The sequence below is a fragment of the Actinomycetospora chlora genome (genome assembly GCF_039542135.1).
In the GTDB taxonomy this organism is placed as follows: domain Bacteria; phylum Actinomycetota; class Actinomycetes; order Mycobacteriales; family Pseudonocardiaceae; genus Actinomycetospora; species Actinomycetospora chlora.
Genome location: NZ_BAABHO010000017.1, coordinates 1 through 56,646 on the forward strand (window position 1 = coordinate 1; position 56,646 = coordinate 56,646).

Consider the following 56,646-nt stretch of genomic DNA (forward strand, 5'->3'; position numbering starts at 1 on the left):
CGTCGAGCAGCCGCTCGGCCACCTCCTTGCGCAACGTCCCGATCGGGGTCAGCACCCCGAGCCCGCGGATCGCGGCGGTCAGGGCGTCGACCCGGTCGCGCATCGCCAACCCCGACGTCGCGGCCACATCCACCAGCGACAAGGTCGCCGTGCCCGACGGGTTCGCCTGCAGGATCAACCGCCCGTTGCGCCGCGCCCGCGCTTCCCGGCGTGCGGCCCAGTCCGGGTCGAGCTCGATGACGACCTGCTCGATGCGGTCGATCAGCTCCCCCACCGTCATTCCTGCGGCGACGGGCAGCAGCACGTCACCGACATGGCGGGCGAGGTCGTCGGGGACGTCGCGCGTCCACTCACACAACCGGGACGCCCGGGCCACGTCCAGCCGGCCCTCCCACACCGCCTGACCGACCGCGGGGAGGCGCGTCTCGAGATCGTCAGCGAGTCCGAGCTTGCGGGTGGCCATCGACCGCGACCAGCACAGCACCGCCGCGACCTCGTCGCCGGAGAACTCGTCACAACCCGAGTACCGCTCCGTCGAGCCCGCCCGGGCCCGACCCAGGTGGTGCATCGCCGTCAACGTCCGGGACTCCGCGCGGGCCTGCTGACGAGCACACGCGCGCAGGAACGCTGCGAGGTCCTCGCCCGACAGCGCCGCCGCCGACAGCTCCTCCAACACCGCGTCGAGCTCCGGACCCGGACCCAGACCGTCCAGGACCGCAGCCACCGCGAGGCGCTGATCCTGGCCGATGCTCACGAACAGGACGCTAGCCCCGCCCCCCGACAGTCCCGGCCCGAGAACGGCCCGAGCGGGACCAGGAGAGGTCACGGAACGGTCACCATCCCTGACACTCTCGAGAGACGCTTCTATGGGTTGTCAAGGAGTGTGGGCCTGGCTGAGGGCCTTGTGGACTTCTCGGGCGATGTAGCGCTTGAGGCAGCGGCGGATTTCGGGGTTGGTCTTGCCGGTAGCGCGTCGGCGCGTGATGTAGGCCTGGGTGCGTGGGCAGGTCTTCCAGCGGGCGACTGCGATGGTGTGCAGGGCGCGGTTGAGGGCGCGGTCGCCGCCGGGGTTGAAGCGGTGGCGTTCCTGCCGGCCGCTGGAGGCGTCGAGTGGGCTGGCCCCGGCCAGCACGGCGAACGCGGCCTCGTTGCGGCAGCGTCCGGGATGCGACCAGGACACGATGATCTGGGCGGCGCTGACCGGGCCGATGCCGTGGCGTTCGAGCAGGCCGGGGACGAGGTCGGTGACGATCTCGCGCAGGGCGCGGTTGTTGGTGGTGATGTCGCGCTCGAGGTCGCGGATGCGGGTGGCTAGGCGACGGGCCTCGCTGCGGCGCACGGCCTGCTCGCGGGTCTCACCGCGTCGAGCGCGGCGGCGGATGATCGTCTCGAGGTCGGTGGTGGTGAACCAGCGGCGCGGGTTGAGCGTGCGGTCGGTGTCGCTGCCGGTGACCAGCAGAGCGCGCAGTTGGTTGACCGCTCGGGTCTTGCCCACGGCGAGTTCGTCGCGGGCGCGCAGCAAGATGGGCAGCGCCTCCCGGTCCCCGTCGGCGCGTGGGGTCGCCAGGGCGGCCAGGTTGCCGTTCTCGAGAGCCTCGAGGACCTGGCGGGCGGCCAGCCGGGCGTCGATGGTGTCGGACTTGCCGCGGCGTCGAGCCCGCCGGGTGGGCTGCTCGACCTCGAAGACCTGCACCCCGCCGGCGCCCAGCGCCCGGCTCAGCCCGGCTCCGTAGCTGCGCGTGCCCTCGACCCCGGCCAGCACCTGCAGGGTCGGGACGTGAGCGGCCACCCAGGCCAGCGCCTCGGCATGTCCCTCGGCGGTGTTGGCCACCGCGATGCGGGCCAGGCTGGCGCCGCGCACCGAGAGCAGCTCCAGACTGTGGGTGTCGCGGTGCGTGTCGGCGCCCAGCACCGCGTCGATGGCGAGCTCGTCGGCCCGTCCTCGCGGTTCGACCCGCTCACGCGCGGGGTCTGCCACCATCGTCATACCGGGCTCCGTCCAACTCGAGGGTTCGGGACGGCGCCGGCCTGGGTGGAGTCACACACGGCAAATCTGTGACGGGCCACGACCCTGGTGTCAGCAGGGGCGGGACAGGCTTCTATCAGGCCAGTGAGTGGGCCAGGCCGGCGCCGGCGCACCCGGGGACAGGTCTCTCGCAAGGCACGTCTGACGACGGCCAGATCAACATCGAGCCACCCGGGTCCACCGACCCCGATCCTGGCAGCGGACCAGACCGGAACCGCTGAGCAGCACCTTCACAGATCGACATGGAGAGCAGCCGTGTGTTCCTCTGCTGCCGTGACGTCCACGGCGATGGAGGGCGGCGGCCGGTACAACGAGCACGCGTCGGCGCAGGCGGCGTCCGCGACGTACGCCCTCGACCTGCTCCGGGCCGCGGCGAGCAGCGCCCCCATCGGGCCGGCGGGGACGGTCACGGTGGCCGACTACGGGGCCTCGGAGGGCCGCAACTCGCTGGCCCCGATGACCGCCGCCGTGACCGCGATCCGCGAGACGCGCGGCGCGGACCAGCCGGTCTGGGTGATCCACACGGACCTGCCCGACAACGACTTCGCGTCGCTCTTCCGGGTCGTCGCCGACGACCCCGGCACCTACCGGCGCCCCGGCGTCCACACGGCCGCGGTCGGACGGTCGTTCTACGAGCAGCTGCTCCCCGACGCGTCGGTGGGCCTGGGCTGGAGCTCGATCGCCGTCCACTGGCTGAGCGCCGTCCCGGGCCCGCTCGACGGCTTCTGGTTCACCTCGGCGAGCCCGGACCAGGACGACGTCTGGGCCCGCGCCGGCGCCGCGGACTGGCGGGCGTTCCTCGCGGCACGGGCCGCGGAGATGCAGCCGGGCGCCCGGCTCGTCGTGGTCGTGGGTGCCGCGCACGGTGACGGGCGGGAGCGCCGCTCCGGGGCGGAGCGCGCGATGGACGAGGTGGCGCGGGGCCTGGACGCCTTGGTCGAGCGCGGGGTCGTCACCGCCGCCGAGCGGGCCGCAATGGTGATCCCGGCCTGGTACCGCACCGCCGCCGAGTGGCAGGCCCCGTTCACCGAGGGCTGTGGCCTGGCCCTCGAGGAGCTGCGGTTCGTCGACCTCGGCGATCCGCTGTGGCAACAGAGCGGGCCCGACGCCTACCCCGCCGCGGTGGGCGCGGCGCTGCGCGTGTCGTTCGGCCCGTCCCTGCTCCAGGACCTCGACCCCGACCGGCGCGCCACCGTGGCCACCGAGCTGTTCGACGGCCACCTCGCCCGGGCGATCGCCGCGCAGCCGCCGGGGCCGTGGTTCGCCTGGCGGCTCGCCGTGATGGCGATCGCGAAGCCCGGCTGATCAGCGGGCGTAGCGCTCGCGGGCCCGCTCGCGGGCCTTCTGCGCCTCGACCTCGCGGTCCTTCGGGGGTGCGGTGGTCACCAGCTCGTCGAGCAGGGTGCGGGTGCTCGCCGTGATCTCGGCGACGGCGCGGGCGAACGCGTCCTCGTTGGCCTTCGAGGGCTTCGCCGCTCCGCTGATCTTGCGGACGAACTGCAGGGCGGCCTCGTGCACCTCGTGGTCGGTGGCCGGGGGCTCGAAGTTGTGCAGGACCCGGATGTTGCGGCACATGCCCGCGATCGTGCCGCACCCCGTCGATCAGTCCCAGACGATGACCTGACGACCGACGACGTCGCCCCGGCCCAGGGCCTCGAGGTTCTCGTTGACGTCGTCGAACTTCACCTCGGTCACGGTGTGCTGCACGTGGCCGGCCGCGGCGAGCGCGAGGACCTCGGTGAGATCGTTGTGATTGCCCCAGAAGGAGCCGAAGTAGGACAGCTCGGTGGCGACCGACGGGAACTGCGGGACGGTGATGCGCTCGCCCATGAGGCCCACGCACGCGAGCGCACCCTCCGCGGCCAGCAGCGAGAACGCCATGGAGGTGGACTCCTCGGCGCCGGCGCAGTCCAGGACGGCGTGCACCGAGCGCTCCCCGGTGAGCCGCTCGAGCTCGTCCCGGACCTCCTCCACCGACCGGTCACGGGTGTTGACGACGTGGTCGGCGCCGCGGTCGGTGGCGACCGCCAGCTTCTCGTCGGTGCGGCCGAAGGCGACGACCGTCGCCCCGCCGCCGAGGAGCTTCGCGTACTGCACCCCGTAGCTGCCCAGCCCGCCGATGCCGTTGACGACGACGGTGCGGCCCGCGCCGAGCTTGCCCGCGTCGCGCAGCTTCTTCATCCCGCGGTACGGCGTGAGCCCGGCGTCGGTCAGGGGCGCCAGCGCCGACGGCGCCGGGACGTCGGTGCCGGGGATGCGGACGAGGTGCCGGTACGGCACGACGACGTACTCGGCGAACCCGCCGGGCGGCCCGAAGCCCAGCAGGGCGCCGTCGCCGGTGCAGAGCTGCTCGTTGCCCTCGTGGCACTGCCGGCACGTGCCGTCGCCCCAGTTGGCGTCGACGACCACGAGCTCGCCCTCCGCGAGACCGGCGGCGTCGGGGACGTCGGCGCCGGTCTCGGCCACCCGACCCGCCACCTCGTGGCCCGGGATCGCGGGCAGCTCCATCGGCAGGCCGTCGCGGAAGTAGCCGTCGAGCAGCTGGTAGTCGCTGCGGCACATCCCCGTCGCCGCCACCTTGACCAGCACCTCGTCCCGGCCGGGGCGGGGCACCGGCACCTCCTCGAGCCGCAGCGGCTCGCGGTAACCGTGCATCCGTGCTGCCCGCATCTGCATGACGCCGACGCTAGGAGGCGATCGCGCGCCCGCATTGGATCCGCGTGCCACCGGAGCGGGACGTCCGCGCCGATCCGCCGGCGCGCCCGCCCCGCGGCCCTACCGTCCGGTCCGTGACCGACGACGGGGACACCGACGAGCACGACGCCGGGCTCGATGCAGGGGCCCATCCCCGCCTGTCCGCCGGGCAGGTGGCGCACGTGCGGCGGTACGGCACCGTGGAGGACGTCGACCCGGACGTCGTGCTCTACCGGCGCGGCGACCGCGCGTTCGACTTCTTCCTCGTGCTGCACGGGGCCATCGAGGTCCGCCAGGAGCCCGGTGCGGCGACACCGGAGGTCGTCACCGTCTACCGGGACGGGCAGTTCACCGGCGAGCTGGCCCTGCTGAACGGCCAGGGCTCGCTGGTCGGCACGGTCACGGTCGCGCCCACCCGCGTCGTCCGGCTCCGGCGGGCCCAGCTGCGCCGCGCGATGGCCGACGAGCCGGAGCTGGGCCGGGTGGTGCTGGGCGCGTTCCAGGCCCGGCGGCTCGGCTACATCGCGCGTGCCCAGGGCACCGTGGTGGTGGCCGGACCGCCGGCGGACCCGGCGACGCTGGCCCTCCTGCGCTTCCTGCAGCGCAACGACCAGCCCACGCGCGTCCTCGACCCGGCGGCGACGGGCGCGGCGGCGGAGCTAGCCGCCCTCGGGGTCGACCGCTCGGCGCGGATGCCGGTGGTCGTCCACCGACGCGGCGAGTACCTGGAGGCCCCGACGATCGGTGCCGTCGCGGAGCGCATCGGCCTGGACGAGCCGCTCGACGACCTCGGGGTAGCGGACGTCGCGGTGGTCGGCGCCGGTCCGGCCGGCCTGGCCGCCGCGGTCTACGCCGCGTCCGAAGGGCTGGCGACGGTCGTGCTCGAGCGCGAGGCGCCCGGCGGCCAGGCCGGGCGCTCCTCGCTGATCGAGAACTACCCGGGCTTCCCGCTCGGGCTCAGCGGGCACGAGCTCGCCCGCTCCGCACAGGTGCAGGCCCACAAGTTCGGGGCCCGGATCGTGCTGCCGCGCCGGGTGGCGCGGCTCGACTGCTCCGGCTCGCCCTTCGTGCTGCACCTCGCCGACGGTGACGTCGTCGCGGCGCGGACGGTGGTGGTCGCGACCGGCGCCCACTACCGCCGGCCCGACCTGCCCGAGCTGGACCGCTTCGAGGGCGCCGGCGTCCACTATGCGGCCTCGGCGCTGGAGGCGGCGCTGTGTGCCGGGGAGGAGGCGGTGGTGGTCGGCGGGGCGAACTCCGCGGGTCAGGCGGCCATGTACCTGTCCCGGCACGCGGCGCACGTCCACGTCCTCGTGCGCGGTCCGGGGCTCTCGGCGGGCATGTCGGAGTACCTGTCACGGCGCCTCGAGGCGTCCGAGGACGTCACGGTCCATCCCTGCACCGAGATCACCGCGCTCGAGGGCGACCGGCGCCTGGAGCGCGTCCGCGTCACCGACCGCCGCACGGGGTCCTCGACCACGATCACGACGGCCGCGGTGTTCCTCATGGTGGGCGGCGAGCCGAACACCGGGTGGCTGCAGGGCTGCCTGGAGCTCGACGACCACGGCTTCGTGCGCGTCGGGCCGGCCGTGGCCCGGACCGCCGACGGCTCACCCGCCGACCCGTTCGCCACCAGCGTGCCCGGGGTGTTCGCCGTCGGCGACGTGCGCGCCGGCTCGGTGAAGCGGGTCGCGTCGGCCGTCGGCGACGGAGCCGTCGTCGTCTCCGCCGTGCACCGCCACCTCACAGACTCCGCAGGAACGCCGCCGGCGTCGTCCCGTACGTCCCGCGGAACTGCCGGGTGAAGTGGCTGGAGTCCGCGAAGCGCCACCGGGCGGCGACGTCCGCGACGCGGGCCGACGCGCCCGCCGTCACCAGCTCGCGGCGTGCCTCGTGCAGGCGCCGCCGGCGCACGTAGCCCATCACCGAGTCGCCCTCGGAGGAGAACGACCGGTGCAGCGTGCGCGGCGAGACGCCCAGCTGGCGGGCGAGCAGGGCGGGGGTGACGTCGCGGTCGCGCAGGTGGCGGTCGATGAACCGCCGGGCCAGCACGACGGTCGCGCGGGCGTGCTCGTGGGCCTCCGCCCCCGGCCGCCCGGCGAGCACCCCGGCGAGCAGGCTCAGGGTGGCGTCCTGCGCGGCCCGGGCGCCCTCGTCCGACAGCGCCACCGTGCCGGTGAGCATCTCGAGGTAGGACACGAGGAAGCGCACGTCGGGGGTGTCGTCCTCGACGTGGCACGGGGGGAGCGCGCCGTGCCGGTGGCCCAGCAGCACCGCCCGCGGCACGAGCAGCCACCGCGTGACGGTGGCGTGCGCGGACCAGAACCGCCACGGCCGCGCGGTGTCGCGCACGGCCAGCTGACCGGGCCCGATCGAGAAGGTGCTCGGGCCGGAGAACCACACCCGTCCGGCGAGGACGTACTGCACGACGACGGGGTCGCGCCCGGCGCCGTTGCCCGAGACGCCCGTGACGCGGTCGGTGCGCTGGCGGGCGCACGTGAGGTCGCCGAGCACGCAGCCGTCGGTCTCGAAGCGGAACTCGCGGCGCCCGGCGTACGGCGGCAGGGCGAGGTCCCGGCAGTGGGCGAGCATCGGCGGGCGCCAGTCGCGCAGGTGCCGCAGCGCCTCCTCCCGCGTCGGCGCGGTGATCCGCAGCGAGGCCCGCAGGGGCGCGGGGGCCGCCACCTCAGACCACCGCCTCAGGCCGCCGGGCTCGGGACGGGCGCGGGTGGGCGCGACGCCGCCCGCACCAGGCGCGGCTCCAGCGAGCGGACCAGCGCCGACTCGACGAGCTCGACGTCGAGCGCGCCCAGGTCGTCGGCGATGAACCCGTAGAGCGCGCGGATGTCGGGCGCGCGCACCGTGAGCTGGACGTTGACCGTGCCGGTGGTGACGTGGGCGGTCGTCACCCACGGGTGCCCGGCGAGCGCGCGGCCGGTCTCCGCGAGCCGGCCGGGGGCGGCCCGCGCCCAGAACCGGGCGCACAGCGGCAGCCCGACCAGCGCCGGGTCGACGACGGCCTGGGTGTGCAGGAGGCCGGTGCTCGTGAGGCGCCGCACGCGGCGCCGGGCCGCCGACTCCGAGATGCCGGTCCGTGTGGCCAGCGCGGCCGCGGACGCCCGCCCGTCCCACCGCAGCAGCTGCAGGAGGCGGTCGTCGAGCTCGTCGGGGGGCGGGCCCGGCGCCGGCGGCGGGGGCGTCAGTCCCGCCCGCTCCTCGGCGTCGAGGACCCCGAGGCGCCACTGCCACGGGCTGACGTGGCTGTGCAGCACCGTCGAGCGCATCCCGCCCGCGGTGCGCGGGGGCTCGTCCGGCGCCGCCGCGCCGATCACCACGGTGACGTCCTCGTCCCCGACGTCGACCTGCTGGGCGTCCGGGCGGGCGAGGAACCGGCCCGCCGCGGCGCGCCGGTCGCCGCGGGCGACCCGGACCCGGACGACCGCGGCGCCCGGACCCCACCCGCCGGCCGGGGCGGCCACGACGTGGAGCACACCGGCCTGCGCCATTGCCGACCAGCGGCGGCGCACCGTCGCGGCCGGGATCCCCAGGACCGACGCCACGTGCTCGGCGGGGAGCCGCCCGTCGCACTGCAGGGCGGCGAGCAGGCGCCGGTCCCGCAGCGTCGGCGGTGGCGGCGTCATGCCCGTGAGGATCGGCCCGCGGACCTCCTGCCGGCATCCGCCACCGGCCGGTGCGTCCGCGCCGGCCGGCCGGTCAGAGGGTCGGCACCATGCCTCCGTCGCAGCGCAGCGCGGTGCCGGTGATGTAGGCGGCCGGGACGCTGCACAGGAACGCGGCGGCGGCGCCGAACTCGTCGGGGTCGCCGTAGCGGCCGACGGGGATCGTCGCGCGGACGTCGGCCTCGACGTCCTCACGGGGGCGGCCGGTGCGCTCGGCGACCGCCGTGTCGATCTGCTCGGCGCGCGGGGTGGCGATGCGGCCGGGCAGCAGCGAGTTGACCGTGACCCCGGAGGCCGCCACCTCCGTCGCCAGGGTCTTGAGGTGCCCGGCCAGCGCCGCCCGCGCCAGGTTCGACAGCCCGAGGCCGGGGATCGGCGCCTCGATGCTGGTGGAGCTGATGCTCAGCACCCGGCCCCACCCGCGGCGGACCATCTCGGGCAGGGCCAGCTCCAGGAGGACCTGGTGCGGGACGACGAGGGTGTCGATCGCGCTGCGGATGCCGTCGGCGTCGACGTCGCGGGCGGTGCCCGGCGGCGGGCCGGGCCCGTTGAGCACCAGGATGTCGGGTGATCCGACCTGGTCGACGGTGGCCGCGAACAGCTCCTCGGCGCCGCCCGGCGCGACCAGGTCGGCGCCGATGCCCATCGCGCCCGGCAGCCCGTCGGCCACCTCCCGCGCCCGGTCGGCGGACCGGCCCGAGACGACGACGCGCGCGCCGTCCCGCGCCAGCGCCGCGGCGGTGGCGCGGCCGAGACCGGAGGTGGAGGCGCACACCAGCGCCGCCCGGCCGGCGAGACCCAGGTCCATACCCGGCAGCCTAGGAGGCCGCCCCCGCGCCCTGCGGCAGCGGCGCGCGCGGGTCGACGAGGCCCTCGCGGCGCAGGTCGGCCCAGAACGCGGCCGGCACCTCCTCGGCCAGCGCCCGGCTGTCCTCCGGCACGCGCTCGGGTCGGGTCGTCCCAGGGATCACGACCCGCGATGCCGGGTGGGCCAGGGAGAACTGCAGGGCCGCGGCCTTCACCCCGACGCCGTGGGCCGCGGCGACGGCGGCGATCAGCCGGGCGCGCGCCGTCGCGACGTCCGAGGCCGGGGCGTACTCGAAGTGGTCGCCCCCGGCCAGGAGCCCGGAGCTGTAGGGCGCACCGATCACGACCTGGACGCCCTGCGCGGCCGCCTGCGGCATCAGCCGGTCCAGCGCGGCCGCGTGGTCCAGGAGGCTGTAGCTGCCCGCGACGAGGAAGACGTCCGGGGTCGCCTCCTCCAGCCCGAGGGCCAGCTCCAGCGGCGCCACCCGGTTGGTGCCGATGCCCCACCCGGCGATGACGCCCTCCTCGCGCAGCCGCGTGAGGGCACGGAACGCGCCGGTGCGGGCGCTCTCGAACGCGCCGAGCCAGCCGTCGCCGTGGAAGTCCTGGGCGATGTCGTGCACGTAGACGATGTCCACGCTGTCGACGCCGAGGCGCTCGAGGCTGTCGTCGAGCGAGCGCTGCACGCCGTCGGCGCTGTAGTCGTAGACGAAGTCGTTCGGCCGGCCGTGCGCGAAGATTTCGTCGCTGGACCCGATCTCGCGCCGGTCGTCGGTGATGACGCGGCCGACCTTGGTGGAGAGCGTGAACGAGTCCCGGGGACGGGCCGAGAGGAGCCGGCCGAGGCGCTGCTCGGCCAGCCCCATCCCGTAGAAGGGCGCGGTGTCGTAGTAGCGCACACCGGCGTCCCAGGCGGCCTCGAGGACGGCGTCCGCCTCGTCCTCACCGACGTCGCGGAACATGTTGCCCAGCGGGGCGGTGCCGAGCCCGATGCGGGCGGGGAGCGTCACGGTCACGGTCGGACCTCTCTGGTGTCGTCCGCCCACGTCACGGCGTGCCGAGCGTGGACCGGATGGCCTCGTCGCCGCCCTCGGCGTGGAGCGCGCGCACGGCCTTCTTGTCGTACTTCCCGACCCCGCTCTTGGGGATCTCCGCGACGAACACGAAGCGGTCGGGGATGGACCACTTCGCGAAGTCCTGCGCGAGATGGGTCTTGAGGTCCTCCTCGGTGAGGGAACCGTTGCGGGGCACGACGCAGGCCAGGGGCCGCTCGAGCCACTTCTCGTCGGGGATGTTGACGACGGTGGCCTACCGGACGTCCGGGTGCGCCATGAGCGCGTTCTCCAGGTCGATCGAGGAGATCCACTCGCCGCCGGACTTGATGAGGTCCTTCGCGCGGTCCTTGAGCACCACGTAGCCGTCGGCGTCGACGGCGCCGATGTCGCCCGTGCGGAACCAGCCGTCGACCATGCTCTCGGCCGTCCGCTCGTCGGCGAAGTAGGCGCTGGCCGTGAACGGGGAGCGGACCCACAGGTCGCCCACGCTCTCGCCGTCCCACGGCTGCTCGCTGCCGTCCTCGCCGACCACCCGGATCTGGACGAGGGGCAGCGGCAGCCCCTGCTTCTGCCGCAGGGCGCGCAGGTCGTCCTCGTCGGCGGTCGCGCGCAGGGTGCTCTTCACGCCGGAGAAGCAGATCTGCGGGCTGTTCTCCGTCATCCCCCAGCCCTGGGTGATGGTGGTGCCGCGCTCGCCCCACCACTGCATGATCGCCGTCGACGGGGCCTGGCCGCCCAGCCACATCGTGCGCAGCGTGGAGAGGTCGTGGTCGCGGTCGGACTCCTCGACGGCGTCGCGCAGCAGGGTGCCGACCGTGACCGCGGCGTTGATCCCCGTGACCCCCAGGTCCTCGACGGCGGCGACGAGGTCGGTCGGCTTCGGGTGCACGCCGGGCAGGACGAGGGTGGCGCCCTGCAGCAGGGCGGCGTGGGGGATGTTCCAGCCGTTGACGTGGAACATCGGGGCGACCTCGAGCCACACCTGGTCCTCGCGCAGGCCCAGGTCGTCGGTCAGGCCCAGGCACAGGGCCTGCAGGACCATCGCGCGGTGGCTGTAGACCACGCCCTTCGGGTCGCCCGTGGTCGCCGAGGTGAAGCAGATGGCGGCCGCCTCGTGCTCGTCGAACTCCGGGTACTCGTAGTCGTCGGACTCCGCGGCGAGCAGCTCCTCGTAGGAGTGGACCGGCGCGAGCGACGTCTCGGGCACCGGGCCGTCGCCCATCACCACGAAGGCCCGCACGGTGGGGATCCCCAGCTCGACGAGCTCCTCGACGACGGGGATCTGGTCGGGGTCGACGAAGAGCACCGAGTCGCCGACGTGGTCGATCGTGAAGCGCTGCTGCTCGCGGAACAGGCGCAGGTTCACGGTGTGCAGGACGGCGCCGGTGGCGGGCACCGCGAAGTAGGTCTCCAGGTGGCGGTGGTGGTTCCAGCCCAGCGTGCCCACGCGGTCGCCGTGCCGGACCCCGAGGCGCCACAGCGCGTTGGCGAGCCGGCGCACCCGCTGCCCGTACTCGCGGTAGGTGTACGAGTGGTACCCGCCGTCGTCGAGCCGGGTGTGGATCCGCTTGTCGCCGAAGAGCCGCTCGGTGCGCCACAGCAGCGAGCTCAGCAGCAGCTGGCGGTCCATCATGAGCCCGTTCACGATGCGCTCCCCGGCATGGTCCCGGGCACGGTCCCGGGCGCGGCGAAGACGCGCGTCAGGTAGTCGTCGGCGCCGCCGGCCTCGTCGGGCTCGCCGGGCGGGTCCACGATCCCGGCCAGGGTGCGGGCCAGGCCCCGCTTGAGGTCGAGCTGCATCCCGCGCCCGATCTGGACGCGCTGCGACTGGGGCGAGCCCGCGCCGTGCAGCGACTCGGTGAGGTACCCGACGGCGTTGCGCCCGAGCGTCATGTTCTCGATGAGCCGCAGGATCCGCAGCCGCTCCTCGGTGTCGACGTCCGCGCGGCCCTGCAGGATGCGGTGCAGCAGCGCGCCGATCTCGCCGTGCTGCAGGTCGAGCTCCGAGGGCATCGTGACGACCAGACCGCCGGCGAGGTCCTGGGCGATGCGCCCGAGCTCGTAGGGGACCTTCGTGACGTGGTGCTTGCAGACGTTGGCGAGCATGTCGTCGCACAGGTACGCGCCCGACCGGGTCGGCCGGCCCTGGTGGCTCGCGGCGATGCCCGCGCCGTAGACCGTCTCGTTGAGGTGGGTCATCTCGACGAGCTTGTCCTTGACGTGGGAGCTGCCGTCCACGCCGTTGTCGGCCGCCGCCTGGGCCGCGGCGCCGATGAGCACGTCGCCGACGCCGGTCTTGCAGACGTAGCTGCGGCGGTGGTACGTGGTGAAGCGCTCGACGAGCATCGAGGCGAACTCGGTCTCGCCGTCCATGAACAGCAGCTCGTTCGGCACGAAGACGTCCTCGAAGACGACCAGCGCCTCCTGGCCCGCGTACGCGGCGTTGCCCTGGTCCATCGTCCCCGGCTCGGCGCTGCGGGTGTCGCAGGACTGTCGGCCGTAGACGTAGGTGATGCCCGGCGCGTCGACCGGCACGGCGCCGACCACCGCGAAGTCGCGGTCGTCGGGCGTCATCCGCATGGTCGGCATGACGACCATCCAGTGCGAGTTCACGCAGCCGGTCTGGTGCGCCTTCGCGCCGCTGACGTGGACGCCCTCGGCGGTGCGGCGGGTGACCCGCAGGAACACCTCCGGCTCGGGCTGGCGGTGCGGCGGCAGCGACCGGTCGCCCTTGGCGTCGGTCATCGCGCCGCCGACCACGAGGTTCCCCTCGTGCATCCGCGTCAGGAACGCCCGGAGTCGCTCGTGGTAGCCCGTGCCGTGGGCCTCGTCGATCTCGTAGGTCACCGAGTAGAGGGCGTTGAACGCGTCCATGCCCACGCAGCGCTGGAAGCAGGTGCCGGTGAGCTGGCCGAGCTTGCGCTGCATCTTGTTCTGCAGCACCAGGTCGTCGGCGCTCGTGCAGATGTTGAGGAACCGGCTGACCCGCTGGCCGGTGAAGGGGGAGACGACCGTGGCGAGCTCGGGGTGCGACCGGGCCAGGTCGTAGGTCGCGGCGACGGCGTTCACCGAGGGCCGGATCACCGGGTGGTCGACGGGCTCGGCGATGCGCTCGCCCATGTACCAGACGTCGAGACCCCGCCCGCGCAGGCTCTCGCGATAGGCGTCACCGGTCTCGATCCTCGGGACGCGCTCCGTGTCGAGCATGGTGGTGCCCCCTCCGTGGTCCGGCTGCTGTCCTCGGCGAGGAAGTCGACTGCGGCGGGGCGCGGCCGGTCCAGCGGTCGCCCTGCGCGGCGACCGGTTCGCGCACCCGGGCGCGCCGCCGCGGCCGTTCCGTCCCGCGGCGGGCCGTCGGGCGCGCGGAACGTGCACCACGCGGGCGCCGGCCGGCGGGGGCCGGCGGGCACCCCGACCGGACCCGGCGACCACCGGCCGGTCGGACCGGCCACCGGCGGATGCGGGCGCCGCGCGCGGACCCCGACCCTCCCGCCATGCACACCGCCGCCTACCGGTCCCAGTGCGAGGCCGAGGAGCACCGCCACGACGCGTCCCGCGCCGGCCCGCGACCGGGACTGACGCTGTTCGCGCTGGCGCTGGGCACGTTCGCGATCGGCACGGGGGAGTTCGGCAGCAACGGCATCATCCAGCTCTTCGCCTCCGACCTGGAGGTCTCGCTCCCGCTCGCGACCTACGCGGTGACGGCGTACGCGGTGGGCGTGATGATCGGCTCGCCGGTGATCACCGTCGTCGCCGCGCGCTACAACCGCCGCAACCTGCTGCTGTTCCTGGTGGGCCTGTTCGTCGTCGGCAACGTGCTGTCGGCGCTGTCCGCGAGCCTCGGCATGCTCATCGCCGCGCGTTTCGTCACGGGCACCGTGCAGGGCGCCTACTTCGGCGCGGGCGCGGTGGTGGCCGCGTACGTCTACGGGCCCGGCAACGGCGGCCGCGCGTTCGCCACCGTCATGGGCGGCCTCACCGTCGCGACGATCATCGGCTCACCGCTGGGCACGTTCGTCGGGCAGCTCGCGGGGTGGCGGGCGATGTACCTGGTGGTCGTGGTGATCGCCCTGCTCGCGGGGGCCGCGCTGATGGCGTGGGTGCCGCGCACCGACGCGCTGGCCGGCAGCTCGGTCGCCCAGGAGCTCGGTGCCCTGCGCCGGCCCATGGTGTGGGTGGTGACGGCCGTCGCCGGGCTCGGCATCTCGAGCATCTTCGCCGTCTACACCTTCATCGCCCCGTACATCACCGACGCCACCGGCTCGAGCCCCGCGCTCATCCCGATCGCGCTCGGCGTCTTCGGGCTCGGCATGGCGGTGGGCAACCAGGTCGGCGGCCGGCTGGCCGACCGCTTCGCCTACCGCGGCCTGGTGTCCGGCTACGCCCTCGTGCTGGTGTTCCTGGTGGTCATCGCCCTCGGGGGGTCCAGCCTGGCCGTGCTGCTGCCGGCCCTGTTCTTCGTCGGGGCGACGATGATGATGGCCATCCCGACCATCCAGGTGCTGCTCACCAGCTACGCGCCCGAGGCACCCACCCTGATGGGGGCGGTGAACCTCGCCGCGCTCAACCTCGCGAACGCGCTGGGCGCGATCGGCGGCTCGATCGTGCTGGGCATCGGGCTCGGCACCCTGTCCACCGCCTGGGCCGGCCTCGTCCTGACCCTGGCCGGGCTCGTGCTGTTCGCCCTCACCGTGCCGCGCTTCCCCCCGCCGCGGCCCGCGGCTCCCCGAGGGCCCGCCCGAGCTGGGTCCGCGAGCTGATGCCGAGCTTGGCGTAGGCGTTGCGGAGGTGGTGCTGGACGGTCCGGGCACTCAGCGACAGCCGCGTCGCGATCTGGGGGTTGGTCAGCCCGTCCGCGGCCAGGGCGGCGACCTCGGCCTCCTGCGGTGTCAGCGTGCCGCCCGGGCGCCCGGACCCGTGGTCGCCGACCGCCCGGAGCTCGCGCGCCGCGCGCTCGGCGAACCCCGCCGCCCCGGTCTCGGTGAACAGCCGGGCCGCCCGGCCCAGGTGGTCCCGCGCCTCGGCCCGGCTGCGCCGCCGGCGCAGCCACTCGCCATACGCCAGGTGCGTGCGGGCCAGCTCGGTGCGTCCTCGCACCCGCGAGAGGTGCTCCACCGAGCGCTCGTAGTGCGCGCGCGCCCCGTCGCCGTCGCGGCGCAGGGCCCGCACGCGCTCGGCGACACCGAGGCTCCACGGGGTCGCGGTGAGGCGGGCGCGCTCGTCCGCCCACGCCTCGGCGGCGGCGAGGTCCGCGGCGTGGCCGGTCCGCGCCGCCGCGTCGGCCAGCTCGGGGAGCACCATCGGGCCGAGGGAGAACCAGTCGTCGCGGAACACGGGCGCGATCGCCCGGTGGGCGCCCTCGGCGTCACCGCGGGCGTTGCCGGCGACGGCGTCCGCGTACGCCACCCAGACCCGGGTGCGGGGCCCGGCGCCGGGCCGCCGGAGCTCCGCGGCGAGCCGGGACGCGGTGTCGTGCTCCCCGGCCCAGGCGGTGACGATCAGCTCGACCTCGGCGAAGGAGGCCGGGTCGGTGGGGGCGAGCGCCCGGCCCTCGTCGAGGGTCCGCCGGGCCGCGTGGACGTCCTCGACGAGCACGAGGTGCCGGACGTGCGCGCGGTAGAGGCGGCGCAGCACCCCGAGGGCGCCCTCGCGGCGGGCCGGCCCGGCGACGCGGTCGAACAGCGTCGTGCCCGCGGCGGCGTCCCAGAGCTCGTCGGCGAGCCAGAGGGCCGACCAGGAGGGGCCCGACGCGGCCACCGTGCCGGGGTCGGCCAGGAGGGCGTCGAGGGCGCGGCGCAGCAGCGGCAGCGCGGCGTCGGGACCCTCGAGGCCGCGCGCCCGCAGGCCCGCGACCAGGAGGTCGGTCGCCGGACCGGCCGGGCCGGGCCGGTCGTCCCCGAGGACCGACGTCGCCTCCCGGACCAGCGCGGCCCGCCCCGGCGCGGCGGTCCACGTCGCGGTGACGACGGCGTCGAGCACCGCGTCGTGCGCGGCGGGCAGGCCGCACGCCGCCAGCCGACGGGCGGCGTCGGCGAGCAGGTGCACGGCGTCCGGGCCGGTGGTGCGCTCCTGCGCGACCCGGCCGCGCAGGAGGGCGGCCCGGGCGGCCTGGTCGGCGTCGAGGGCGTCGTCCCCGGCGGCGTCGAGGAGGGCGAGGGCCCGGTCGTCGTCACCCGCCTCCCGGGCGAGCTCCGCCGCGGCGACCAGGCGGTCCGCGCGGGCCCGGCGGGCGGGGCTCAGCGACGCGGCGCGCTCCAGGAACGCGGTGGCGGCGGCGAGCCCGCCGCGGGACCGGGCCCGGCGGGACGACCGCTCGAGCTGGCGCGCGGTCTCGTCGTCCGGCCCGACGACCGCCTGCGCGCGGTGCCAGGCACGGCGGTCCGGGTCGGTGTCCGGGTCGGTCACCTCCTCGAGCGCGAGGTGGACGAGACGGCGCTGCTCCGGTGACGCCCCGCGGTAGATCGCGGAGCGGGCCAGGGGATGGGTGAACCGCACCCGCGGGCCGATCTCGAGCAGCTGCTCCTCCACCGCCGGGACGATCGCCTGCGGGCCGAGCCCGAGGCACGCCGCCGCCGCCCGCAGCAGCGCCGGCTCGCCGACGGGGTCGGCGGCCGCGAGCAGGAGCAGCGTCCGGGCGGACACGGGCAGCTCGGCGAGGCGGCGGCGGTAGCTCTCCTCGATCCGATCCGACAGCGGCGTCACGCCGGGCAGGGCGAAGCCGCCGGCGAGCTCCGCGGGGTCCATGCCGCGGGGGAGCTCCAGCAGCGCCAGGGGGTTGCCCGCGGTCTCGGCGACCATCTGGCGGCGCACGGCGTCGTCGAGCGGCGCCCGCAGCGCACCGTCGAGCAGGGTGAGCGCGTCGGGCGTGGCGAGGCCCCGCACCTCGAGCCGCGGCAGCCCGTCCAGCTCGGGCACCGCGTCCCGCGACGCGACGACGGCACCCACCGGATCGGTCGCCCAGCGCCGCGCCATCGACGACAGGACCGACACCGTGTCCTGGTCGAGCCACTGGACGTCGTCGACGAGGCACACCACGGGCCGGTCGGCCGCGAGCGCCCGCAGCAGGTCGAGGGCGCCGAGCGCGACCATCAGACGGTCCGGGGGCTCGCCGTCGTCGAGCCCGAGGACCACGCGCAGCGCGGCGCGCCGCGGCGCGGGCAACCGGTCGACGCGGGCGACCTCGGGACCGAGCAGCTGGTGCAGCCCGGCGAACGCCAGCTCCATCTCCGACTGGATGCCGGTCACCCGCAGCACCCGCACCCCGCTCGCGGCGGCCGTCGCGGCGGCGTGGTCCAGCAGGGCGCTCTTGCCGATCCCGGGCTCCCCGAGGAGCACCAGGGCCCGGCCGCGGGCTCCGCGGACCGCGTCCAGCACGGCGTCCACGGCGCGCTGCTCGGCGGCACGGCCGATCAGGCGCGTCCCGCCCGGCTCAGGCATCGTCCGGGGGCCCGAGCGCCCCGGCCAGCTCGTGCCGCGAGCCGATGCCGAGCTTGGAGAAGACCTTGCGCAGGTGGTACTGCACGGTGCGGGGGCTGAGGTAGAGGCGGGCGCCGATCTCGGGGTTCGTCAGACCGTCCGCGGCGAGCCGGGCCACGCCGCGCTCCTGGGCGGTCAGGGCCCGGTCGCCGGCCTCGGCGACGACCGCGGCGGCACCGGTCGCGCGCAGCGCCCGGGTCGCCCGCGCCGCGAACGCGCCGGCGCCCATGGCGAGGTAGGCCTGTTCGGCCTGCCGCAGGTGGTGGCGGGCGTCCGCGCGCGCTCCCCGCCGGCGCAGCCACTCGCCGCACAGCAGGTGCGACCGCGCCACCTCGGCCGTCACCGACGCCGCGAGGAGGTGGTCGATCGAGAGCCGGAAGTGCTCCCCGGCCGCGTCACCGTCGGTGGTCAGGGCCCGGACCCGCTCGGCGAGACCGATCGACCAGGGGGTCGGCGCGGCCGCCACCTGCTGCTCCATCCAGTCCCGTGCGCGCACGAGCTCCGCGGTCGCCCCCGTCTGGGCGGCGGCGTCGACCAGCTCCGGGAGGATCCACGGGCCCATCGCGAAGAAGTCGCGCTCGAAGAGCGGGACGACCCGACGCAACGCCGCGTCCGCCCGGCCCGCGGCGTTGTCGAGGACCGTCTCGGCGTAGTCGGCGAGGAGGGTGTCGAGCGATCCCATCGAGGCGCCGGGCGGCCCCGCGCCGTCCCCGCGCACCGCCCGGGCGAGCCGGCGCGTCTCGTCCTCGTCCCCGGCCCAGGCGGCGACCATCAGCCGGGTCTGCACCCACGGGGCAGCGCCCGAGGCCTGGGCGATCGACTGCCCCTCCTCCACGGCGAGCCGGGCACCGTCGACGTCGCCCTCGGCGACCTTCAGCAGGGGGCGGTGGGCGAGCGCACCGTGCAGGAGGGTCAGCGCGCCGTGGCTGCGCGCGACGTCGATGTGGGTGGTGATGAGCAGCCGCCGCGCGGGGGCGTCCCAGAGCTCGTTGGGCAGCGAGAGGATCCCCCACAGCGTGGCCAGCGACGACACCATGGGCGGGTCGGGAGCCCGGGCGTCGGCCACCGCTGCATCGAGGGCGCGGCGCAGCGCCGGGGCGGCGGCGGTGAAGCCGTGGGTGACGCGGGCGAGACGGGCCTCGAGGAGCAGGTCGAGCGTGCTGTCGGGGTCGACGTCGTCGAGAATCCTCGCGGCGCCGACCAGGTCGGCCTTCTGGTCCTCCTCCAGGACGAACATCGCCGCCATGACCGCCTCGAGCAGGGTGGCGTGCGCCTGGCTGCCGGTCCGGAGCCGGTGCGCGGCGGTGACGAGGAGTCGGACGCCGTCGCTGCCGTGGTGGCGGCCCAGGGCGATGACGCCGCGGGCGAGGACGATCGCCGCGGCCTGCTCCTCGCTCACCGGCCCGGCCTCGGCCGCGTCGAGCAGCACGAGGGCGCGGTCGAGCGCGCCCGCGTCCCGCAGCAGGGCGGCGGCCTCGATCAGCCGCCGGACGCGACGGGCCGGGTCGGCGGTGAGGACGGCCGCGCGGTCGAGGAAGGTCGCGGCGGCGGCGACGCCCCCGCGGGCCTCGGCGCGCCGGGCGGAGCGTTCCAGGGCGGCCGCGGCGGCCTCGTCGGGCCCGACGACGGCCTGGGCGGCGTGCCAGGCCCGCCGGTCGGGGTCCTGGTCGGGATCGGTGACCGCGGCCAGGGCGCCGTGGGCGCGGCGCCGGGCCTCGTCGTCCGCGCCGCGGTAGATCGCGGACCGCGCCAGCGGGTGGCGGAACTCGACGCGGGCGCCCACCGTCAGCAGGCCGGCGGCCACCGCGGGGGAGAGGGCCTCGTGGGGCAGGCCCAGGTGGTCGGCGGCCTGCCACAGCACGGTCGGGTCCCCGACGACGTCGGCCGCGGCGACCACGACGAGCTGCCGCGAGTCCGCGGGCAGCGCGACGAGCCGGCGGCGGTAGCCGGCCTCGAGGTGCTCGGCGAGCGGCGCCGCGCCCGGGAGGCCGAACCCGCCGCCGAGGTCGGTGGCGGACACGCCTCGCGACAGCTCGAGCAGCGCGAGGGGGTTGCCGCGCGTCTCGGTCACCAGCAGGTGCCGGACCGCCGGGTCGAGGGGCGCGGCCACCGCACGGTCGAGCAGGGCGCCGGCGTCCGCGGTGCGCAGCCCGGTGACCGTGACCAGGGGCAGCCCGGCGAGCTCGGGGCCGACCTCCCGGGCGGCGAACACGAGGCCGACCGCCTCGGCCCGGAGCCGGCGTGCCGTGAAGGACAGCGCCCGGACCGACTCGCGGTCGAGCCACTGCGCGTCGTCGACGACGCACAGCAGCGGCGCGTCGGTCGAGAGGTCGGACAGCACGCCCAGCACGGCGAGCGCCACCAGCAGCGGGTTGGCCGGGTGGTCGCCGAGCCCGAGCGCCCCGAGCAGGGCCGCCCGCTGGGGCGGCGGGAGCCGCTCGGCCCGGTCGGACACCCCGCCGAGCAGCTGGTGGAGCCCCGCGAAGGGCAGCTCCATCTCGGCCTGCACCCCGGTCACCCGCAGGACGCGCACGTCGCCCTCCGCGCGGTGGGCGAGGTCGTCGACGAGCGCGGACTTGCCGATGCCGGGCTCCCCGGCCAGGACCACGGCGCGGCCCTGCCCGCCCCGGACCGCCCGGACCAGGGCGTCGAGCGCAGCACGCTCGGGCTCGCGGCCGAGGAGCGGCGGGCTGGTCGCCGCGCCGTGCGCGGCCGTGAGGGTCACCGACCTCGTCGACGCTCGCCGGCCATGTGCGCCCCCTTCCGGCACACACCGTAGGTGAGCGCGATCCCGGCACGCACCCCCTCGCCCGTCAGTCGGGGAGGAGGGGGTCCAGCTCGTCGATGGTGAGCAGGAGCCCGTCCGGGCTGACCAGCTGGAGGCGGCGCCCGGACGCCCGGTCGCTCGGGGGCCGGGTGATCGTGGCGCCGCGCGCCCGCAGCCGGGCCTCGACCTCCTCGAGGGGGTCGGTGGACTCGAAGCCCAGCTCGACCGCGTTCTGGCACTGGTCGGGGTAGGGCGGGTGGGCCAGCAGCCCGAGCCGCGCGTCCCCGATCTCCATCACCACCCGGTCGACGTCCCGGCTGCCGTCGACCACGCGGGCGCCGAGCAGCTCGTAGAACGCGAGGGAGGCGGCCAGGTCCGCGACGTGCACCATCGGGCGCAGCCGCACCCCGGAGCCTTCGTTCCGGTCGGTCACGGTGTCCTCCTGGAGGTCGTGCTCGTCCTCGGGGTCGGGCCCCGGCTACTGCCGGGCGGCCCGGCGCACACCGCGGCGGGCGGCGTCGCCGCCGCGGGCGGCGCCGACCCCGAGCAGGTGCAGGCCGCCGGCGGCGACCAGTCCCACGGCGCGCCCGGTCAGCCGGACGGGGTTGAGCGCCCGTGCGAGCCCGTCGAGGGGCGCGGCCGCGGCCTCGGTGATCGTGTGCACGCGGCGCCCGACGCGGTCCGCGGCGGTCTCGACCTGCTCGCCGAGACCCTCGCCGAGGGTCGCCGCGCGGTCGGCGCCGGCCGCGAGCCCCGCGCCCGCCCGGCGGGCGGTGTCCTCGGCGCGGGCGGTGGCCCGGCGGCCCGCGGCGCGGGCCTCGCCGGCGACCTGGCGGGCGGTGCGGTCGACCTGGTCGCGGACCTGCGCGCCGGTCGTCCGCGCGATGGCGGCGGCGTCCTCGGCGGCGGCGTCGAGGTCCTTCTCGCCGCGGGCGTAGGCGTCGATCTCCGCGCCGATGCCCGCGGCGCCCGCGTCGGCGGTGGCGGCCGCGCGGGCGGCGCCGGTGCGCGTCTCGCCCACCACCTTCTTCGCGGTCACCGACGCGTCGTCGGCGACCTCGCCGGCGGCGTCGGACACCTCGCCGGCCGCGGCCGTCGCCGTCGCGCGGGCACCGGTGGCGGTGGCGGACGCCGCGAGGGCGGCGGCGATGCGGTCGGTGTCGGTGGCGCCGCCCGGCACGGTGCGGGACACCCGGAAGGCGCCGTCGCTGCCGTGCACCACGACCTCGCCGCCACCGTCGTTGGCGACGATCTCCACGGCGCGCTGGACGGCCTCCGCCTGGGTCGGGGTCTTCGCGCTGGGGCGCTGGGCGTTCGGCTTCTCGACGGCCCAGCCGTCAGTGGTCGGGGTGACGTGGCGATCGGACATGAGAGGTCCTTCCTGGTCAGGGCCTGGGGGGAGGGGTGGCGGCGCGTCAGGCGACGCGCTCGGTGCCGCGCGCACGCCCGGTGCGCAGCAGCAGGCGGGTGGACAGGGCGGGGACCGCCAGCGCGGTGCGCAGCCGGGGCAGGGCGTGCTCCTCGAGGTGCGCGACGGCGGCGCGGGGGTCGCCGGTGGCGTCGAGCTCGAGCTCGACGTCGAGGGCCGGGTCGGGGGCGCCGCGCACCAGCCGCACGGCGGCGTCGCCGATCGCGGGGTGCGCGGTCAGGTCGGCCCGCACGGCGTCGGCGGCCACCCCGCCGGGGACGGTGGTGGTGCCGGGGGCCGGGCCCGCGGCGGGCACGGACCACGTGCTGGCGGCCGGGCGCCGGCGGGCCTGGGCGACCAGCCAGCGCAGGCCGGCCAGGGCCACGACGACGCCGGCGACGGCCGCGACCCACGCCCACCACGACGGCACCGGCGACGGCGCGGTGAGCACCGGACGGTCCGCGGCGACGAGGGGCAGGCGCCCGGTCGCGATCCCCGCGACGAGCAGGGCGGCCGCGATCAGCACCAGCCCGGCGAGGGCCAGCAGCCAGCGGTTGAGACGGGCGGGCGGGTTGGTGGCGGGGCGGCGGGCCATGGTGGTCAGCCCTCCTTCCGGGTCGAGGAGACGCCGACGCGCAGGCGGGGGCGACGGGCGAGCCCGAGGGCGTCGAGGTCGCCCGCCACCGCGGCGGTCAGTGCCTCGCGGACCGGGGCGGTGCCGGCGCGGTGGGTCCGGGCCGCCACGCGGACGCGGCTGCGGCGCACGCGCACGGAGGCACGCTCGACGCCCTCGACGGCGAGCGCGCGCCGGCGCAGGCGCGTGGCCAGGTCGTGGCGGTGCCAGCCGCCCGTGACCACGCCGGCGCCGTGCGGGTCCGCCGGGCCGGCGGGCCGGGTGGCCAGCGGCAGCACGTGAGTGCGCCCCGGGACCACCCCGGCGACGAGCAGGACGAGGCCGAGCACCGCGGCGACGCCGGCGGCGACCAGGACGGCGGGGGCCTGCCAGGTCAGCAGGCCGAGCACGCCGGTGACGGTGTCGAGCGCGACCAGCGGGGTGCGCCCGAGCAGGGTCTGCACGGCGCTGGTCGCGGCCAGCGCGCCGACCGCGACGAGCACGAGCGCGGTGAGCAGGGCCGGGAGCGTGCGGCGGGAGTGGCGTGTCACGCGACCACCCGCCCGGTCCGGGGGGTGTCGGCCGCCACGAGCGTCGCCACCTCGACGTCGACGCGGTCGACCTCGAGGCCCGCGAGCTCGCGGACGCGGGCGACCACGTGGTCGCGCACGGCGTCGGCGGTCGCCGCGACCGGCGTCGGGTAGGTGACGTCCAGGGTGAGGCCGACGTCGAGCCGGCCCTCGCCGCGCCGGACGCGGGCACGGGCCCGGCGCCCGAGGGGGAGGCCGCCGGCGGCGGGGACGGTGACGCCCTCCACCTCACCGGCGGCCGCGTCGACGAGCCGGGCCACGACGCCGTCGGCGATCGTGAGCTCGCCGCGCTCGGCGGCGGGGGTGGTCGGGACGGTCGCGGCGGTCATCGGCGGATCCGATCTCGATCGGAGCCGGCGCCGCGCAGCTGCTCGGTGAGCTCGGTGAGGTCGAGCCGCCCGTCGGCCCAGCGGCCGACGAGCAGGCCGAGGCCGCCGAGGACGAGCACGACGAGGAAGGCGCCGAAGCCGCCGAAGGCGCCGGCGAATCCGAGGGCCACGCCGGCGGCGAGACCGAGGACGGTGTTGGTGGTGATCACGGGGACCTCCTGGGGCGGGAGCGGGACGGGGGGTCAGGCGACGTCGGCGACGTCGACGTCGACGGGGTGGCCGGGGGCGCGGACCGCGACCGCGTCGCGGACCTGGTCGATCAGCCGCGACAGCGGGGCGCCGTAGCGGGCGGCGACGGTCACGCTGATGCGTGCCGGGCCGCCGCTGCGCAGGCCGATCCGGATGCCGACCACCCGCCGGCCGGGCAGCAGCGTGGCGGCGGTCCCGTGGTCGCCGGCGACCAGGCCGGCGACCAGCGGGCACGCGCACACCGCCGCCGCGACCTGGTCGACGTCGACCCCGGCGACCACGGCGTGGTCGCCGCCGACGTGCTGACCGGGCCCGGCGGGGCGGGTCACCGGACCCGGGCCGTCGTCGCGGCCGCGTCGTCGTCGCTCCCGTCGTCGTCGCCGGGCAGGTGCAGGTCGACGACGTTGACGTTGACCTCGACCACCTCGAGCCCGGTCATCTGCGAGACCGAGGAGATGACGTTGCGCCGGATCGACCGCGCGAGCTCGGCGATGCCGACGCCGTACTCGACGACGACGGTCAGGTCGACGGCGGCCTGGCGCTCGCCGACCTCGACCGAGACACCCTGGGTGGTGGAGGAGCGGCCGCCGGGGATGCGCTCGGTGATGGCGCCGAAGGCGCGGGCGGCGCTGCTGCCGAAGCCGTGCACACCCGGGATCTCGCGGGCGGCGAGGCCGGCGATCTTGGCGACGACACCGTCGGCGATGGTGGTGCGGCCCGTGCTGCTCTCCAGCGGCGACGGTCCCGTCGCGCGCGCCGGGGACGGCGAGGTGGTGGACGGGGCCGCGACGTTGTCGGCTGTGCGCGGGGTGGGGCTGGGGGTGGCCGGGGTGCTCATCGTGTCCTCCCGCTCGACGGGGACCACGGCGCCGCCCGGGGGTGGACGGCGCTGTCCGTCGAACTCATGAGTTGGACACGATCGATCGGCGATCCTCACGCCACGGCCCACGTGACCGTGGCCACGCCCCCGGCGGGGAGCGTGGCCACGGTGGTGGACGGGGCGGGGCCGGTCAGCCCGCGCGCCACTCCGGGCGGCGCTCGGGGTTCGCGGCGGCCAGGCCGTCCCGGACCCCCGCGGCGTCGCGGTCGGTGGCGTAGACGGGCGTGCCGGGCTGCTGGCGCCAGGACCCGTCGAGGCCGCCCGCGTCGACCGGGTCGAAGCCCAGGTCGTCCACCAGGCGCAGGACGACGGCCTTCGCGTCCGGGTCGTCCCCGGCCACGGGCAGCGCGATGCGCTGCGGGTCGCCGGCGGGTCGCCCGAGCTCGAGGAGGTGCTGGGCCTGGATGTTGTTGAAGGCCTTGACCACCGGGTGCCCGAGCTGCTGCTCGACCCAGCGGCTCTCGGGCGTCCCCTCCTCGATCCCGTCGAGGCGCCCGTCGCGCTGCGGGTAGTAGTTCCCGGTGTCGACGACGACCGCGCCCGGGGCCAGGCCGGCCAGCGCGTCCGCCGGCAGGTCGGGGACCCGGCCCTGCGGGACGGTGACCACCAGCAGCTCCGCGTCGCGGGCGACGTCGCCCACCTCCCCGGCCCGCGCCCCGGTCCGCGCGGCGAGGGCGGCGAGGGTGTCCGGGCCGCGGGAGTTCGCCACCGCGACCTCGTGCCCGAGCGCGCGCAGGCGTCGGGTGAGCGTCGTCCCGATGTTCCCCGCCCCGATGATGCCGATCCTCACGAGCTGCTCCCCTCGGCCGGGGCGACGCGGGTCCAGAGGTCGGTGAACTCGAGGGTGTCGAAGAACGCCACGGCCTCCACGATCCTGTCGCCGGCCAGGCGCAGATACCAGGTGTAGGTGTTGCGGTACGGCCGGCCGTCACGCGCCGTCGCGGCGGCGTCGAACAGGGCGATCACCCAGTCGCCGTCCGCGTAGAGCCCGCGCACCGTGGGCACGAGCGGCGTGGCCATGCGCGCGTCGAACGGGTCGATGACGACGTCGAGGAACTCCTGGCGGCTGCCGTAGGTGCGCGACACCGGGCTGGTGCCGACGATCGTCCACGTGGCGTCGTCGGCGAGCAGGGCGAACGGGCCGCCGCGCCCGGCGGCCCAGTCGTCGAAGGCCGTGCGCACCGTCTGCTTGCGGGCGTCCTCCGCGCCGAGGTCGCGCACGTCAGATCCGCTGGGAGAGCTCGAACATGTTGCCCCACGGGTCGCGGAAGAACGCCAGCCGGGCGCTGATCTCCTCCAGCTCGAAGGGCTCGTTGACCACGTCGACGCCGCGGGCGCGCAGCTCGGCGAGGGTGTCGTCGACGCTGGCGACCTCGATGCAGACGTGGTTGAGGCCGTTGACCCCGAGGCTCTCGTCGACGTCGGCGAACTCCGGCTGCGCGGCGGCGCCCGGCCCGGCGAGGATCTCGAGGTGGAAGTCGTCCTGGTCGGGCGGCATCACGTAGGCGAGCGTCAGGTCGCCGTAGGGCCAGGTCTGCAGGACCCGCCAGTCCATCTTGTCGACCCAGAACGAGCGGGCGTCCTCGAAGTCGGGGTAGCGGATGCCGGTGTGGTGGGCGCGCATCGACGCGAAGGGCGAGTCGGTGTTGCGGGCGGGGTTCTCCGGGAGGGGCATGTCCCCGACGCTAGGAACGGGGGGCCCGCGGGTCGTCGTCCGCGCGCACACATCTGCGGCCCGCGGTTCGTCGCGGCCGACGACGCGGGTGCACCATCGGCGCCATGAGTGCGGTCTACGCCCTGAACCTCTTCGACCTCGCGCCCAATGACGACTACCGGTCCTACTCGAAGCGGTCCGCCGCCGCCGTCGGCGCCCACGGCGGGCGGGTGGTCGCGCTCGGCAAGCTCTCCGCCGACGCCCCGAGCACCGGCGGCTCCCCGCGCCGGGTGCTGGTGCTCGTCGAGTGGCCGTCGCCGGAGGCCTTCCAGGCCTTCAAGGACGACCCCGATCACGCCGACCTCCACCCCCTGCGCGAGGGCGGGACGGAGAACTACCTGTGGTGGGCCTACGACAAGCTCGAGGACCTGCGGCCCGTGCTGAACGACCGGGAGCCCTGAGCTAGGTCGACGCGCCCGGGGCGTCGAGGTCGACGCCCCGCCGCACGAGCTTGAGCGTGTAGATGTTCTGCCGGGACACCAGGTGGCTCACGCCGGTCGCGAGCACGACGGCGAGCATCAGCGGCAGGATCACCGCGTAGTCACCGGTCAGCTCGAACACGATGAGCACGGCGGTGATCGGGGCGTGCGCGGCGCCGGCGAACACCGCGGCCATGCCGACCAGGCCGAAGGCGCCGGGCGCGATGTGCAGCGCCGGGAACAGCGCGGCGGCCACGCCGCCGAACGCGGTGCCGGCCAGCCCGCCGACGAACAGCGACGGTGCGAACACCCCGCCGGAGCCGCCGATCCCGATCGTCAGGCTCGTCGCGAGCACCTTGCCGAGGGCGAGCAGCAGCAGGAACCCGAGCGCGTACTGCCCGGCCAGGCCGTCCTGCAGCACGGGGTAGCCGACGCCGTAGAGCTGCGGCAGGGCCAGGAGCACCGCGCCGAGCACGATGCCGCCGACGGCGGGGCGCAGCCACTCCGGGCCGCGCCAGACCCAGTCGCACGCGTCCTCGACGGCGTAGAGCACGCGCGCGAAGCCCCAGCCCACGAGTCCGGCGAGCAGGCCGAGCACGGCGTAGAGCGGCAGCTCGGCCGACGAGCCCAGCGTCCAGTGGGGCAGGTGCAGGATCGTGTCGTCGCCGACGAGCAGGCGGGCGACGACGTTGGCGGTCACCGACGAGATCACGAGCACGCCGAACGACTCGGCGGCGAACGCCCGCAGGATGATCTCCAGACCGAACACGACGCCGGCCATCGGCGCGTTGAACGTCGCCGAGATCCCGCCGGCGGCGCCGCAGGCGACCATGAGCGTGAGCCGCCCGGCGGGCACCCGCAGCGCCTGGCCGATCGACGACCCCAGCGCCGAGCCGATCTGCACGATCGGCCCCTCGCGGCCGACCGAGCCGCCGGTGCCGATGCACAGCGCCGACGCCAGCGACTTCACCGCCGCGACGCGCGCCGGGATGCGCCCGCCCCGCCGGGCCACCGCGAACATCACCTCCGGCACGCCGTGGCCGCGGGCCTCGGGCGCGAAGCGGGTGACCAGCGGGCCGTAGACCAGGCCGCCCACCACGGGCGCGAGCAGCAGGAACCAGGGGCCCAGCCAGGGCAGGTGCGTGCTGGCGACGCGGCCGGCGTCGGAGAAGTCCTGCCGGCCGGTGACCAGCCAGGTGATGCCGACGATCAGGTACCGGAACGCCACGGCCCCGAGCCCGGCGCCGACGCCGATCACCAGCGCGAGCCCCACCAGGCCCGGGCGGGAGGTGGTCAGCCAGCCGTGCAGCGCGCGGGCGCCGCGGGCGGGGCGGTCCCACCAGCGGGTCCGGGGCTCGTCGTCCTCCTCGATGGTGGTGCTCACGACGTCACCGCCCAGTCGGTCTCGGGCACCTCGCCCGACGCGTCCGCGAGCGACCGCAGTCCCTCGACCACGGCCGACCGCCGGTCCGCGGGCACCCGCGCCAGGAGCAGGCGCAGCTCGTCGCGGCGTCGGCGGGTCACCTGCGCGACCAGGTCGCGCCCCGTGGCGGAGAGCGAGACGACCACCGCGCGGCGGTCGTCGGCGGGGCGCTCGCGCACGACGAGGCCCTTGGCGTCGAGCCGGCCGCACATCCGGGTGCAGGTGGGCGGCGTGACCGCCAGCGTCGCGGCCAGGTCGACCGGGCGGACCGCGCCGTGCTGGGCGAGCACGACCAGGGCCCGGTACTGGGGCAGGGTCACGTCCTCGTCGACCGCCGCGAGCGAGCGGACGACCACCGCGAGCAGGGCGCGGCTGGCCGTCATCACCGCGTCGAGCAGCTCGTCGGCCGGCTCCTCCAGTCGTTGCACGAGCTAATCATTGCCCTGGGCAACACCCGTCGCAACCCGGGCTACGGGGTCCGCGCCGTGATCCCGAGCGCGAAGCTCACCTCGACGATCGTCTCGGTCGAGTCCAGCGAGCACCCGGTGAGGTCCTCGAACCGGCGCAGGCGGTACCGCAGCGTGTTGGGGTGCACCGGCAGCGCCCGCGCGGCGCGGGGCACGCTGCGGTCCTGCGCGAGGTAGACCGTGACCGCCTCGCGCACCAGCACCCCGAAGTCGCCCTGGTCGGCCAGCGGCGCCAGGTACCGCTCGCGCAGCAGGCCGTTCACCTCGCCCGCGTGGGCCGCGGCCGCGCGCCAGCTGAGGTCCTCGAGCGCGCGCACCCCGCCCAGCCCCAAGGTGGTGGACGCGGTGAGGACGGCCTGGGCGGTGCGGAACGAGCCGTCGAGCCGCTCGAGGGGCACCGCGGGGCCGAGGGCGACCAGGTCGGCCTCGCCCGTCGCCTCCGGGCGGAACGGCACGACGCCCGCGACCTGCGCGCCGATCGCCGCCAGCACGGCCACGCCCCGGTGCCGGGCGGCCTGGCGCTGCAGCTCGCGCAGCAGCGGGCCGGGGTCGGTGCCCGCGGGCCGTGCCCGGAGGGCGTGGTGGGGCGTCTCCGGGTCGAGCACCAGCGCGGTCGCGGCGAGGGTGAGCTCGGCGCCGGTGAGCGTGCCGTCGAGCAGCCCGAGCAGGAACTGCTGCGCGCGGCGAGCCTGGTCGAGGGCGTTCTCGATGTCCGACTGCCGGTACACGGCGACGACGTTGCCGGTGTAGGCGTCGCTGTAGGACCACGCGAGCGTGAGCAGCCCGACGGTGTCCGCCGCGTCGAGGCCGACCTCCGCGGCCGCCGCCGCCAGCGCGTCCCGGATCGCGCCCATCGAGAAGCGGAAGGCGTGCATGATGTCGTGGATCGGCACGCCCTGCTTCGCCCGCGCCCGCGACGACTCCTCGGCCTGCACGATCAGCCCGGGCTCGGGCACCGTGCCGGCCCGCAGCACCCCGCAGACGTCGTGCACGATCTGCACCACCGACGCCTGGACCTCGGCCCGGGGCACGCGGTCGTAGGTGGGGATGTTCGCCGTGATGCGGGCGTGCACCTGCGCCGCGATCCCGGGGGCCCGCGCCGCCAGCGCCCCGGCGAGGAGCTCGGCGGGACGTGCGGGCACGCCCACGATGCTAGCCGCGCGCCGGCGTCATCCGGTGGTCCGCGTGACGACGGCTGGGGGCGGCGGTTCGGCGGCGAGCAGGCCCACGAGGTGGGCGCGGCGCTCCCGCACGGCGCGCTGGTTGACGTAGCCCTTGTCGGTGATCTCGCCGGCGTCGAGGGCCGCCGGTTCGGTGAGGACCAGCACCCGCTCGACGCGCTGGGACGCGCCGCCCCCCTCGGCGGCGAGGCGCGCGAGGGTGGCGGCGAGGTCGGCGCGCAGGCCCTCGTCGGGCACGCCGTCGTGGTGGCGCTGGGCGTGGTCGGGGTGCAGCCACACCAGCGCGCGGACGGCGTCCGTGCCCTCCCCGCACAGCACCGCGTCGGTGACCAGGCCCTCCGAGGCGGACAGCAGCCGCGGCCGCAGGGTGCCGACGCTGACGAACGTGCCCGACGAGAGCTTGAAGTCCTCGGCGATCCGTCCGCGGAAGACGAGCCCGGCGGCCGGGTCGTCCTCGTCGACGAGGGCGACGGCGTCGCCGGTGGGCAGGTAGCCGTGCTCGTCGAACGGGGAGTCGTCGCGCCGGAGGTAGCCGGGGGTGACGTTGGGCCCGCGCACCCGCAGCTCCCGCTTCCCGGCCGCGGGCACGAGCGCCAGCTCGACGCCCGGCAGCGGGACGCCGAGGCAGTCCGAGCGCGTGATCGGGAAGTGCGCGGTGGTGGCGGCGGGGGCGGTCTCGGTCATGCCCCACGACGTGGTCATCCGCATCCCCGACCCGTGGCGCCCGGCCAGCGCGGTCAGCCGGTCCCACAGCTGCTGGGGGAGCGCGGCGGCGGCGAAGAACCCGAGGCGCAGCCGCGCGAAGAACGCGCGGGCGGCGTCCTCGTCGCGCTCGAGGTGGCCGAGCAGGGCGGCGTAGCCGGCGGGCACGTTGAGGTAGATCGTCGGGTGGACGTCGGCGAGGCGGGCCACCGTGCGCCCGATCAGCGCGGGCGTCGGGCGGCCGTCGTCGATCCACAGCGAGCCGCCGTGGGCGAGCACCATGTTGGTGTCGTGGTTGCCGCCGAACGTGTGGCTCCAGGGCAGCCAGTCGAGCAGCACCGGCGGCTCCGCGGCGAGGAACGGCCAGGCCTGGAGCATCTGCTGCTGGTTCGCGGCGAGCATGCCGTGGGTGTTGAGCACGCCCTTCGGCGCGCCGGTCGAGCCCGACGTGAACAGGACCTTCGCAACGGTGTCGGGCCGCAGCGCCGCGCAGCGCTCGTCGACGGCCGGGGTGGGCTCGGCCGCGAGGTCGTCGACCGACAGCCCGCCCGGGCCCAGGACGACCTCGCCCCCGACGGCGGCCACCGCGGCCGCGAACTCCGGGGTCTCGGCGACGACCAGGCCCGGCCGGACCAGGTCGGCCATCGCGCGGAGCTTCGCGTGGTCGGCGCTCTGCAGCGAGTAGGCCACGCTCGTCGGCACGACCGGCGCACCGACGGTCATCGCCGCGAGCGCGACGGTGAGGTGCAGCGTGCTGTTGCCCGAGAGCACCATGACCGGCCGGTCGGCGAGCCCGCGGTCGAGCAGCCCCTGCGCGAGCCGGTCGACCGCTGCGCGCATCGCGCCCCACGTCGTGCGCGCCCACCCGTCCCCGGCCGGCTCGGCGACGAGCAGGCGGTCGGGGTGGGCCGCGGCGTGGGTCCGGAAGTCGTGCACCACCGAGACGGCGTGCGGGGCGAGGGGATCGGTGGAGCGGAGCAGGATGCGGCCGTCGGCGGTGTCCTCGCGGACGATGTGCGGTGCGGCGAAGGTGGGCAGGGGCGGGGCAGCGGTCACGTGTCGACCTCCACGAGCAGGGCGGCGCCGGTGTCGCCCGCGGCGCACCCGGTGAACAGCCCGCGGCCCCCGCCGCGGTCGCGCAGGGTCTCGACCAGCTCGGCGATCGACCGCAGCCCCGTCGGTCCCTGCGGGTGGCCGAAGACGAGGCTGCACCCGCGGACGTTCATGTCCTCGAGCGCGATCCCGGTCTCGCGGGCGAGGTAGAGGTCGTTGACGGCGAACGGGTTGTGGGTGGTGACGGCGTGCAGGTCCGCGACGTCCCACCTGGCCGCCGCCAGCGCCGCCCGGGCGGCCGGGACGGGCGCCTGCGGCATGCGGGCCGGCGCGACCCGCGCGAACCCGCTGGCCACGAGCCGGACGACGCCGCCCCCGATCCGGCGCGCGCGCTCGACCGACGTCACCAGCGCGCCCGCGCACCCGTCGGCGGGGTGGGTCTGGGCGGCGAAGGTGTGCACGCCGTCGGTCGTCGCGGGCGGGAGCGTCGCCGCGGTCTCGGCGTCGACCGGGCGGACGCCCTCATCGGCGTCCAGCTCCACCGAGGAGCGCCGCCCCGGGATCGACACCGGCACGAGGTAGCGGTGCTGGTCGGGCAGCCCCGCGACGTACTGCTCGCTGCGCAGCACCGCGACCGCGTCCGCCTCGGCCCGGGTGAACCCGCCCTCCGCGGCGACGATCTCGCCGGTGGCGAGCATGCCCTGCCCGGTGCCGGGGTCGCGGGCGAAGCTGTCGAGCACCCAGTGCGAGGTCACCGGGGCACCGCCCTGCCGTGACGGCGCCGGCCAGGACAGCGTGGGTCCGTTGCTGGTCCGGTCGGCGGCGACCACGAGCTGGGTGCCCCCGGTCAGCGCGGCCGCGTGCAGGGCGGCCACCGACGTGGCGCACGCCTGGCTCACCATCGGGCCGGTGAGGCCGGGCAGCCCGAGCCGGGCGGCGAGCGTAGGCGCGCCGTAGAAGACGTCGGGCGCCGGCACCGTCCAGCCCAGCACCAGCCCGTCGACCTCGTCGGCCGGCAGCGCGCGGTCGGCCAGCGCCCGCGCGGTCACCGCCGCGGCGACGTCGAGGCTGGAGGTCTCGGCGAGGGTGCCCTGCCACTTCGCGAACGGTGACGACCACACCGCGCCCAGCGGGATCGCGGCGTCCTCGAAGAACATCAGGCCCCTCCCCGGACGCCGGCGACCCAGTCCGCGAGCGCCGTGACGTCGGTGTCGGCCGGGCACTCACCGTCGGTGACGACGAGGCCGGTGGCCGGGACCGGGGCGTCCAGCGCGACCCGCGTCGGGGCCACGGCCATGACGCGGTGGAACCGGCACATGTTCGCGATGGTGCGCGCCGCGGCGGGGTCGGCGACACCCTCGAGGACCACCCCGTCCACCCCGGCCCCGAGGAACGCCGTGACGGCGTCGACGTCCCCGGACCCCAGGACCGCGACGAGGACGGCGCCGTCGCCGGCCGACACCCGCAGCCGGCGGGTGGCCTCGAGCGCGGCCTCCCGGTGGCCCGGGACGTCCATCGACGGGGTCGTCACGGCCACCCCGTCGGGCCGGACGGCGTCGAGCAGGTCGCCCAGGCCGTTGGCGAGCTGGGTCGGGTCGGTCAGGAACGCCTCCCACGGGCGCTCGGCGATGCGGGCGGCCAGGCGCGGGGCGAGCGGGACGGCCAGCGTGTGCTGCCCGCCCCGCCCACCGGCGATCGCCTGCGCCTTGCCCCTGGTCGAGAGGGCCACGCTCACATCCGCATCAGCGGGGTGACCACGGTCGCGTCGGGCCAGGACCCGTAGAGCCCGAGGATCTCCTCGGGCGGCCTGCGCGTCGACCAGTCGGCGTGGAAGTCGTCCCAGCTCTTCCCGCCGGCGATGCGCGCCCGCATCCGCTCGGCGCGCTCCTCGACGGTGCCGGCGAGGTCGACGCGGCCGGTCTGCGGGTTGAACCGCACGCCGTACACGTGGGTCGCCGCCCACTCGGAGATCATCCCGTCGGTGAGGTCGCGCTCGACGGCCTCGGGGTCGCGGTCGAGCGGGTCGCCGTAGCCGGTGCCGCCGGTCGAGATCCCCAGGGTGATCACCTGGTCGCCCATCACCGGCCGGGCGGTGCGCGCGTAGCTCTCCGAGACGATCCGCCCGCCGAACTTGCCCTCGAGCAGCGAGGCCAGGTCGAGGCGGCCCTCGTCGCCTGCGCGCAGCAGCTCGGGGATGTCGACGTCCTCCATCGTCAGGCCCGGGCAGGTGCACTGCGAGTAGCCGCCGAACAGCGGCTGCGGGGTCTGGACGATCGAGTTGTCGGCGATCGACATGAACACCACGAACGGCGCGTGGTGGGCGACCCAGAGCTGGGCGGTGCCCACCCCGCCGCGGTGCTTCCCGGCGCCGCCGGAGTCCTCCCAGTGCTGGGAGAACGGCACGAGCATCGGCAGCTCGTTCTCCATGTTCTCCACGTCGGGCGCCCGTCCGAACGCGCACCACGGGAAGCCGTAGGCGTTGATGCCGTCGCTGGTCGCGCGCCCGCCCGAGCCCTCGGTGTTGATCGTGTAGGCGAGCATGTCGGCGAACGGCATGCCCCACTGCGAGACCCCGGCGAGCACCGAGGCGTTGCCGCCGTTGCCCAGCGCCGCCGACACCTGGCGCCACTCCGTGGTGCCGAACCGGGCGCGGCCCACGCAGTTGGCGATCGCGCTCATCGCGCCGGTGGCCGCCATGACCGCGCAGCTGGTGGCGGCGTTGGGGGCGGGCGAGAGCATCGAGTTCTCGGGGAACACGAAGTCGATCGGCTCGAAGGTCGCCGAGGAGATCGGGAGGTCGTGGAAGACGTACTCGTAGATGTAGTTCGCCAGGTGCCCGATCACCGCCTGCGGGTGGGCGTTGTACGACGACCCGTTCTCCGGGCTGGTGCCGGTGAAGTCGACCTCGAGATGGTCGCCGCTCTTGGTCATCGTCATGTAGCAGTTGCGGACCAGGCCGTTCTCCATGCCCGCGGCGTCGGAGAACGTGGCGCAGCGGTAGGTGCCGTCCGGCCACGACGCGAGGCGTTTGCGCGAGCCCGCCTCGGCCTCCATGAGCATCTTGCGGAACAGGCCGACGACGAAGTCCTTGCCCTCGCGGGCGAACATCTCCAGCAGCCGCACCCGCACGCGGTCGGCGGTGGTGCAGCGCGCCCGCAGGTCGACCGTCACCGACGTCTCCGAGCGCAGCCCGAAGGCCGCGAACATCTCGATGACGTCCTCGCGCAGGACGTGCTGGTGCCCGATCTTCATCGGCGGGAGGTTCATGCCCTCGTCGAACCGGGACTTCGCCGAGACCGGCATGCCGCCGGGCTCGCACGCCCCGGTCTCGGTGGTGTGCGAGAGCGCCGCGGTCCACGCCACGAGCTCGCCCTCGAAGAACACCGGCATGATCGCGACCTGGTCGGGGTTGTGGATGCCGCCGTAGAGCGCGTCGTTCGTGTACCAGATGTCGCCGTCGGCGATCCCCGGGTTCTGCGCGAACCGGGCGCGGATGTACTTGATCACGATCGGCGGGATCACCGCGTGCAGGTAGGTGCCCGCCGAGGCGTTCACCAGGTCGCCCTGCGCGTTGAAGAGCGCGACGATCGAGTCGCCCGCCACGCCCATCTGCGAGCGCGACGAGCGCATGAACACCTCGTAGCCCTCGTCGAGGATGTCCGCGGTGCGCTGCACCCCGATCTCGTAGGCGCCGGTGGCGACGGCGTCGAGGCAGGACAGTTCGTAGGAGCTGGGCTCGCTGACCTTCAGCGCGGCCAGCTTCTCGGCCAGGGGCGGGAAGCTCATGCCCGGGCTCCTTCCAGCACGGCGGCCCGCGCGGGCGCCTCGGCGGTCACGGCGTGCTCCAGCAGCCCGAGCCCGTGCTCGTCGATGCGCAGCACGCGCCCGGGCGGGACGACGATCGTGGTGAACTCGGCCTCGACCAGCCCCGGTCCCTCGACGCGGTGGCCGGGGGTCAGGCGGTCGAACGCGTAGACGGGGGTGTCGACGCGGCGGCCCAGGTCGGGCCAGTAGGCCTCCCGGCTGCCGCGGCGGGCGGGTGACGGGTCGGCGTCGCCGAGCTCGTGCACCGGGAGCTCGAGCTTCTCCTGGGGCACGGTCGCCTTGACGATGATCGACTCGATGTAGGCCCCGCCGGGCTTGTTGACCACGTGCGGGCTGAACGCCTCGGAGTACTCCTTCTCGAAGGCGTCGTAGACCGCCGCGGCGTCCTCCTGGCTGCGGATCTCCAACAGGGGCGAGGACACCCGCTTCACCTGCACCTGGCCGCCGTAGAGCATGTCGAGCTCGACGGTGAACACGGCGTCGTCGGGGTCGAAGCCCTCGGAGGTGAGGTCGGCGCGGGCCTGGGCGACCATGTCGCGGATCGGCGCGTTGTAGGCCTCGTGGTCGGTGGTGAGCTCCTGGGTCATCCCGTTGAGGAACAGGATGCGCCGGGACTGCTCGTAGACGTGCATGACGTCCATGACCGAGCTGCCGAGCGCGGAGAACACCGGCGCCTGCGGGAAGATCACGGCCGTGGGCACGTCGGCGCCGTAGCCGGCGACGTGGGTGGGCCCGCCGCCGCCGAAGGCGAACAGCACGAAGTCCTCGGGGTGGTAGCCGCGCAGGTGCACCTCGCGCTGGATGGCCGAGGCCATCGTCGACTCGATGACCTGGCGGATGAGCGCCGCCGCCTCGTCGACCGACACCCCCAGCGGCTCGGCGATCGTCGTGCGGATCGCCTCGACCGCCTTGTCGCGGTCCAGCGGCATGCGGCCGTCGAAGTAGCCGTCGGGCGCGATGTAGCCGAGCGCGACGTCGGCGTCGGTGGTGGTGGGCTCGGTGCCGCCGAGGTCGTAGCAGACCGGGCCCGGGTAGGAGCCCGCCGAGCGGGGACCGACCTCGAGGCGGTTGCCCAGCAGCGTGTTGACCGAGGCGATCGACCCGCCCCCGGCGCCCATCGTGGTGGCCTGCAGCATCGAGATGCCGACCATCCAGCGGTCGATGATCGGGCGGAACTCGTAGGAGCGCACCGAGGCGTCGACGACCATGCCCAGGTCGAACGAGGTGCCGCCGACGTCGGAGGCGATGACGTTGCGGAAGCCGAGCGCCTGGCCGATGTGGTAGCTGCCCATGAGCCCGGCGATCGGCCCGCCGTTGTAGGTCCGGGACGCCGTCGTCTTGAAGATCTCCGCCGAGCCGCCGGTGTTGTGGGTGAGCAGGAAGCTGCCCCGGTAGCCGTGCTCGCGCAGCTGGTCCCAGGTCTGCTCCATCTCGGCCTTGATGGAGCTCTGCAGGTAGGCGTCGAGCACCGCGGTCATCGTGCGCTCGTACTCGCCGACCTTGCCGACGACCTCGTGCGAGAGCACCACCGGCAGGTAGCCGACGTGGTAGCTGCGGTACTCCTCGCGGATGATCTCGCGGATCCGCTTCTCGTGCGCCGGGTTCGCGAACGACCACAGCAGCGACACCGCGATCGCCCGGGCCCCGCCGTCGACGAGCCGGCGCAGCTTGCGGCGCACGTCCTCCTCGTCGAGCGGGCGCAGCACCTGGCCGAACGAGTCGACCCGCTCGCGCACCCCGGCGATCATGTCGCGGGTGACCAGCGGCGCCGGCTTCTGCTGCACGGCGAGGTTGCGCCGCTCGGAGATGCGGGTGCCGTCGGTCCACTGCGCGCCGCGGCCGATGAGGATGGCGTCCTCGTGGCCCTCGGTGGTCAGCAGGCCCAGGCGCGGCCCCTTGCGCTCGATGAGCCGGTTCATGGCCACGGTCGTCGAGTAGCGCACCAGCTCGACCTGCGGCAGGAGCTCGTCGATGTCGGTGCCGAGCTGCTCGGCGCCGTCGGTGAGCACGTCGAGGAAGCCGACCGAGAGGTCGTAGGGCGTGGTCGGCGCCTTGGCCGTGATGCGCCGGTCGTCCCACGTGAGCACCAGGTCGGTGAAGGTCCCGCCCACGTCGATGTCGATCGTGCGGCGTCGACGGTCCGGCTCCGCTCCGCTGCGCGTCCTGCTCACGCCGTCACCTCCAGCTTCCCGGCCTCGTCCACGCGCAGCTCCCCGGCGTCGAGGCGGCGCTTGAGGGAGTCGATGTCGATCTCGGTGTCGTGGGTGATCGGGTGGCCGGGCGGCAGGTACTCGGTCTCGACCTGCCGCCCGCACCCCGGGCAGTGGAACTCGACGATGCGGACCCACGTCGGGTCCGGGGCGAAGGTGAACCGGCCCTCGATCAGCGGCGGGTGCACCTCGCTCGGGTCCCGCTCGGTGAGCAGCAGGCCCGTCTTGTAGTTGTCCCTCGCCGCCGCGATGTCGTGGCCGCACGAGTGGCAGTGCCACCGCTCGGTGCCGACGTCGAGGTCGAGGTACTCGGCGACGTGGATGCGGGTCATGACGCTCCCTCGGAGGTGCGGGCGGCGACCGCGTCGCCGTGCTGGTCGACCTGCAGCGACCAACCCGGCCCGACGAGCCAGGTGAAGGCCCCGCCGTCGACGAGCACGGGCCCGTCGAGGCGCTGTCCGGCCGTCGTGGACCAGGCCCGGACGGGCAGGCCCCCGCGCTCGCCGTCGGCGGGCTCGGCCCCCGCCGCCGGGGTCGGCTTCTCCAGGCTCGGCAGCACCGAGCGGGCGGTGAGGCGGATCAGGCGCGGGGTGCCGCCCAGGGCCCCCTCGACGTCGCCGGCCGCACCGTGGCGGGTGCCGTCCGCGTCGCGGACCTCCCACGCGAGGTCCGCGCCGTCGGGGTCGAAGCCCTCGCCGCGCAGGTCGCGGCGGGCCTCGTCGCGCAGCCGGGCCGCGGCGCCGCGCGCCTCGTCGGGGCCCGCGACGGCGGACTCGTAGACGTGCACGACGTCGGAGATCGCCGAGCCGTAGGCCGAGAGCACGTTGCCGAAGCCGAACAGCCGCACCGTCGACGCGCCGAGCCGGTCGGCGACGCCGGTGGCGACCAGCGGGCCGTTGCCGCCGAGGGCGTGGACGGCCGTGCCGGCCGGGTCCCAGCCCATCTCCGCGGCGGTGTCGCGGGCGAGCTGCGCGGTCATGTCGAGGGCGGCGTCCACGATCCGTCGTGCCGCGTCGTCGGTCGACAGCCCGAGCGGGCTCCCGACGGCGCGGTCGATCGCGGTCCGCGCCGCGTCGACGTCGAGCGTGCGGCGGCCCTCGAGGAACGCGGTGGGGGACAGGTACCCGAGCACGACGAACGCGTCGGTGGTCGTCGCGTTCCGCCCGCCGAGGCCGTAGCAGGCCGGGCCGGGGGCGGCGCCCATCGAGTCGGGGCCGAGGGTCATCCGGCCGTCCTGCACCCGGGCCACCGACCCGCCGCCGAGGGCGATGGAGCGCAGCAGCGGGAGGTTGGTGCGCACCGGGATGCCGAACAGGTGGCCCTCGTCGCGGTCGACGACGCGGCCGTCCTCGACCGCCGACACCTTGGTCGTCGTGCCGCCGACGTCCACGGCCAGCACCCGCGCGTCGCCGAGGCGGGCGGCCTCGGCCGCGCAGGCGTGGGTGCCGAAGAGGGGGCCGGACTCGATGGTGTCGAACGCGGTGGTCTTGCCGATGCGGGCGACGCCGCCGTTGATGTGCCCGACGAGCACGTTGCCCCGCCAGGAGTGCTCCTGCTTGAGCGTCTCCTCGGCACGGTAGAGCGAGGTCGCGAGCGACGGGTGCACGTAGGCGTTGATCAGTGAGACGAACGTGCGGGTCGCGTCGTCGGGGCGCAGCAGGATCTCGCTGGCCGGCAGGGCCGGGATCGAGCCGAGGTAGTGGTCGGGGTACTGCGCGTCGATCAGCGCGACGACCTTCTGCTCCGCGGCGTCGTCGGCGAAGGCCCCCTGCAGGCTGATGTTGATGCGGCGGATGCCCTGGTCGAACAGGCCCTTCACCGCGGTGCGCACGTCGTCGTCCGACGCGTCGGGCGCGACCCCGGTGATGTTCTCCCGGTCGATGAGCGGGCCGACGACCGTCGCCGCCTCGTCGCGGCTGGTGTAGAGGTCGTCCTCGTGGCCGGCCGTGACGAGCAGGCCCAGCTTGGGGCCGCTCTTCTGCGCCAGCACGTTCGACGTGATGGTGGACGACCAGCGGATGAGCGCGACCTCGTCGAGCAGGTCGCGCATGGTGGCCGCGCCGACGTGCCGGCGGGCCGCGTCGAGGACCTCCGCGAACGCGATCGTGACGTCGTGCGGCGTGGTCTCCACCTTGACGCTGAACACGCCCGCGAACCCGGTGGACGGGGCGTCCCCGCTGACCAGGCCGTCGGTCATCGTGCCGCCGGTGTCGACGTCGATGTTCAGCACGGTGTCTCCCGGGGCATCGGCCCTCCTCGTGGTGCGGCGGGTGTGATCGCCGCTACACCGTGGCCGCGCGGGCCGGGCCGCCGACAGCGTGAGATCACCCCACCGCCGCGTGCCGGGCTACGCGGGTAGATCGCCGCCGCGGGGGCACCGCACGGGGGGTGACCCGTGTCATGCTCCAGCGAGGAGACGCGGCGACGGGGAGGCGTCACATGGTCGACGTCGTGTCGGACGAGCGGCCCGTCGCGCCCGCCGGTGGACGGCGGCCGCTCACCTCGCTGACCAGCTTCGTGGGCCGCGAGACCGACCTCGAGCGGGTGCGGGCCGCGCTGGCCGAGCGGCGGCTGGTGACGCTCACGGGGCCGGGCGGGGTCGGGAAGACCCGTCTCGCGCTGACCGTCGCGTCGGAGGTCCGGTCGGCCCACGTCGTCGAGCTGGCGAGCGTCACCCACCCCTCGCAGATCGCGCCGGCGGTGGCGACGGCGCTGGGCGTGCCCGACCAGTCCAACCGCGACGCCGTCGACCGCGTCGTCGACCACCTGGGCGGCGAGCCCGTCCTGCTGGTCGTGGACAACTGTGAGCACCTCATCGAGGGCAGCGTCGCGCTGCTGCGCCGGCTGCTCGAGGCGCTGCCCGACCTCACCGTGCTGGCCACGAGCCGCGAGCCGCTCGGCCTGTGGGGCGAGCAGGTCCACCGCCTCGCGCCGCTGCCCGTGCCCGGCGACCCGGACGCCGCCGGCAGCCGGTCGCTCGACGACGTGCCCGCGGTGCGGCTCCTGCTCGACCGGGCCCGCAGCGTCCTGCCCGAGTTCGCCATCACCCCGGCCAACCGCGCGGCCGTCGTCGAGCTGTGCCGGCGCCTCGACGGGCTGCCGCTGGCCATCGAGCTGGCCGCCGTGCGCCTGCGGACCCTGCCCGTGTCGCAGGTGGTGGAGCGCCTCGGCGGCCGGCTGCACCTGCTCAAGGCCCCGGTCCGCGACGCCGAGCCGCGGCACCGGTCGCTGCACGCGCTGATCGACTGGAGCTTCGACCTGTGCGGGCCCGACGAGCGGCTGCTGTGGGCGCGGATGTCGGTGTTCCCGGCGTCGGTCGACCTCGAGACCCTCGACGGCGTCTGTGGCCACGGCGAGCTCGACGGCGACCGCCTGCTGGAGGCGCTCGACGGGCTCGTCGGCAAGTCGGTGGTCCTGGCCGACCGCGACGGCGAGAGCGTGCGCTACCGGCAGTTCGTGCCGCTGCGGGAGTACGGGGCCGAGCGGCTGGAGGCCTCCGGCGAGACCGTCGAGGTCCGCCGCCGCCACCGCGACCACTACATCCGCCGTGCCGAGGCGGTGATCGACCGGTGGTGCGGGCCTGACCAGGCCCGCGACCTCGCCACCCTGCGCGCCGACCACCCCAACCTCATCGCCGCGCTCGCCTTCTCCGTCGAGACCCCGGGCGAGGCCGTCGGCGGGGCCCGGCTGGCCTCGCAGCTGCGCTACCACTGGATCGCCGGCGGCTTCCTCACCTACGGCCGGCGGTGGCTCGAGCGCCTGCTCCCGCACCTCGAGGAGGGCTCCGCCCAGCGCGGCGAGGCGCTCTGGGTGGCGGCGTGGGTGGCGCTCATCCAGGGCGACCGGGCCGAGGCGCGCGGGTGGCTCGCGGAGTGCAGCCGCATCGCGCACGCCCGCGGCGACCTCGCGCTGCAGGGCCACGCCGCGCACTGGACGGCGCTGCTGCACCTGTTCGAGGGCGACCTCGACGACGCCATCTCCTGCTACCGGCGCGCGATCGCCCTGCACCGGCGCATGGGCCTGCAGGGCCCCGAGCTCACGGCCGCGTTCCAGCTGGCCATGGCGCAGACCTACGCGGGCCGCTCCGACGAGGCGCTCGTGACCGCCGCGGCCGTCGTCGACGGGGCGACCGCCGTCGGCGAGCTGTGGAACCGCGGCTACGGCCGCTGGATCGCCGCGATCAGCCACCTCCACCTCGGCGGGCTCGACGCCGCGCGCGAGGCGATCCTCGCGACGATGCGGATCGAGCGGGACTTCCGGGACGGGGTCTGCACGGCGCTGAGCATCGAGGTCTGCTCGTGGATCGCGCTGGCGAGCGGGCGTGCCGCGGACGCCGCGACCCTGTCCGGGCTGGCCCGCTCGGTGTGGCGGCGGCTCGGGACGTCGCTGGCCGCGTTCGGCCCCCACGCGTCCGCCGAGGGGCAGGAGCACGCCGCCCGCATCGACGCCGCCCTGGGGCGCGAGCGCGCCGAGGCGCTGCGCGACGAGCACGCCGACGTCGCCCTCCCCGACGCGGTCCGGCTGGGGATCGCGCTGGCCGGGAGCGCCGAGACCCCGGGACCGGCCCCGACACCCGCCTCCTCGCAGCCGCCGACCGGGGACCCGCTGACGTCGCGCGAGAGCGAGATCGCCGCGCTCATCGCGGACGGGCTGAGCAACCGCGACATCGGGGAGCGGCTGGTGATCTCCCGGCGCACCGTCGACGGCCACGTCGAGCGGATGCTGCGCAAGCTGTCGTTCGGGTCGCGCACGCAGATCGCCAGCTGGATGGCGAGCCGGTCGCGTTGATCGAGGCTTGACACGGTGGGCTGAACTGAGCTTGGTTCAGGTGTGATCGCGTATCGGATGACCGCCCCGGGGACCGCCGAGCTGGTGGAGCTGCCCGCTCCCGAGCCCGGTCCCGGGCAGGTGCGGCTCGATGTGCTCGCGGCTGGTGTCTGCCACTCCGACCTCGCGGTCATGCACGGCGGGGCCGCCGCGCGGTGGCGGCTGCCGTTCACGCTCGGGCACGAGACGTGCGGCCGGATCGCGGCGCTGGGGGAGGGCGTCGAGGACCTGACGGTGGACGAGCAGGTCGTCGTGCACGCGCCGTTCGGCTGCGGACGCTGCCGCCGGTGCCTGTCGGGCCGGACGAACTACTGCGACCACCGGGCGACGCTGCCCGCGGCCGGTCTGGGGCTCGGTCTCGACGGCGGGATGGCCGAGGCCGTGGTCGTGGACCGGGCTCGGGTCGTGTCGGCGGCGGGCCTGGATCCGGTCGCGGCGGCGACGCTGACGGACGCGGGGCTGACGTCGTTCCATGCCGTCGACGGCAGCCGGGTGGCCCTGGCCGAGCCCGACGCGCTCGCCGTCGTCATCGGCGTCGGCGGGCTCGGTCACCTCGCGATCGGCCTGCTCCGCGGGCTCGGGACGGCCGTCGTCGCGGTCGACGCCCGGGAGGAGGCGCTCGACCTCGCGCGCGAGTGCGGGGCGGACGTCGCGGTGCTCCCGGCCGACGCGGACGCCGCGGTGGCCCGGGTCGCGAGCCACGGCGCCGACGTCGTGTTCGACTTCGCCGGGGCCCAGAGCAGCCTCGACCTGGCGGTGTCCCTGCTGCGGACGGCCGGCGAGCTCGTCGTCGTGGGCAGCGGGGGCGGGACCCTCACGGTCTCGAAGCCCGGGGTGCTGCCCTCCGGTGCCACGGTGCGCGTCCCGTTCTGGGGGTCCCGGCCGGAGCTCGAGGCCGTCGTCGGGGTGGCCCGGGGCGGCGCCCTCACGCCCCGGACCACGATCTTCCCCCTCGCCGACGCCGAGCTCGCCCTCGCCCGGCTCCGCGAGGGGCGGCTGGTCGGGCGCGCGGTCCTGGTCCCGGAGGGGAACTAGCGGGCGGCCCAGCCGCCGTCGACGTACAGCTCCGAGCCCGTGGTGTAGGCGGCGTCCCCGCTCGCGAGGAACGCGACGGCGGCGGCGACCTCCTCCGGGTGCCCGAGACGCCCCATCGGGGTGTTGTCCAGCATCGCGCGGTGGCGCTCGCCGCCCCCGAAGCGCTCGAGCAGGGGCGCGGTCCCGATGAAGGCGGGGACCACGGCGTTGACGCGCACGCCGCGCTGCGCCCAGTGCAGCGCGGCGTTCATCGTCATCGCCCGCACCGCTCCCTTCGCCGCGGCGTAGGAGAAGCTGTTCGCGAGCCCGCCCGTCGCCCCCAGGATCGAGGCGACGTTGACGATCGACCCGCCACCGCTCTCCTCGATCACCGGACCGAGGTGCTGCATCCCGAGCCAGGTCCCGAGTTGGTCGACCGCGACGACCTGGTCCCAGCGCTCCCGCGTCTCGGTCTCGACCGTGCCGAGGCTGCCGATGCCCGCGTTGTTGACGAGCACGTGCGCCGCGCCCCACCGGTCCCGCACGGCCGTGACCGTGCGGGACCAGCCGTCGGGGTCGGCGACGTCGAGGACGGCGACCAGCGTGTCGCCGTCGAGGGCGTCCGCGAGGTCCTCCAGCGCGGCCTCGTCGACGTCGGTGAGCGCCACCGAGGCGCCCTCCTCGACGAGCCGGCGGGCGATCGCGGTGCCGAGGCCGCCGGTGGCACCGGTGAGGACGACCCGCCGGTCCGCGAGGCCGCGCACGGCGTCAGCGGTCCGCGGACGCGGGCACGGGCGCCTCGTCCTGCTCGCTCGCGGGGATGCCGCTCGCGAGCCGCTCCCCGGCGCTCTCGCGGATGGCGAGCAGCACGAGGAGCCCGACCGCCGCCGCGAACACGGCGTAGAAGGCCGGGGCGATCGTGACCCCGGTGGCCGCGACGAGCGACGTCGCCACCAGTGAGGCGGTCCCGGTGCCGACGATGCCACCGATGTTGAAGCCGAGCGACACCCCCGAGTAGCGCACGCGCGTCGGGAACTGCTCCGCGTACATCGTGTAGACGACCCCCTGCTGGATGGCGAAGGGCACGTTGAGGACGAGCGCGGCCACGATCGCGAGCAGCAGCGAGTCCTGCTGCATGGCCCAGAAGCAGGGCACCGACAGCACGACGAAGCCGAGCATGCCGGTGGCGGCCACCCGCTTGCGGCCGAAGCGGTCGCTCAGCGCGCCGGCCCACGGGATGAGTCCGATCGGCAGCAGGATGATGAGGACGGTCAGCCACAGGCTGCTCGACAGCGGGTACTTCAGCACCCCCGAGAGGTGCACCACCAGGTAGACCGACGCGAGGGCGCCGGTGGTCAGCGTGGAGTACGCCAGGCCGATGATCCGGAGCAGGCTCCCCTTGTGGTCGCGCACGACCTCGGTGAGCGGGGCCTTCGGCGGCGCCGCCTCCTCCACCATTTGCACGAACAGCGGCGAGTCCTCCACCTTGAGCCGGTAGACCACGGCGGCCACCAGCAGCGGCGCGGCGATGAGGAACGGGATGCGCCAGCCCCAGCTGGCCATCTGCTCGGCCGTGGTCAGGGCGCTCACGGTGCCCACGACGGCCGCGGCGCCGGCGAGGCCGATCGCCACCCCGACCGAGGTCGCCGACCCGAACAGCCCTCGCCGCTTCGACGGGGACGACTCGGTCGACAGCGACACGGCGCCGCCGACCTCCCCGCCCGCCGACAGCCCCTGCAGCAGGCGCAGGACGGTCAGGAGGATCGGCGCCGCGACGCCGATCGAGGCGTAGGTGGGCAGGAGCCCGGTGAGCGCCGTGGCGATCCCCATCAGGGCGACGGTCGCGAGGAGCACCGTCCGGCGACCCTTCCGGTCACCGAGGCGGCCGAAGAGCAGGCCGCCGAGCGGGCGGATGACGTACGCGCCGGCGATCACCCCGAGCGTCGACAGCAGCGCCACGAAGCCCTGGGTGGCGGGGAAGAAGAGCTTCGCGAGGACGACGGCGAGGGAGCCGTAGATCGCGAAGTCGTAGTACTCGATGGCGGTGCCGACGGCCGCGGCCGTGCTGGCCCGTCGGGCGACCACCTCCCGGTCGCTCCGGCTGTTCGTCGTCATGCGGCGCTCCTTCGCGCTCCTGCGCCGAGACCCTACGTCCGGGCGGCAGGGAGTGACGGTAGACACTGAACTGATATCAGTTCAAGAGGCAGTTCCCGGTCGATCGCGCTTGACATCGAACTCGGTTCAGCTCAAGCTTCGACCTGAACTCAGTTCAACTTGGGAGGGCCCGATGGCAGTCGAGGACGACATCCAGTTCGAGCGCGACGGGCACGTCGCCCGGGTCTGGTTCAACCGGCCGCACAAGCGCAACTGCATCACGGTGCCGATGCTGCACCGGCTCGACGAGATCATCACCGAGATCGAGGCGGACGACGAGATCCGGGCGGTGGTGGTCCGCGGCCGAGGCAACACCTTCTCCTCGGGCTTCGACCTCGACAGCCTGCAGTCGGACTTCATCGGCTCGAGCACGGCGATGGACGTCGCGGTGGTCTCGGCGAAGGTGTGCGACCGCTTCTACAACATGTCCAAGCCGTCGGTCGCGGTCCTCGAGGGCTACGTGACCGCGGGCGGCTTCGAGGTCATGATCTCCTGCGACTTCGCGATCGCGGACGACGCGGCCCTCATCGGGGACTTCCACATCCGTCGCGCCCTGTTCGGTGGCGCGGGCCCGATCTACCGGCTGCCCCGCATGATCGGGATCCGCAAGACCAAGGAGCTCATGCTCACCGGCAAGCTGCTCACCGGGGAGCAGGCCGCCGCGTTCGACCTGGTCAACGCGAGCGCGCCGGCCGACCAGCTCGACGACACGGTCGAGGAGTTCGTCTCGCACCTGACGGACAAGAGCCCGTTCCAGATGAAGCTCACCAAGATGGCGGTCGACCGCGGTCTGGACGCCGACATCGCCTCGCTGATGGTCCTCGAGCACCTCGCGGTCGGGGTCACGCTGAACTCCGACGACGCCGCCGAGGGCGTGTCCGCCTTCCTCGAGAAGCGCGACCCGAAGTGGACCGGGCGCTGAGCCCGTCGTAGCCGACGCCGACGGCCCGTCCGGGGCCGTCGGCGGGTCCGCCCGGGCCGACGACGATCCGGTGGGAGGGAACCCCGATGACGCAGGAGACGGTGTCCGTGCACACCGACGACACGGCCGACGCGGACCCCGTGCTCGCGCGCCGCGTGCGCGCCGCCCTGGGCGCGCCCGGCGCGGGGGCGCTGCGGGTGCTGGAGGGCGGCCGCTCGGGGCTGACCTACGTCCTGCACGACGGCCGGTCGGGCCACGTGGTCAAGGCCGTGCCCCCGGGACGGCCGGCGCGGGGCCGCCACGACGTGCTCCGCCAGTCGCACGCGCTCTCGGCACTGGCCGGGTCCGGCCTGCCGGTGCCGGCCGTCACGGCCCGGGAGTCCGACGTGCCCGCGTGGTTCGCCATGGAGCTCGCCGAGGGCGATGCCGTGGAGCCGGTGCTGGACGTGGCGACCGACCTGGAGCCGGACCTGGCGTGGGAGCGCATGGTGCGCGCCGCCCGCGTCCTCGGCGCCCTGCACGCCGTCCCGCTCGCCCGGCTCGCCGAGGGGATCCGGTCCGCGGGCGGGGAGCTGCCCGCGCCCGCGACGCCGCACGACGAGCTGCTGCGCTGGCAGGAGACGATGCACGCGGTGCCCGCGGAGCTCCGCCCGGGCTCGGAGGAGCTCCTCGCCGCCCTGCACGCGGACGTCCCGGGGCCCGTGGCCCCGGTGCTCGTGCACGGCGACTTCCGCCTCGGCAACCTGCTGTGCTCCGGACCCCGGCCCACCGCGCTCGTCGACTGGGAGATCTGGGGCGTCGGGGACCCCCGGGTCGACCTCGGCTGGTTCGGGGTCTTCACCGACGGCGCGCTGTTCCCCGGCGTCGGCCGGGTGGTCCCGGGGCTGCCGTCCGAGGACGAGCTGGAGGAGCTCTACCGCGCCGCCGGCGGGACGGCGCCGCAGACGGCGTGGTTCCGGGCGCTCGCGCGGATGAAGATGGCGGCGATCATGGGGCACAACCTGCGCCGCCACCGCGAGGGTCGCCACCACGACCCGGTGCAGGAGCAGCTGCCGCCGACCATCGCGGCGCTCATCGGCTCGGCGCGGGGCCTGCTCGACGGGTGCGCGTCGTGACCGCGGCGACCCCGGTCGCGTCCCCCGCGGAGCTCTTCGACCTCACCGGCCGGACGGCCGTCGTCACCGGCGCCTCGTCCGGGCTCGGCGCGCGTTTCGCGGCGGTGCTCGCCGCCGCCGGGGCCACGGTGTGGATCGCGGCCCGGCGCGCCGACCGGCTCCGGGAGCTCGCCGCCGCGTGCCCCGCGATGCGTCCCGTCGCCGCGGACCTCGGCACCGAGGACGGCCGCCGGGCGCTGGTCGACGCGGTCCGGGAGGGCTCGGGCACGATCGACGTACTGATCAACAACGCCGGCGTCGACAGCGGCGCGAAGCCCGCCGACGAGACCTCGGAGCGCTTCGCCGAGGTCCTCGGCACCAACCTCGTCGGCCCGTTCCACCTCGCGCGGCTCGCCGCCGAGGTGGCCGGACCGCAGGGACTGGCGGTGGTCAACGTCAGCTCGATCCTCGGGCTGGTGTCGGCCGCGCCGATGGGCGGGGCGAGCTACGCCGCGTCCAAGGCCGGGCTGCTCGGGCTGACCCGCGAGCTGGCCGGCCACTGGGGCCGCCGGGGGGTCCGGGTCAACGCCCTGGCCCCCGGCTGGTTCCGCACCGAGATGAACGCCGAGCTGTTCGACGACGAGCGCTCGGTGCGCTGGATCGGGCGCAACACGATGCTCGGCCGTGCCGGGGAGCCCGCGGAGCTCGACACCGCGCTGCTCGTCCTGTGCTCGCCGGCCAGCAGCTACCTCACCGGACAGATCCTCACCGTCGACGGAGGGTGGACGGCGCGATGACCATCGTCAGCGAGACCGAGCTCGACGCGTTCACCGACCGGGCGCGGGAGTGGCTCGTCGGGACCGTGCCCCGCCGGGTCGAGGACGACCGGCGCTCGGTCGCCGTCTTCCACGACCTGCCGTTCGACGAGGAGCGGGCGCTCATCGACCGCATCCGCGGTTGGCTGCGGACGCGGTTCGACGCCGGCTACGGCGCGCTCTCGTGGCCGGTCGAGCACCACGGCGCGGGGCTCTCGGCGCTGCACGAGGAGGCGTTCGCCGAGGTCGAGCGCGAGTTCGCGACGCCGGGCCAGCACGAGCTGACGTCCGTGTCGACCGCCCTCGTCGCGCCGACGGTGCAGATGTTCGGCACGCCGCAGCAGACCGAGCAGCTCGTGCGGCCGCTGCTGCGCGGGGACGTCACCGCCTGCCAGCTGTTCTCCGAGCCCGCCGCCGGCTCCGACCTCGCCGGGCTCGGGACGCGGGCGGTCCGCGACGGCGACGCCTGGGTCGTCAACGGCCAGAAGGTGTGGAGCTCGGGCGCCCAGTTCGCCGACTGGGGAGAGCTGATCTGCCGGACCGACCCCGACGTGCCCAAGCACGGGGGCCTCACCGCCTTCCTGCTGCGGATGGACACCCCGGGCGTCGACGTCCGGCCGCTGCGCCAGATGTCGGGCGGGACGTCGTTCTGCGAGGTGTTCCTCGACGACGTCCGCATCCCCGACGCCTGGCGCCTCGGCGAGGTCGGCGGCGGCTGGGGCGTCACCCTCGCGACGCTCGGGTTCGAGCGCGGGCACTCCGGCGCGAACGCCGACCTCGGGGGCGGCTTCGCCGACCTCCTCGCCGACGCCCGCCGTTTCGGCCGCACCGCCGACCCCGAGGTGCGGCGGCTGCTGGCCGCGGTGTGGGCGGCGGAGAAGGTCGCCGCCGTCTCGGCGCAGCGCGACCGCGAGGCGCGCCTCGCCGGCGCGCCCGACGGCGCCATGGGGTCGCTGCGCAAGCTCGCCTGGACCGAGCGGCTCGCGCTGGTGTCCCGGGCCGCCGCGGCGATCCTCGGCACCCGGCTGGTCGCCGACGCCGGCGACGGCAGCCACCGCTGGACCGAGCACGTGCTGGGCGCCCCGGGCTACCGGATCGCCGGCGGGTCGGACGAGGTCCAGCGCACGATCATCGCGGAGCGCCTGCTGGGGCTGCCGCCGGAACCCCGCGCCGACCGCGGGGTCGCCTGGAAGGACATTCCCAAGTGACGACATCAGTGGTCGACGCCGTCGCGGCCGCCCGGCCAGACCCGCAGCCGATGGCCGGGCGCACCGCCCTGGTCACCGGCGGCTCCCGCGGCCTGGGCCGGGAGATCGCGGTCGCGCTGGCCGCGGCGGGCGCCGACGTCGCGGTCGCGTCGCGCAAGAAGGACGCGTGCGTCGCGCTCGCGACGGAGCTCTCGGCCGTGACGGGACGCCGCGTGACGGCGCACGCCGCGCACATGGGCCACTGGGACGAGGTCGACGCCCTGCTCGACGAGGTCGAGGCGGAGCTCGGGCCGGTCGACGTGCTGGTGAACAACGCCGGGATCGCCCCGACCTACCCGTCGCTGGAGAAGGTCTCCGAGGAGCTGCTCGACAAGGTCTTCGCCGTGAACGTGAAGGGCCCCTTCCGGCTCACCGCGCTCGCCGGGGCCCGGATGGCCCAGCGGCGCGGCGGGGTCGTCCTCAACATCTCCTCGATGGGGTCCGGCCGGCCGACGGCGGGCGACCTGCCCTACACCGCCGCCAAGTCGGCGCTGAACACGCTGACCGCGGGCTTCGCGCAGGAGTACGGACCCTCGGTGCGGGTCAACACGATCCTCGCCGGGCCGTTCGCCACCGACATCAGCCGGTCGTGGGACCCGGCCGCGGTGGCGCGGATGGCGCAGGACTGGCCGCTGCAGCGCGTGGGGGAGCCGGCCGAGATCGTCGGGGCGGCGCTGTACCTGTGCGGGCCGGGCGCGAGCTACACCACCGGCGCGCTCCTGGCCGTCGACGGCGGACGGCTGGCCGCGCCGTGAGCGCGCCGGAGCTGGACCGCAGGTTCGTCGACCCGTCGCTGCTCACCGACACCCCGGACGGCCCCGCGCTGCTGGGCAGCCGGTGCGCCGACTGCGGCGCGCACACCTTCCCCCGCCAGGATGGCTGCCCCCGCTGTACGGGCGCGGAGATGGAGGACGTCCCGCTCTCGCGGACCGGGACGCTCTGGTCCTGGACGACGCAGGGCTTCCGGCCGAAGCCGCCCTACACCGGCACCGAGGCCCACGAGCCCTACGCCGTGGGCTACGTGGAGCTCCCCGGGCAGCTGCTCGTGGAGTCCCGCCTGACCGGGGCCGACCCGGACGCCCTGGAGATCGGCATGCCGGTCGAACTCGCGCTCGTCCCCTTCCGGGACGACCCGGACGGCGGACCGGTCCACACCTTCGCGTTCGTGAGGAGCACGCCGTGAGCGGGGTCGCCATCGTCGGGATCGGCATGCACCGCTTCGGCCGCACCGAGGGGGTGTCCGGGCGCGCGCAGGCCGTGCACGCCGCGCGTCGGGCGCTCGACGACGCCGGGCTCCGGTTCTCCGACGTGCAGTTCGGCTTCGGTGGGTCGTACTCCGCCGGCGACGCCGACACCCTGGTCTCGGAGCTCGGCCTCACCGGGATGCCGTTCATCAACGTGTTCAACGGGTGCGCGACCGGCGGCTCCGCCCTCATCGCCGCGGACGCCGCCATCCGCTCCGGGTCGCACGACCTCGGCATCGTCATCGGCTTCGACAAGCACCCCCGCGGGGCGTTCGACGCCGACCCCGCCGACCACGGGCTCGGCTCCTGGTACGGCGAGACCGGGTTGATGGTCACGACGCAGTTCTTCGGCATGAAGATCCAGCGCTACCTGCACGACCACGGCATGAAGCCCGACGTGCTGGCCGAGGTCGCCGCCAAGGCCTTCCGCAACGGCGCCCGCAACCCGATGGCGTGGCGGCGGGCGGAGATGGACGCCGCCGAGATCGCCGCCGCGCCGATGATCTCCCACCCCCTGACGCAGTACATGTACTGCTCGCCCGGCGAGGGCGCGGTCGCGCTCGTGCTGTGCCGCGCCGAGGACGCCCACCGCTACACCGACCGGCCGGTGTTCCTGGCCGCCGCGACCCTGCGCAGCCGCCGCTACGGGTCGTTCGAGGTCTACTCGCCGTGGCTCGCCCTGGGCCGCGCGCCCTCGCCGACGGTCGACGCCGCGGCCGCGGCCTTCGCGGCCGCCGGCATCAGCCCGTCCGACGTCGACGTCGCGCAGCTGCAGGACACCGAGTCCGGCGCCGAGCTGATGCACATGGCCGAGACCGGGCTCTGCGACCACGGCGAGCAGGAGGAGCTGATCCTCTCCGGGGCCACCGCGATCGAGGGCCGCCTGCCGGTCAACACCGACGGCGGCTGCCTGGCCAACGGCGAGCCGATCGGCGCCTCGGGCCTGCGGCAGGTTCACGAGAACGTGCTCCAGCTGCGCGGCGACGCCGGCGAGCACCAGGTCCCGGGCGACCCGCAGGTCGGGTTCACCCACGTCTACGGCGCGCCGGGCATCTCGGCCTGCACCGTGCTGACCCGCGAGGAGCGGTCATGAGCTGGGGATTCGAGTCCGAGCCCGAGGTGGCCCGGGAGCTGGAGTGGGTCGAGGAGTTCGTCCGCGAGGAGATCGAACCCGTCGACCTGGTCGTCGAGCACGCCTGGAACCCGCGGGACCCGGTGCGCAACGCGCTGATCCGCCCGCTGCAGGAGAAGGTGAAGGAGCGGCGGCTCTGGGCCTGCCACCTCGGCCCGGAGCTGGGCGGCGAGGGCTACGGCCAGCTGCGTCTCGCGCTGCTCAACGAGAAGCTCGGCCGCACCCACTCCGGCCCGGTCGTCTTCGGCTGCCAGGCCCCGGACTCCGGGAACGCCGAGATCCTCGCCCACTACGGCACCGATCACCTCAAGAAGGCCTACCTCGAGCCGCTGATCGCGGGGGACATCGTCTCCTGCTTCTCGATGACCGAGCCGCACGGCGGCTCCGACCCGACCGGCTTCCGCACCACCGCCGTCCTCGACGGTGACGAGTGGGTCATCAACGGCGAGAAGTGGTTCTCCTCGCACGCGCTGTTCGCGGAGTTCCTCATCGTCATGGCGGTCACCGAGCCGGACGCGGAACCGCACCGCTCCATGTCGATGTTCGTCGTCCCCGCGGACACCCCCGGTGTCGAGCGCGTCCGGGACGTCTCGGTGTGGGGCCACGACGAGCCGGTCGGCACCCACCAGTACCTGCGCTACACCGACGTCCGCGTCCCCGCCGAGAACATCCTCGGCGAGCGCGGCGAGGCCTTCGCCGTCGCCCAGACCCGCCTCGGCGGCGGGCGCATCCACCACGCGATGCGCACGGTCGGCCTGGTCACCTCGGCCTTCGAGATGATGAAGCGCCGGGCGGTCTCGCGGACGACGAAGGGGCGCCGGCTCGCCGACCAGCAGCTGGTCCAGGAGATGATCGCCGACACCTGGATCCAGCTCGAGCAGTTCCGCCTGCTGGTGCTGCAGACCGCGTGGCGCATCGACCGGTACCAGGACTACCGCGCGGTCCGCGCCGACATCTCCGCGGTCAAGGCGGCGATGCCGAAGGTGCTCTCGGACGCCGCCGGGCGCGCGATCCAGATCCACGGGTCGCTGGGCATCTCGAAGGAGCTGCCCTTCGGCAAGTGGGTCCTCGAGTCCTTCCACATGGGGCTCGCCGACGGCGCCACCGAGGTCCACAAGGTGAACCTGGCCCAGGCCCTGCTGCGCGGGACCGAGCCCGACGACGGGCTCTTCCCGCCCTACATCCTGCCCACCCGCCGCGCCGAGTCCCGGGCCCGCTACGCCGAGGTCCTGGCCGCGGCGGCCGACGACGGGGAGACCCCGTGAGCCTGCGCATCACCCCCGACGCCGACGCCGAGGACCTGCGGTCCGTGGTCCGGGACTTCCTGGAGCGCCGGACCGAGCCCGCCCGCGACCCCGACACGACGTGGGACCGCGACCTCTGGCGCCGGTTCGCCGCCGAGCTCGGAGTGGCCGCGCTCGACGTGCCCGAGGAGCTCGGCGGGGCCGGCGCGAGCTTCCGCGAGGTCGCGGTGGTCGCCGAGGAGCTGGGCCGCCGGCCGGTCCGGCTGCCGTGGTTCTCCACCGCCGTCCTCGCCGTCGGCGCCCTGCTGGAGCTCTCCGGCACCGACCAGCTGCGCCGCGAGCTGCTCGCGGACCTGGCGAGCGGCGAGCGGACCGGTGCGTTCGCGTTCCGCGAGGACCACGGCGAGTGGGACCCCGACCACCTCGGCACCCGCGCGGAGGGCGACGAGGACGGCGGGTGGCGCCTGAGCGGCACGAAGCTCCAGGTGGTCGAGGGCGCGACGGCGGACCTGCTGCTCGTGGTCGCGGCCGTCGAGGGCGAGCCGGCGGTGTTCGCCGTCGACGGCGCCGCCGAGGGGCTGGTCCGCTCGCCGCTGCGGGCGCTGGACCCGAACCGCCAGCTGGCCGACGTGCTGCTCGACGGGGTCCCCGCGCGGCGGCTCGGTCGCCCCGGCGACGCCCGCGACGTCGTCGCCCGCGTGCTCGAGCGCGGCCGGGCCGCGCTCGCGTGCGAGCAGACCGGCGGTGCCGCGGCGGCGATGGAGCTCTCCGTCGCGTACGCCGCGCAGCGGGTCCAGTTCGGCCGCCCGATCGCGACGTTCCAGGCGATCAAGCACCGGTGCGCCGACATGGCGGTGCGGGTGGAGGCGGCGCGGTCGGCGTCGTGGTGGGCGGCGGCCGCCCTCGCCGAGGCGTCGCCGGAGGCGCCCGCCGCGGTGGCGACGGCCGCCCTGACCTGCGGCGAGGCGTACTCGTGGGTGGCGGCCGAGACCGTCCAGGTGCACGGGGGCATCGGGTTCACGTGGGAGCACGTCGCCCACCTGCACGTCCGGCGGGCGGCCACCGACGCCGTCCTGCTGGGCGCCGCGCACGGCGAGGCCCTGCTGGCCGCGATCGGCGTCGCGCGCACATGAACCCGGTTCAGGCGCTGGCTAGGGTGGGTGGGACCCATCGGCCGAGAGAGGCGCCCATGAGCATCGAGGCACTCACCGAGATCGACGACGGCCCGCGGTCGAAGCGGCCCGCCATCCTGGCGGCCGCCGTGGAGTGCTTCGGCGAGGCCGGGTACGAGGGCACGAAGTGGTCGGCGGTGGCGAGTCGTGTGGGGATCGGCCAGACCGCGCTATACCACTACTTCGAGTCCAAGGCCCACTGCCTGCTGACCGTCATGCGCCTGGGCCTGCGCAACTCGGACGCCGCGTTCCACGCGGCCACGGCCGACGCGCCGACGGCGCTCGCCGGCCTGCGGGCCGCGGTGGGGGCGGCGTACGCGCTCTCGCCGCAGGAGGTCCAGCAGAACCGGATCCTCGTCGCGAACATCGGCCTGCTCGCCACCGAGCGGGCCTCCGAGCGCGAGGAGAAGGAGCGGCTCGCCTCCCGCGACCTCGTCGCCCGGGTCGAGCGCAACTGGGTGGAGCTGCTGCGGCGCGGCATCGCCGAGGGCGAGTTCCCGGACCGCGATCCCGTGGTCATGGCGCGCAGCCTCCTGGGGCTGATCACCGGTGTATGGCGCTGGTACCGGCCGGACGGGGCGCTCGACCTCGACGACATCGCGCACTTCATGGAGGGCTGCGCGGCCCGCATGGTCGCCGCCGACGAGCCGTGACCCGTCGAGGAGGACGGCAGATGATCATCGAGAAGTACTACGGACGGCTGGACGGGGCGGATCCGCTCAGCGGGCTCGACCTGGTCGCCCCGGACGTCGAGTTCCTCATCGCGATCCCGGGGCAGGACGTGCGGGGCTCCGGTCGCGCCGACCTCGAGGCCTACGTGGCGGGCCGGCCCGCCGTGGGCCGTCGCCACGTCGTCCACCGGCGCGCGGTGGACGGCGACCTCGAGATGGTGCACGGCGTCGTGACCGAGGCCGACGGCCGCGGGACCGGGTCGTTCACGGCGACGGCCCTCGTCACCGACGGGCTGGTCTCGCGCTACCAGGCGTTCTTCCGGCCCGACTTCGGCATGTTCGACCTCCCGGTGGGGGGCTGACGTGGACGCCGACGAGGTCCTCACGACCACCCGGGCGGTCCGGCGCCGCCTCGACACCGGCCGGCCCGTCCCGCTCGAGACGATCCGGGAGTGCGTCGACGTGGCGCTCCAGGCGCCGGCCGGGTCCAACCTGCCCCGAACCCGCTTCGTCGTCGTCCGGGACCCGGCGCTGCGGGCCGGGCTGGCCGACCTCTACACCGCGGTCTACGAGGGGACCTACCGCGAGTCGGAGGGCTACATCGGACGGGTGTCCACCGGGGACGCCGGGGCGGCCCGCACGCAGGAACGCACGACCCGCTCCGCCGACGCGCTCGCGAACGCCCTGCACGAGGTCGACACCATCGTCATCGCCTGCCTGGAGGGTGCCCGCCTCGACGGGGTCTCGGCGATGGCCAGCGCGTCGCTGCTCGGGGGCGTGCTGCCGGCGACGTGGAGCTTCATGCTGGCCGCCCGGGCCCGGGGCCTGGGCACGTGCTGGACGACGATGCACCTCGCCCGGGAGCGCGAGGCCGCCGACCTGCTGGGGATCCCGTACGACCGCGTGCAGCAGGTCTGCCTCACGCCGGTGGCCCACACGGTGGGGGAGCGGTTCGGCCGGGCCCGCCGGCCGGCCGTCGACGACGTCCTGCACGTCGACGGGTGGGACGCGAGCCTGCCGAGCGCGCCGGACGTCCGGGGCCTGGCGGCCCGCTGACCCTTGCCGCGGAGGGCCGCGCTCCCTACTCTCGATTCAACCAAACTGAACTCATATCAGGAGTTGTCGTGATCGACGCCGATCCGGCCGCGCCCGCGGCCCCCTTCCTGCGGCGCTGGTTCGCCAGCCTCGACGGGGACTCGCCGGACGACATCCTCGACATGATCGCGCCCGACTTCCGCTTCTCCATCGTCTTCGGCACCGGCGGCGGCGACGCGCGCGACTTCGCGGGCGGGCGCGCGGCGATGGAGGGCTACCTCGCCCAGCGCGAGAAGGGCGTGCTGACCCACCACGTGCTCAGCGCCTCCACGGTGGCCCGCGACGAGCTCGTCCTCGGGCAGGCCCGCCGGGGCGGCGCGTTCGAGTCGACGTTCGTCGCCGCTGCCCGCCTGGGCGCCGACGGGCGGGTCACCGATCTCATGATCGGCCGCTCGCCCGAGCTCGACGTCGAAGCCCGCTGACCCCGCCCTCGCCCGAGGAGGCCCC

54 protein-coding genes and 1 pseudogene are annotated in these 56,646 nt (G+C 75.4%); 19 read left to right on the plus strand and 36 right to left on the minus strand.

Annotated features, from left to right (window positions below; genetic code table 11):
- Both ABD994_RS12420 and ABD994_RS12425 read right to left on the minus strand, forming a co-directional pair.
- On the minus strand, positions 1-754 hold a 754-nt coding region (locus tag ABD994_RS12420), incomplete at its 3' end, for a DUF222 domain-containing protein (RefSeq protein ID WP_345414666.1).
- A gap of 120 nt (positions 755-874) precedes the next feature.
- A complete protein-coding gene (locus ABD994_RS12425) occupies positions 875-1,987 on the minus strand; it encodes an IS110 family transposase (protein ID WP_345414669.1) in 1,113 nt (370 codons plus the stop codon).
- Between the two features lie 312 nt (positions 1,988-2,299).
- Between ABD994_RS12425 and ABD994_RS12430 the strand changes: the two genes are divergently transcribed.
- A complete protein-coding gene (locus ABD994_RS12430; protein ID WP_345414671.1) occupies positions 2,300-3,331 on the plus strand; it encodes a class I SAM-dependent methyltransferase in 1,032 nt (343 codons plus the stop codon).
- On the opposite strand, the gene ABD994_RS12435 is transcribed toward ABD994_RS12430, so the two are convergent.
- Together ABD994_RS12435 and ABD994_RS12440 are read right to left on the minus strand one after the other, a co-directional pair.
- Positions 3,332-3,601, minus strand: coding sequence for a DUF2277 domain-containing protein (locus ABD994_RS12435; RefSeq protein WP_345414673.1), 270 nt, complete (start codon positions 3,599-3,601; stop codon positions 3,332-3,334).
- Between the two features lie 27 nt (positions 3,602-3,628).
- Positions 3,629-4,702: an NAD(P)-dependent alcohol dehydrogenase gene (locus ABD994_RS12440; protein ID WP_345414676.1), complete on the minus strand. Its 1,074-nt coding sequence runs from the start codon at positions 4,700-4,702 to the stop codon at positions 3,629-3,631.
- Between the two features lie 113 nt (positions 4,703-4,815).
- On the opposite strand from ABD994_RS12440, the gene ABD994_RS12445 reads away from it, so the two are divergent.
- Entirely contained in the window at positions 4,816-6,525 is a 1,710-nt protein-coding gene (locus ABD994_RS12445; RefSeq protein ID WP_345414678.1) for an FAD-dependent oxidoreductase, read from the plus strand.
- Here ABD994_RS12445 and ABD994_RS12450 read toward each other — a convergent pair.
- From ABD994_RS12450 to ABD994_RS12480, 7 genes and pseudogenes are all read right to left on the minus strand, one after another.
- Entirely contained in the window at positions 6,464-7,405 is a 942-nt protein-coding gene (locus ABD994_RS12450; RefSeq protein WP_345414680.1) for a helix-turn-helix domain-containing protein, read from the minus strand. The two genes, ABD994_RS12445 and ABD994_RS12450, sit on opposite strands and share 62 nt — an antisense overlap.
- A gap of 14 nt (positions 7,406-7,419) precedes the next feature.
- A complete protein-coding gene (locus ABD994_RS12455; RefSeq protein ID WP_345414682.1) occupies positions 7,420-8,361 on the minus strand; it encodes an AsnC family transcriptional regulator in 942 nt (313 codons plus the stop codon).
- Between the two features lie 73 nt (positions 8,362-8,434).
- Positions 8,435-9,208, minus strand: a complete 774-nt coding sequence (locus ABD994_RS12460) for an SDR family oxidoreductase (protein WP_345414685.1) — start codon at positions 9,206-9,208, stop codon at positions 8,435-8,437.
- A 10-nt stretch (positions 9,209-9,218) separates the two neighbouring features.
- A complete protein-coding gene (locus ABD994_RS12465; protein ID WP_345414687.1) occupies positions 9,219-10,223 on the minus strand; it encodes an aldo/keto reductase in 1,005 nt (334 codons plus the stop codon).
- A 31-nt stretch (positions 10,224-10,254) separates the two neighbouring features.
- A pseudogene (locus tag ABD994_RS12470) lies at positions 10,255-10,503 on the minus strand (AMP-binding enzyme); the annotation flags it as partial.
- A 12-nt stretch (positions 10,504-10,515) separates the two neighbouring features.
- Positions 10,516-11,907, minus strand: coding sequence for an AMP-binding protein (locus ABD994_RS12475; protein ID WP_345414690.1), 1,392 nt, complete (start codon positions 11,905-11,907; stop codon positions 10,516-10,518).
- Positions 11,904-13,469 (minus strand): 4-hydroxyphenylacetate 3-hydroxylase family protein, encoded by a 1,566-nt coding sequence (locus ABD994_RS12480; RefSeq protein WP_345414692.1) that lies wholly within the window; start codon positions 13,467-13,469, stop codon positions 11,904-11,906. Before ABD994_RS12480 ends, ABD994_RS12475 begins: the two co-directional genes overlap by 4 nt.
- 287 nt (positions 13,470-13,756) lie before the next feature.
- Between ABD994_RS12480 and ABD994_RS12485 the strand changes: the two genes are divergently transcribed.
- Entirely contained in the window at positions 13,757-15,022 is a 1,266-nt protein-coding gene (locus ABD994_RS12485; RefSeq protein WP_345414694.1) for an MFS transporter, read from the plus strand.
- Here the strand turns inward: ABD994_RS12485 and ABD994_RS12490 are convergent.
- The 13 genes from ABD994_RS12490 to ABD994_RS12550 all read right to left on the minus strand — a co-directional run bounded on the left by ABD994_RS12490 (position 14,949) and on the right by ABD994_RS12550 (position 26,249).
- A complete protein-coding gene (locus ABD994_RS12490) occupies positions 14,949-17,699 on the minus strand; it encodes an AAA family ATPase (protein ID WP_345414696.1) in 2,751 nt (916 codons plus the stop codon). The two genes, ABD994_RS12485 and ABD994_RS12490, sit on opposite strands and share 74 nt — an antisense overlap.
- Complete coding sequence (locus ABD994_RS12495) at positions 17,692-20,463, minus strand: ATP-binding protein (RefSeq protein ID WP_345414699.1); 2,772 nt, start codon at positions 20,461-20,463, stop codon at positions 17,692-17,694. Before ABD994_RS12495 ends, ABD994_RS12490 begins: the two co-directional genes overlap by 8 nt.
- Positions 20,464-20,551: 88 nt before the next feature.
- On the minus strand, positions 20,552-20,938 hold the full coding sequence (locus ABD994_RS12500) for a VOC family protein (protein WP_345414701.1): 387 nt from the start codon (positions 20,936-20,938) through the stop codon (positions 20,552-20,554).
- Positions 20,939-20,983: 45 nt separating this feature from the next.
- A complete protein-coding gene (locus tag ABD994_RS12505) occupies positions 20,984-21,874 on the minus strand; it encodes a DUF2188 domain-containing protein (protein WP_345414703.1) in 891 nt (296 codons plus the stop codon).
- 46 nt (positions 21,875-21,920) lie between these two features.
- The gene (locus tag ABD994_RS12510) at positions 21,921-22,508 is read right to left on the minus strand and encodes a hypothetical protein (protein ID WP_345414706.1); all 588 of its coding nucleotides are present in this window, start codon (positions 22,506-22,508) and stop codon (positions 21,921-21,923) included.
- Between the two features lie 5 nt (positions 22,509-22,513).
- The gene (locus ABD994_RS12515; RefSeq protein ID WP_345414709.1) at positions 22,514-23,077 is read right to left on the minus strand and encodes a DUF6286 domain-containing protein; all 564 of its coding nucleotides are present in this window, start codon (positions 23,075-23,077) and stop codon (positions 22,514-22,516) included.
- Positions 23,074-23,445, minus strand: a complete 372-nt coding sequence (locus tag ABD994_RS12520) for an Asp23/Gls24 family envelope stress response protein (RefSeq protein ID WP_345414713.1) — start codon at positions 23,443-23,445, stop codon at positions 23,074-23,076. Before ABD994_RS12520 ends, ABD994_RS12515 begins: the two co-directional genes overlap by 4 nt.
- The gene (locus ABD994_RS12525) at positions 23,442-23,654 is read right to left on the minus strand and encodes a DUF2273 domain-containing protein (RefSeq protein WP_345414716.1); all 213 of its coding nucleotides are present in this window, start codon (positions 23,652-23,654) and stop codon (positions 23,442-23,444) included. Before ABD994_RS12525 ends, ABD994_RS12520 begins: the two co-directional genes overlap by 4 nt.
- A 33-nt stretch (positions 23,655-23,687) precedes the next feature.
- Positions 23,688-24,023 carry a hypothetical protein gene (locus tag ABD994_RS12530; RefSeq protein WP_345414720.1) on the minus strand — a complete coding sequence of 112 codons (336 nt, stop codon included), beginning with the start codon at positions 24,021-24,023 and terminating at the stop codon, positions 23,688-23,690.
- On the minus strand, positions 24,020-24,532 hold the full coding sequence (locus ABD994_RS12535; RefSeq protein WP_345414723.1) for an Asp23/Gls24 family envelope stress response protein: 513 nt from the start codon (positions 24,530-24,532) through the stop codon (positions 24,020-24,022). The genes ABD994_RS12530 and ABD994_RS12535 overlap by 4 nt, the downstream gene beginning before the upstream one ends.
- A 172-nt stretch (positions 24,533-24,704) precedes the next feature.
- Positions 24,705-25,364: an NADPH-dependent F420 reductase gene (locus ABD994_RS12540; protein ID WP_345414725.1), complete on the minus strand. Its 660-nt coding sequence runs from the start codon at positions 25,362-25,364 to the stop codon at positions 24,705-24,707.
- Positions 25,361-25,795, minus strand: coding sequence for a nuclear transport factor 2 family protein (locus ABD994_RS12545; RefSeq protein WP_345414727.1), 435 nt, complete (start codon positions 25,793-25,795; stop codon positions 25,361-25,363). Before ABD994_RS12545 ends, ABD994_RS12540 begins: the two co-directional genes overlap by 4 nt.
- A 1-nt stretch (position 25,796) precedes the next feature.
- On the minus strand, positions 25,797-26,249 hold the full coding sequence (locus tag ABD994_RS12550) for a VOC family protein (RefSeq protein ID WP_345414730.1): 453 nt from the start codon (positions 26,247-26,249) through the stop codon (positions 25,797-25,799).
- Positions 26,250-26,353: 104 nt separating this feature from the next.
- On the opposite strand from ABD994_RS12550, the gene ABD994_RS12555 reads away from it, so the two are divergent.
- Positions 26,354-26,689 (plus strand): DUF1330 domain-containing protein, encoded by a 336-nt coding sequence (locus tag ABD994_RS12555; protein WP_345414732.1) that lies wholly within the window; start codon positions 26,354-26,356, stop codon positions 26,687-26,689.
- Position 26,690: 1 nt separating this feature from the next.
- Here ABD994_RS12555 and ABD994_RS12560 read toward each other — a convergent pair whose 3' ends face one another.
- The 10 genes from ABD994_RS12560 to ABD994_RS12605 are packed head-to-tail and all read right to left on the minus strand — an operon-like array spanning position 26,691 to position 39,798.
- Positions 26,691-28,091 carry a chloride channel protein gene (locus tag ABD994_RS12560; protein WP_345414735.1) on the minus strand — a complete coding sequence of 467 codons (1,401 nt, stop codon included), beginning with the start codon at positions 28,089-28,091 and terminating at the stop codon, positions 26,691-26,693.
- On the minus strand, positions 28,088-28,558 hold the full coding sequence (locus tag ABD994_RS12565) for a MarR family winged helix-turn-helix transcriptional regulator (RefSeq protein WP_345414737.1): 471 nt from the start codon (positions 28,556-28,558) through the stop codon (positions 28,088-28,090). Before ABD994_RS12565 ends, ABD994_RS12560 begins: the two co-directional genes overlap by 4 nt.
- A gap of 41 nt (positions 28,559-28,599) precedes the next feature.
- On the minus strand, positions 28,600-29,739 hold the full coding sequence (locus ABD994_RS12570) for a PucR family transcriptional regulator (protein WP_345414739.1): 1,140 nt from the start codon (positions 29,737-29,739) through the stop codon (positions 28,600-28,602).
- A gap of 27 nt (positions 29,740-29,766) precedes the next feature.
- Positions 29,767-31,536, minus strand: coding sequence for an AMP-binding protein (locus tag ABD994_RS12575; protein WP_345414742.1), 1,770 nt, complete (start codon positions 31,534-31,536; stop codon positions 29,767-29,769).
- Positions 31,533-32,690, minus strand: a complete 1,158-nt coding sequence (locus tag ABD994_RS12580) for a thiolase family protein (RefSeq protein WP_345414744.1) — start codon at positions 32,688-32,690, stop codon at positions 31,533-31,535. Before ABD994_RS12580 ends, ABD994_RS12575 begins: the two co-directional genes overlap by 4 nt.
- Complete coding sequence (locus tag ABD994_RS12585; protein ID WP_345414746.1) at positions 32,690-33,262, minus strand: hypothetical protein; 573 nt, start codon at positions 33,260-33,262, stop codon at positions 32,690-32,692. Before ABD994_RS12585 ends, ABD994_RS12580 begins: the two co-directional genes overlap by 1 nt.
- Before the next feature lie 2 nt (positions 33,263-33,264).
- Positions 33,265-35,319 (minus strand): hydantoinase B/oxoprolinase family protein, encoded by a 2,055-nt coding sequence (locus tag ABD994_RS12590; protein ID WP_345414748.1) that lies wholly within the window; start codon positions 35,317-35,319, stop codon positions 33,265-33,267.
- Entirely contained in the window at positions 35,316-37,529 is a 2,214-nt protein-coding gene (locus ABD994_RS12595; protein WP_345414751.1) for a hydantoinase/oxoprolinase family protein, read from the minus strand. The genes ABD994_RS12590 and ABD994_RS12595 overlap by 4 nt, the downstream gene beginning before the upstream one ends.
- Positions 37,526-37,900, minus strand: coding sequence for an acetone carboxylase subunit gamma (locus ABD994_RS12600; RefSeq protein WP_345414753.1), 375 nt, complete (start codon positions 37,898-37,900; stop codon positions 37,526-37,528). Before ABD994_RS12600 ends, ABD994_RS12595 begins: the two co-directional genes overlap by 4 nt.
- Positions 37,897-39,798 (minus strand): hydantoinase/oxoprolinase family protein, encoded by a 1,902-nt coding sequence (locus ABD994_RS12605; RefSeq protein ID WP_345414756.1) that lies wholly within the window; start codon positions 39,796-39,798, stop codon positions 37,897-37,899. Before ABD994_RS12605 ends, ABD994_RS12600 begins: the two co-directional genes overlap by 4 nt.
- Before the next feature lie 209 nt (positions 39,799-40,007).
- On the opposite strand from ABD994_RS12605, the gene ABD994_RS12610 reads away from it, so the two are divergent.
- Together ABD994_RS12610 and ABD994_RS12615 are read left to right on the plus strand one after the other, a co-directional pair.
- On the plus strand, positions 40,008-42,356 hold the full coding sequence (locus ABD994_RS12610) for a LuxR C-terminal-related transcriptional regulator (RefSeq protein WP_345414758.1): 2,349 nt from the start codon (positions 40,008-40,010) through the stop codon (positions 42,354-42,356).
- 57 nt (positions 42,357-42,413) lie between these two features.
- Complete coding sequence (locus ABD994_RS12615) at positions 42,414-43,430, plus strand: alcohol dehydrogenase catalytic domain-containing protein (RefSeq protein ID WP_345414760.1); 1,017 nt, start codon at positions 42,414-42,416, stop codon at positions 43,428-43,430.
- Here ABD994_RS12615 and ABD994_RS12620 read toward each other — a convergent pair.
- Both ABD994_RS12620 and ABD994_RS12625 read right to left on the minus strand, forming a co-directional pair.
- Positions 43,427-44,173, minus strand: coding sequence for an SDR family NAD(P)-dependent oxidoreductase (locus ABD994_RS12620; protein ID WP_345414762.1), 747 nt, complete (start codon positions 44,171-44,173; stop codon positions 43,427-43,429). The two genes, ABD994_RS12615 and ABD994_RS12620, sit on opposite strands and share 4 nt — an antisense overlap.
- A gap of 4 nt (positions 44,174-44,177) precedes the next feature.
- Complete coding sequence (locus ABD994_RS12625) at positions 44,178-45,524, minus strand: MFS transporter (protein WP_345414765.1); 1,347 nt, start codon at positions 45,522-45,524, stop codon at positions 44,178-44,180.
- Between the two features lie 172 nt (positions 45,525-45,696).
- On the opposite strand from ABD994_RS12625, the gene ABD994_RS12630 reads away from it, so the two are divergent.
- The 13 genes from ABD994_RS12630 to ABD994_RS12690 all read left to right on the plus strand — a co-directional run bounded on the left by ABD994_RS12630 (position 45,697) and on the right by ABD994_RS12690 (position 56,621).
- Positions 45,697-46,485, plus strand: a complete 789-nt coding sequence (locus ABD994_RS12630; RefSeq protein WP_345414767.1) for an enoyl-CoA hydratase/isomerase family protein — start codon at positions 45,697-45,699, stop codon at positions 46,483-46,485.
- Between the two features lie 86 nt (positions 46,486-46,571).
- Complete coding sequence (locus tag ABD994_RS12635; RefSeq protein ID WP_345414771.1) at positions 46,572-47,600, plus strand: phosphotransferase family protein; 1,029 nt, start codon at positions 46,572-46,574, stop codon at positions 47,598-47,600.
- Positions 47,597-48,376 (plus strand): SDR family NAD(P)-dependent oxidoreductase, encoded by a 780-nt coding sequence (locus ABD994_RS12640; RefSeq protein WP_345414773.1) that lies wholly within the window; start codon positions 47,597-47,599, stop codon positions 48,374-48,376. Before ABD994_RS12635 ends, ABD994_RS12640 begins: the two co-directional genes overlap by 4 nt.
- Positions 48,373-49,602, plus strand: a complete 1,230-nt coding sequence (locus ABD994_RS12645; RefSeq protein ID WP_345414774.1) for an acyl-CoA dehydrogenase family protein — start codon at positions 48,373-48,375, stop codon at positions 49,600-49,602. The genes ABD994_RS12640 and ABD994_RS12645 overlap by 4 nt, the downstream gene beginning before the upstream one ends.
- On the plus strand, positions 49,599-50,396 hold the full coding sequence (locus tag ABD994_RS12650; RefSeq protein ID WP_345414775.1) for an SDR family NAD(P)-dependent oxidoreductase: 798 nt from the start codon (positions 49,599-49,601) through the stop codon (positions 50,394-50,396). Before ABD994_RS12645 ends, ABD994_RS12650 begins: the two co-directional genes overlap by 4 nt.
- Entirely contained in the window at positions 50,393-50,824 is a 432-nt protein-coding gene (locus tag ABD994_RS12655; protein WP_345414777.1) for a Zn-ribbon domain-containing OB-fold protein, read from the plus strand. Before ABD994_RS12650 ends, ABD994_RS12655 begins: the two co-directional genes overlap by 4 nt.
- Entirely contained in the window at positions 50,821-51,978 is a 1,158-nt protein-coding gene (locus ABD994_RS12660; RefSeq protein WP_345414779.1) for a thiolase family protein, read from the plus strand. Before ABD994_RS12655 ends, ABD994_RS12660 begins: the two co-directional genes overlap by 4 nt.
- Entirely contained in the window at positions 51,975-53,282 is a 1,308-nt protein-coding gene (locus tag ABD994_RS12665) for an acyl-CoA dehydrogenase family protein (protein WP_345414781.1), read from the plus strand. Before ABD994_RS12660 ends, ABD994_RS12665 begins: the two co-directional genes overlap by 4 nt.
- Positions 53,279-54,394, plus strand: a complete 1,116-nt coding sequence (locus ABD994_RS12670; protein WP_345414783.1) for an acyl-CoA dehydrogenase family protein — start codon at positions 53,279-53,281, stop codon at positions 54,392-54,394. The genes ABD994_RS12665 and ABD994_RS12670 overlap by 4 nt, the downstream gene beginning before the upstream one ends.
- 56 nt (positions 54,395-54,450) lie before the next feature.
- Positions 54,451-55,086, plus strand: a complete 636-nt coding sequence (locus ABD994_RS12675) for a TetR/AcrR family transcriptional regulator (RefSeq protein WP_345414785.1) — start codon at positions 54,451-54,453, stop codon at positions 55,084-55,086.
- Positions 55,087-55,106: 20 nt separating this feature from the next.
- Positions 55,107-55,466 (plus strand): nuclear transport factor 2 family protein, encoded by a 360-nt coding sequence (locus ABD994_RS12680; RefSeq protein WP_345414787.1) that lies wholly within the window; start codon positions 55,107-55,109, stop codon positions 55,464-55,466.
- Position 55,467: 1 nt separating this feature from the next.
- Positions 55,468-56,160 carry a nitroreductase family protein gene (locus tag ABD994_RS12685; protein ID WP_345414789.1) on the plus strand — a complete coding sequence of 231 codons (693 nt, stop codon included), beginning with the start codon at positions 55,468-55,470 and terminating at the stop codon, positions 56,158-56,160.
- A 68-nt stretch (positions 56,161-56,228) separates the two neighbouring features.
- Positions 56,229-56,621 (plus strand): hypothetical protein, encoded by a 393-nt coding sequence (locus ABD994_RS12690; protein WP_345414791.1) that lies wholly within the window; start codon positions 56,229-56,231, stop codon positions 56,619-56,621.
- Positions 56,622-56,646: the final 25 nt, after the last annotated feature.

What these genes read in the sequence shown, in the direction of transcription:
- ABD994_RS12425 (WP_345414669.1), bottom strand. Translation starts at nt 1,987, where the DNA reads ATGACGATGGTGGCAGACCCCGCGCGTGAGCGGGTCGAACCGCGAGGA.
- ABD994_RS12435 (WP_345414673.1), bottom strand. Translation starts at nt 3,601, where the DNA reads ATGTGCCGCAACATCCGGGTCCTGCACAACTTCGAGCCCCCGGCCACC.
- ABD994_RS12440 (WP_345414676.1), bottom strand. Translation starts at nt 4,702, where the DNA reads ATGCAGATGCGGGCAGCACGGATGCACGGTTACCGCGAGCCGCTGCGG.
- ABD994_RS12455 (WP_345414682.1), bottom strand. Translation starts at nt 8,361, where the DNA reads ATGACGCCGCCACCGCCGACGCTGCGGGACCGGCGCCTGCTCGCCGCC.
- ABD994_RS12460 (WP_345414685.1), bottom strand. Translation starts at nt 9,208, where the DNA reads ATGGACCTGGGTCTCGCCGGCCGGGCGGCGCTGGTGTGCGCCTCCACC.
- ABD994_RS12480 (WP_345414692.1), bottom strand. Translation starts at nt 13,469, where the DNA reads ATGCTCGACACGGAGCGCGTCCCGAGGATCGAGACCGGTGACGCCTAT.
- ABD994_RS12485 (WP_345414694.1), top strand. Translation starts at nt 13,757, where the DNA reads ATGCACACCGCCGCCTACCGGTCCCAGTGCGAGGCCGAGGAGCACCGC.
- ABD994_RS12490 (WP_345414696.1), bottom strand. Translation starts at nt 17,699, where the DNA reads ATGCCTGAGCCGGGCGGGACGCGCCTGATCGGCCGTGCCGCCGAGCAG.
- ABD994_RS12505 (WP_345414703.1), bottom strand. Translation starts at nt 21,874, where the DNA reads ATGTCCGATCGCCACGTCACCCCGACCACTGACGGCTGGGCCGTCGAG.
- ABD994_RS12510 (WP_345414706.1), bottom strand. Translation starts at nt 22,508, where the DNA reads ATGGCCCGCCGCCCCGCCACCAACCCGCCCGCCCGTCTCAACCGCTGG.
- ABD994_RS12520 (WP_345414713.1), bottom strand. Translation starts at nt 23,445, where the DNA reads ATGACCGCCGCGACCGTCCCGACCACCCCCGCCGCCGAGCGCGGCGAG.
- ABD994_RS12535 (WP_345414723.1), bottom strand. Translation starts at nt 24,532, where the DNA reads ATGAGCACCCCGGCCACCCCCAGCCCCACCCCGCGCACAGCCGACAAC.
- ABD994_RS12550 (WP_345414730.1), bottom strand. Translation starts at nt 26,249, where the DNA reads ATGCCCCTCCCGGAGAACCCCGCCCGCAACACCGACTCGCCCTTCGCG.
- ABD994_RS12555 (WP_345414732.1), top strand. Translation starts at nt 26,354, where the DNA reads ATGAGTGCGGTCTACGCCCTGAACCTCTTCGACCTCGCGCCCAATGAC.
- ABD994_RS12580 (WP_345414744.1), bottom strand. Translation starts at nt 32,690, where the DNA reads ATGTTCTTCGAGGACGCCGCGATCCCGCTGGGCGCGGTGTGGTCGTCA.
- ABD994_RS12590 (WP_345414748.1), bottom strand. Translation starts at nt 35,319, where the DNA reads ATGAGCTTCCCGCCCCTGGCCGAGAAGCTGGCCGCGCTGAAGGTCAGC.
- ABD994_RS12600 (WP_345414753.1), bottom strand. Translation starts at nt 37,900, where the DNA reads ATGACCCGCATCCACGTCGCCGAGTACCTCGACCTCGACGTCGGCACC.
- ABD994_RS12610 (WP_345414758.1), top strand. Translation starts at nt 40,008, where the DNA reads ATGGTCGACGTCGTGTCGGACGAGCGGCCCGTCGCGCCCGCCGGTGGA.
- ABD994_RS12615 (WP_345414760.1), top strand. Translation starts at nt 42,414, where the DNA reads ATGACCGCCCCGGGGACCGCCGAGCTGGTGGAGCTGCCCGCTCCCGAG.
- ABD994_RS12625 (WP_345414765.1), bottom strand. Translation starts at nt 45,524, where the DNA reads ATGACGACGAACAGCCGGAGCGACCGGGAGGTGGTCGCCCGACGGGCC.
- ABD994_RS12630 (WP_345414767.1), top strand. Translation starts at nt 45,697, where the DNA reads ATGGCAGTCGAGGACGACATCCAGTTCGAGCGCGACGGGCACGTCGCC.
- ABD994_RS12635 (WP_345414771.1), top strand. Translation starts at nt 46,572, where the DNA reads ATGACGCAGGAGACGGTGTCCGTGCACACCGACGACACGGCCGACGCG.
- ABD994_RS12645 (WP_345414774.1), top strand. Translation starts at nt 48,373, where the DNA reads ATGACCATCGTCAGCGAGACCGAGCTCGACGCGTTCACCGACCGGGCG.
- ABD994_RS12665 (WP_345414781.1), top strand. Translation starts at nt 51,975, where the DNA reads ATGAGCTGGGGATTCGAGTCCGAGCCCGAGGTGGCCCGGGAGCTGGAG.
- ABD994_RS12675 (WP_345414785.1), top strand. Translation starts at nt 54,451, where the DNA reads ATGAGCATCGAGGCACTCACCGAGATCGACGACGGCCCGCGGTCGAAG.
- ABD994_RS12680 (WP_345414787.1), top strand. Translation starts at nt 55,107, where the DNA reads ATGATCATCGAGAAGTACTACGGACGGCTGGACGGGGCGGATCCGCTC.